Below are 56,728 nucleotides of genomic sequence, written 5' to 3'. Positions count from 1 at the left end.
ACCTTCAAGGCTCAGCAGGAACTGTTTGGCCGCCAGGCCACCAGCGAAGCCGGTAAGGCTGCCGGAGCTGCCGATGACCCGGTGGCACGGGGCGATGATCGAGATGGGGTTGCGGCCATTGGCGGCGCCGACCGCCCGGACCGCCGTGGGTTGCCCCACCTGGATGGCGATGTCGCGGTAGCTGCGGGTTTCGCCAAAGGGGATGGTCAACAGGGCTTGCCAGACCCGGATCTGGAAATCAGTGCCCGCGAAGTCCAGCTCCAGCTCGAAACGACGGCGCTGGCCAGCGAAGTATTCCAGCAACTGACGCTCGGTTTCCTTGAGGACCGGATGCTGGGTGTCCTCCTCCAAAGGCCCCAGGCGCACCCGATTGAGCCGCTCGTTTTCCCAGAGGATGGCCGCCAGCCGTGTCTGCCGGGCGACGAGGATCAGTTGGCCGACAGGGGATTGGATGGTTTTGTACAGAGGCAACATCGAGGGATTCCTTGTCAAAGCCTTTGTGGCGAGGGAGCTTGCTCCCGCTGGGTTGCGAAGCGACCCTACACGTGGCACCGCGGTGTGTCAGATTATCAGTTGGGGCTGCTTCGCAGCCCAGCGGGAGCAAGCTCCCTCGCCACGGGGATCTCACCGACCGCAATATCTTACTCAGCCCAACAACCCCAACGCCTTCGCCCGCGCCACTGCTTGGGTGCGACGCTCCACACCGAGCTTGCTGTTGATATGGCTGGCGTGGGTCTTGACCGTGTGCAACGAGATGAACAATTGCTCGCTGATCTCTTGGTTCGAACAGCCTTGGGCAATCAGTTGCAACACCGCCCGCTCGCGACTGCTGAGGGTTTCGACCGGCGCCGCCGGGTCGGCAGGCTGGGCCACCGTCGAGGGCAGGCGTTCGAGCAGATGCTCACGCAAGGTACTGGGCGGTGCCTGCAGCAGCTGTTCGCGCAACCATTCACGGTGCTCGCCGAACAACCATTCGAAGGGCTGCAACACCCCGCCGCTGGCAGCTTCGAAAGCCTGGGCCAGGGTGCGACGGGCTTCGGCTTCACGCCCGATGCTCAGCAGCAAGGCGACTTTCTGGTTGAGCGCCATCACGCTGAGCATCTGCCGGCCACTTTGCTGACCGTGTTCAAGCAAGGCATCGAGCCGTCCTTGCGCGAGTATCGGTTGGCCCCGGATGGACTCCAGCACCGCCTGTTGCAACTCAACATGCAGCGGCAGTTGCGGGTGGAATTCCGGTGGTGCGGCAGCCCGATCGCCCGTGTAGGTCTGGCCCAGCCGGGCCAGCCAGGCTTCGGCCAGGTCGGTGCGACCCTGGGCCAACCAGAGTTCGCACTTGACCAGGGTGATCATCGCCAGATAGTAGATCGGCGGAACGTCCCAGATGTGCATCAGGCGCTCGGCTTCCGCCAGTTCGGCGAAGGCCCGGGCGAACTCGCCGCTGTAGCCTTCGATACGCGCGATCACGCAATGGCCGATCAGCACGCTGATGTCGCGGCAGGCGCGGGCTTCGGTGAGGCCCGCCTGCAGCCGCGCAAGGCCGGCCTGGGGCTGCATGCGCAAGGTCAGCAAAAAACCTTCGTACATGATCAAGCGCGCCCGCACCGCATAAAGCCGCTGGGGCGACAGCTTGTGCAAACGTTGCAGGCCCTGGTGCACTTCATCCAGCGCCCGCAGGATCTCTCCCCGCGCCTGCAGGACCCGGGCACGATCATAATGGGCCAGGGCCTCGAACAGTGGATTTCCGACCCGTTGCGCCAGCTCCAGGGAGTCGCGGTTCAGGTTCCGGGCGCGCCACAGGTCGCCGTCGGCAATCGCCAGGTTCGACAGTGTGGACAGGCACATCAGGCGCTGGCCGTAGCGTTTTTGCGGCAGGCTCTCCAAAGCTTCGCTGCAATACCGCACGGTGGTCTCGCGATCCCCCCGGCCACGGGCGATGATCCCGCTCAGGGCCAGCCATTGGGCGAGCATGGATTTTTGCGCAGTGGCCGAGGGGGCCGGCAGGAAACGACTCAAGTGCGCCGCCAGCTCTTCGGCAGCGTCCAACTGGCAGGCCAGCCCCAACGCCCAGCTGTAGAGCACGATCAGCCGCGGGGTGCTGATGAGCAGGCTGTCGGGCAAGTCCATTTTCCAGCGCAGCAACATGCCGACGTTCTGCTCGGCCAGCAGTTGCTCCTCCGAGAGGTTCTGCACCAGGTTCGCCGCCACGTCCAGATGCCCGGCCCGCAGCGCCTGCTCCACGGCTTCGTCGATCAGGCCCTGGGCGTTGAACCAACGGCAGGCCCGCAGGTGCAGGGTCGCGGCCGGGACCATGGCCGGTGCGCTGGGGCGACTGCGCAGCAGGTCGGAAAACAGGTGGTGATATCGATACCAATGGCCGTGCTCGTCCAGCGGTACCAGGAACACCTGGTGGGCCGCCAGGTAACGCAGGATTTCGGCGCTGTCATGGGCCTCGCGCACGGCGTCGCACAGTTCGCTGCAAAAGCGTTCCTGAGGGGCCGTGTCGTAGAGAAATGCCTGCACCTCGGCGGGCAGGCAGTCGATGACCTCTTCAAGCAGATAATCGCGAATCAGCCCTTCGCCGCCGTGCAAGGCCTGGGGCAGCAGGCCTTCGGTACCGGCTTCGGAGGCGGCCAGCAACCAGAAACGCAGCCCGGCCACCCAACCTTCACTGCGCTGGATAAGATTTTCCAGCGCCTCACCGCGCAACGAACTGCTGTGATGCTGGAGCAGGGTCAAGGCTTCTTCATGGGTCAGGCGCAGGTCCTGCTCATTGAGTTCGAGCAGTTGCCGCGACAGGCGCAGGCGCGCCAAATGCCAGTCCGGGCGCTGGCGGCTGGTGACGAGGACCAGCAACCCGTCGGGCAGGTGATTGAGGAAAAACTGCAGGCAGCGATCCAGCACCGGGCTTTGGGCCAGGTGGTAATCGTCGAGCACCAGCAGCAGGGGCTCGTGGGGCGATAAGTGCGTGGACAGTTCGTCCAGCAAGCCGTCGAGCCATTCTTCGAAGGCAAAGGGTTGATGACGTTGGCGCATTTTCAGCAACCCCAGCGCCCGACCGCCCAGTTGCGGGAAAAAGGCCTGGAGCCCTTCGAGCAACCGTTCAAGGAAGCGGCCTGGATCGTTGTCCCGGGCGCTGAGCCCCAGCCAGAGGCTTTGCCAATGGGCCGGCAGGCTCTGGCAGAACTCCACCGCCAGGGAGCTTTTACCGAACCCCGCCGGGGCACTGACCAACAGCAACCTGCCTCCGAGCCCCGCGCTCAAACGCTCGCACAACCGCGGCCGCATAACATGGCCGTCGGGCAAGGGCGGGCGGTAGAAACGCCCGTCCTGTACCGCGATGGCTGCGCGGGCAGAATCCGGAAGTGAAGACAAATCAGTCATGGCCGGCTCTTGTAGGAATGCGGGTGGCGGCGTTGCAGATGTCCGCAGACTAGCGGTAAACGAGGAGGTATTGAAGGGAGTGCTACAAATGGCTACAAAAAGACTACAAGCCGACCGACTTGAAAAAATTCAGGCAGCCACCGCTCTTGTGGCGAGGGCGCTTGCTCCCGCTGGGTTGCGAAGCAACCCGCAAGGCAGCGACTGCGTTGTACCTGACAGAATGAGAAGGCTGGTTTGGGGCTGCTGCGCAGCCCAGCGGGAGCAAGCTCCCTCGCCACAGGGTTTTGTGTTGACTGATCGAACAAAAAAAAACGCCCCGAACCAGTCGGGGCGTTGTTTCGAGGATGCGGCCTCGGATGCAGCGGTTTAGCGGATGCCGTCCTGACGCAGGGCGTTCGGGGTGAAATCGGCGGTGGTGGCGGTGAAGCCGAAGTCGTAGGCCGATTTCTCTTCGTTCTTCATGCCCAGCGCCAGGTAGCGGCCGGACTGCAGGTCGTAGAGGGTTTCCAAGGCGTACCACGGCACTTGCTTGTCGTAGTAGTTCTCGGCATGGGCCTCGGCCACGCGCCACAGTTGGCCACGGCCGTCGTAATGGTCGATTACCGCCGCTTGCCAGGTGTCTTCATCGATGAAGAAGTCACGCTTGGCATAGATGTGGCGCTGGCCTTCCTTCAGCGTCGCGGTCACGTGCCAGACACGACGCAGCTCGTAGCGGGCCAGGTCCTGATTGATGTGGCCGGCCTTGAGGATGTCGGCGTACTTGAGTTGCGGCGAATCGATCTTGTAGCTGTTGGAGGCGATGTACAGCTCTTTCTTGCCTTCCAGCTTCCAGTCGTAGCGATCCGGCGCGCCGTTGTACATGTCCAGGTTGTCGGAGGTACGCAGGCCGTCGGCGGCGGTGCCCGGGCCGTCGTAGGACACCTGCGGGGCACGGCGCACACGGCGCTGACCAGCGTTGTAGACCCACGCCGAACGCGGTTCCTTAACCTGGTCGAGGGTTTCGTGCACCAGCAGCACACCACCGGCCAGGCGCGCCGGCGCGGTCACTTGCTGCTTGAAGTAGAACAGGATGTTGCCAGGGTTGGCCGGATCGAAGTCCTTCATCTTGTCGCGGAACACGAACTGGTCGCGGAAGTACACCAGGCTGTACGAACCGTTGGGCTGCGGGGTGGCCTGGGTGACCAGGCGCGTTACGCTGCCACCACGATAGCGGGTGATGTGGTTCCAGATGACTTCCACACCGCTCTGGGGAATCGGGAACGGCACAGCCGTCTCGAAGTTTTCCAGGCCGTTACCGCCGGAAACCAGCTTGGTGTTGACCGCGTTCTTCTTGATGGAGGCGAACACCGCGTCCGGCACGGTGGCACCGCGATGGGTCGGGTAGACCGGCATCTTGAAGGTTTCCGGGTAACGCTTGAACATCGCGTACTGACCCGGCGCGAGCTTGTCCTTGTATTGGTCGACGTTCTGCGCGGTGATGGTGAACAGCGGTTTTTCACTGGCGTATGGGTCGGCGAGGAAGCCCTTGCTGTCCACGGAACCGGCATTCTTGGCCATGGGTTTCCAGGCCGAGATCGAGCCGTCGGCATTGCCGGCCATCTCGGCACCCATCGGCGTCAGGCTCTTGCCCAGTTTATCGGCCTCGGCCGCGGGCACTGCCGCCATGACGCTGGCGGCCAGCAGGGAGAGCCCCAGAACACCGGCCTGCAACAGATTCTTTGTTATTTTCATAGTGTGTCGTCCTGAAATACGGTGCTTAGAAGGTCACGCCGACGCTGAGCGCCAGGAAGTCGCGATCGTCTACGGTGCTGAAGTCGCCACCAAAGAAGTTGGTGTAGGCCAGGCTGGCGTTGTAGGTGTTCTGGTACTCGGCATCGAGCCCGAGGCTGACGGCTTTGCGGCCTTCCTCGAAGTTGCCGCCAGGGCCTGGCGAGTAGCCTTTGACGTCATGGGACCAGGCCACGTTGGGCTTGAGGTTCACGCCAGCGAACACGTCCGGGTATTCCCAGATGGCGCGAGCGCGGTAGCCCCAGGAGGTGGAGGTGGTGAAGCCGTCGTTGTTGCAGTTGCTGTTCACGTCGTTGATGGTCTGGCCGCCGCCTGTGGCGGTAGAGCTGTTGAGCGCGTTACAGGCTCCGCTGGGCAGTTGACCCGGACCAAAGACAGGGTCACGACCGTAGCGAACATCCGACTTGCTTTCCAAGCCTCCAACATGAGTCACGCCGACTTCACCTACCAATGTGAGGCGACTGGCGCCCATGACCTGATCCAAGAAGTGAGTGAAGGTGGTCTGGAACTGAGTGACTTCCTTGCGGCGATAACCATGCAGATCCTGGCCTGGCACTCCCTGGAGCAGCGACGCATTGCCCAACACAGGACCACCGATCGGGCGAACGCCGGCGAACAAGATATCGGTGGTGCTCAACTGCACCGGCGCGTTCGGCCGATAGCTGATCTCACCGCTCCACGCCGTACCGGTTGGCAGGGTGGTGGAGAAACTCAAGCCGTAGAGACGGATATCTTCCGGATATTCGACGAAATATTGGGAATTACCCGCGACGATCAGTGGCGCCAGCGGCGAGCCAGTGACCGCGTCGTAGACTGACTGAGGCGCGCCGGTGGCACTGAAGATCGGCGCACGGCTGTGGTAGTTCATGAAGTACGCACCGAACTCGGTGTCCAGCGGCTCGAACATGTACTTCAACGACGCGCCCCACTGGCCGCTGTCGCGAGCATCACGGTCCGGGCCACGCCGTACCAGCACGCCTTCTTCGTTGATATCGACACCCTGGCCTTCCAATATCGGAAGAAGGACCCCCGGGAACGGAATGCTTGAACGCTTGTTCAACACCCGCAGGTTATCGGTACACCCATCGGCAATCACATCCGGCTGGGAGAAGAACGTACCGCAGTTATCCACCACGGTCTGGTCCCATTCAATCTGGTAGAACGCCTCGGCCGACAGGTTGTCGGTCAGGCTCTGGGACACGTAGAACATGTTGACCGGGATCAGGCCTTCCTTGATCTCGGCGCCAGGACGACGGAACGCGGACACGTCGACCGGGTTGATGGAGTTGATGCCGCCCTGGATGAACGTGCTTTCACCCCAACTGACCACCTGCTTGCCCAGGCGCACGGAGCCTGGCTGATCGGCAATGGCATAGTTGTGGTAGACGAACGCATCGAGGATCTGCCCGCCGGAGGACTTGGCGCCTTCCTTGCGGTTGCTGTCGCTGATGTCCTTGTACAGGCGGTGTTCGTCCTTGAGTTCGAAGTCGTACCAGTACTTGCCGCGCACGAACACACCGGTATCGCCGTACTTCAGTTCCAGGTCATGGATACCCTTGAAGATCTTCGAGAAGGTTTCCCCTCGCTTGAAATTCAAGTGGCCGTCATCGGAGGTCTGCGACAAACCCTTGCCGCCATTGTTGACACCGATCAGGTCCTTGTTGGCGTTGGCCGTGGACCAGCTCGCGCCGACCGACAGGGACGAGTCGAACTGGCCTTCGATTTCACCGATGTTGAAACTGACGCCGAATGCTGGCCCGGCGAGCGAAGAGGCGAGACTGACCGCCAGAGGCAGTTTTGCCCGGCGCCAGAACGTGGTTGCTGAGGTCATCGACGCTACTCCATGTGCATTATTGTTATGGCAGTGGACATTTCAAGAACACCTCGATGGCTGGGAGCGGCAGCGTCCCGACATCCATCAAGGTCGCATCGCCCTTTCGTGCGTGCGCCCCGTTCCTGAGAATCCGTGAGCGGACTATAGCCAGCAGGTAGTACGGCTTGATCCCTCTAAAGTGTGATTTGCAGCCCTCAACCACTCTGGGACAGTCCTTTCGCCAGGCCGACAGGTGTCGGCACGGCAAGGATGGCTGAAATTTACGGTTTGACAAGTCAAGCGCTTGCTTGGTGGGGCTGCCGTGCCCTTTCGGGCACGGCAAAAAGGCCTAAAGCGTGGACAGGAAGGTGCTGTTGTTGCTCTGCCATTCGGTGATATCGACGCGGATGCGCTTTTTGTCGAGCTTGCCGACGCTGGTCTTGGGAATTTCCGTAACAAGGGCGATCTGGCTCGGGATCGCCCACTTGCTCAAGTGCCCCAGCTCGACGAACGGCTTGAGGTGTTCCTTGAGTTCGCGAGCCCCGATCTCATGCCCTTCGCGAATCACCAGCAGGGCAAACGGTCGCTCGCCCCACTGCGGATCGGGGATGCCGACCACTGCTACTTCGCGTACCGCCACGTGACGGCTGATGAGGTCTTCCAGGTCCAGGGAGGAGATCCATTCGCCACCAGTCTTGATCACGTCCTTGATGCGATCACGGATGTCGATGAAGCCCATGTTGTCCAGCGTGGCGACGTCGCCGGTGTGCAGCCAGCCGCCGGCCCAGAGCTCGGCGCCCTTCTGCGGCTCGTTGAAATAGCCCTCGGTGAGCCACGGCGCGCGCAGCACCAGTTCGCCCTGGGTCTCGCCGTCGGCCGGCAGGAAGCGCCCCTCGGTGTCGACGATCGCCGCCTCCACCAGCGGGCCTGGCACGCCGGCCTTGATCCGGTAGGTGGTGCGCTCGTCTTCGCTGCCGGCCATCAGTTCCTCATTGAGGTGGGCGCAAGACACCAGCGGGCCGGTTTCCGACATGCCATAGGCGGCAGTGAGCTGAATGCCCCGCGCCTTGGCCGCTTCGTACAGGCTGCGATTCAGGGCGCTGCCGCCGATGACGATCTTCCAGCCGCCGAAATCGGTGTCCTGGGCGCCCTTGGCGTTGAGGACCATTTGCAGGATGGTTGGCACGCAATGGGAAAAGGTAACCTTTTCCTTGCGCCACAGCTGGACCAGGAATTCGGGGTCGTAGCGCCCCGGGTAGACCTGCTTGAGCCCGAGCATGGTCGCGACATAGGGCAGGCCCCAGGCATGGACGTGGAACATCGGCGTGATCGGCATGTACACGTCGTTGGTGCCCAGCAGCCGCACGCTGTCGATGGCCCCCATGATGGTCGCCACGCCCATGGTGTGCAGCACCAGTTGCCGATGGGTGAAGTAAACGCCCTTGGGGTTGCCCGTGGTGCCGGTGGTGTAGAACGTGGTGGCGACGGAGTTTTCGTCGAAATCCTGGAAGTCGTAGGTGGGCGCCGCGGCGGCCAGCAATTGCTCGTATTCACCCACCAGGTTCGGCAGCTCGGCAGTTTTTTCCGGCAGGTCGGTCAGCAGCAGGGTCTTGTCCACCGTGGTCAGGTGCCCGGCTATCGCCTGGTACAAGCCGACGAACTCGCTGTTGACCAGCACGAAGCGGTCCTCGGCGTGGTTCATGGTGTAGACGATCTGCTCCGGTGACAGGCGCACGTTGATGGTGTGGATCACCGCGCCGATCATCGGGATCGCGAACATGCATTCCAGGTAGCGATGGCTGTCCCAGTCCATCACCGCCACGGTATCGCCAGCCTTGACCCCCGCCTCGGTCAATACGTTGGCCAGGCGCGCGACCCGTTCGATCAGCGTCGGATAGCTGTAGCGCAACTGGTCGCGGTAGATGATCTCGCGGGTTTTCTCGTAACGCGTACCGGACATCAGCAGCCGCTTGATCAGCAGCGGGTATTGATAGGCGCCTTCGGCTGGGGGAATAACGCGAGTCTGCAACATAAGAGTCCCTTTTCTGACTGCACGGTCTTGGCTGGAAGCAAGCACTCTAGAGCGCTTGTACACAGATCAAATCAGCCAAAGGAATGATTTGATCCGCGCGCAAATACTAGCCTTGAGCCATCTCGCCCCCAGGTTTTCGCAAGCATGGCGCAACCAAACCTTGTCTCATCGGGATCCAACAGCGAGCACAGGTATCACGCTTGTTACAAAAACCTGCGGGGAAATGCCCTGGCAGGTCTCCAGCATGCCACCACTTTTTGACAGAAAATGTCGATCGTGGCCCCTTCCATCCGCGTGGAAGCGATCAAAGGACAGCGCGCAACGGTCAGTGCGCTTCGGTAAACGCCAGCTTCACCCCAATGGCGACGAGCACCGCGCCCATGGTCCGGTCGAACCAGTGGCCCATACGCGCAAAACCGGCGCGCACCCGTTGCTGGCTGAACAGCAGCGCCACCAGGCAGAACCAGGCGGCCGTCGCCACCGCCAGGTACACACCGTAACCGGCCTGGACGGCCAACGGCGTGTGTGGGTTGATCACCACGGTGAACAGCGACAGGAAAAACAGCGTCGCCTTGGGGTTCAGGCCATTGGTGACGAAGCCCGAGGTGAACGCGCCGCGAGGGGTACGTTCACCGGCCTCCTTGTGCAGGTTGTCCTCGGTGGGCTTGGCCGGTTGCGCCCGCAGTGCCTTGAAGCCGATGTACAGCAGGTACGCAGCGGCGGCCCATTTCAGCGCGTTGAACAGCACGATCGATTGCGACACGATCAGGCCGATACCCAACAGCGAATACCCGACATGCAGGAAAATCGCCGTGCCGACGCCCAGCGCCGTCCAGGTTCCGGCACGGCGGCCATGGGTCACGCTTTCGCGCACCACCACGGCAAAATCCGGCCCGGGGCTGGCAACGGCCAGCAGGTGGATCAGGGCGACGGTGAGGAATTCGGTGAGGTACATGGTGGAGCTCCTTGCGACAATCTTTTGTTGGATGAAATCCCGTGGCGAGGGAGCTTGCTCCCGCTCGACTGCATAGCAGTCGCATGCCGTGTACTGGGGCCTGCTTCGCAGGCCAGCGGGAGCAAGCTCCCTCGCCACGGATACACACCGCCACAGCCGCATTTCATCTGATAGGCTCGCCACATTACGCCTTCGATTCTTGAGATAAAAGGTACAGCTGATGACGAACACCGCCCGCGCAGTCTTCCTCGACCACCCTTCCCTGGACCTCGGCGACCTGGACCTGGCCCCGCTGCGCAACTGCTTCAGCGACCTGCAACTGTTCGCCCGGACCACGCCGGAGCAGGTCATCGAGCGGCTCAAGGGCGCCACCGTGGCGATTACCAACAAAATCGTGATCGATGCACAGGCCATGGCGGCCAGCCCCGAACTGAAGCTGATCCTGATCAGCGCCACCGGCACCAACAATATCGACCTGGCCGCCGCCCGCAGCCATGGGATCACGGTGTGCAATTGCCAGGGTTACGGCACACCGTCGGTGGCCCAGCACACCATCATGCTGTTGCTGAACCTGGCGACGCGCTTGGCCGATTATCAAAAAGCGGTGGGTGAAGGTCGCTGGCAACTGGCTTCGCAGTTCTGCCTGCTGGACTATCCGATTGTCGAGCTGGCAGGCAAGACCCTGGGTTTGCTGGGCCATGGTGAATTGGGCAGCGCCGTCGGGCGGCTGGCCGAAGCCTTTGGCATGCGTGTGCTGCTGGGGCAGATCCCCGGGCGCCCGGCCCGCCCCGACCGCTTGCCGCTGGAGCAGTTGTTGCCGCAAGTCGATGCCTTGACCCTGCACTGCCCGCTCAACGAGCACACGCGGAACTTCATCGGCGCTCGCGAACTGGCGCAGCTCAAGCCCGGCGCATTCGTGGTCAACACCGCCCGTGGCGGCCTGATCGACGAACAGGCCCTGGCCGAAGCCCTGCGCAACGGTCACTTGGGGGGCGCCGCCACCGACGTGCTCAGCGTGGAGCCGCCGGCCCAAGGCAACCCGCTGCTGGCCGGCGATATTCCACGCTTGATTGTCACACCGCACAACGCCTGGGGCAGCCGCGAGGCGCGGCAACGGATCGTCGGGCAAATGAGTGAAAACGCCCAGGGCTTTTTCAGCGGTACAGCGCGGCGTGTCGTCAGTTGATAAACTGCCGCACTTTTTTTACCCGCTTTATCAAGGAGCAGACCATGGATCCGCGCAGTGAAGTACTGCTTCGTCAGGCCGAGTTATTCCGGGGTTCGGTGTTGTTGGCCGGCCTGCCCGCCGACGATCTGCTCGGCCGTTTGCCAGAGGCCCATGGCTGGTGCTGGCATGCCGGCGATCAGGCGGCGCTGGACGCTCGCTTTCCCGAGCGCAGCCACTTTGGCGTGACCGTGCCCGAGCGTGGGTTCGACACGGCCGTGGTGTTCCTGCCCAAGGCCAAGGACCTGACCGACTACATCCTCAATGCCGTGGCCGCGCGCCTGGCCGGTCGCGAGGTGTACCTGGTGGGGGAAAAACGCAGCGGCATCGAAGGCGCGTCCAAGCAACTCAACCCGTTCGGCAAGCCGCGCAAACTCGACAGTGCGCGGCATTGCCAACTGTGGCAAGTCACCGTCGCCAACGCGCCCGAGGCCAAGCCCCTGGAAAGCCTGGCCCAGACCTACGAATTGCCCCTGGCCGAAGGCCCGCTGAAGGTCATCAGCCTGCCGGGGGTGTTCAGCCACGGTCGCCTGGATCGCGGCAGTGCGCTGCTGTTGGAACACCTGGATAAACTGCCCAGCGGGCACTTGCTCGACTTCGGCTGCGGTGCCGGGGTGCTGGGGGCGGCGGTCAAGCGGCGCTACCCGCACAACACCGTCACCCTATTGGACGTGGACGCATTCGCCGCCGCCAGCAGTCGCCTGACCCTGGCTGCCAACGGTCTGGAAGCCGAGGTGCTGACTGGTGATGGGATCGACGCCGCGCCGATGGGTTTGAGCGCGATTTTGAGCAACCCGCCATTCCATGTCGGCGTGCATACCGACTACCACGCAACGGAAAACCTGCTGCGAAAAGCGGCCAAACATCTGAAAAATGGTGGCGAACTGCGTTTGGTGGCGAACAGTTTCCTCAAGTATCAACCGCTGATCGAAGAGCATCTAGGCGTGTGTGCGATCAAGGCCGAGGGCCAGGGTTTTCGCATCTACCGGGCCAAGCGCGGCTGAAACCTTTTTTAAAAAACAGCACTTGCCCAATCGGATTTGCCTAGGCAGAATCCGCTCCGTCCTAGGGGAGTAGTCTCCCGCGAGCGCCATGCTCGCCCGGCATACGTCAACATACTTGGTCAGCAGACCATGGCGTATGCGGCCCAAGCGTCCACGCAGATGGTCGCTGGGTTTGACAAGACCTATGACACGCACACCTTACCCGGGGCGGGAAGGCTGTACGTGTCATAGCCGTGTCGACCCGCCCCTTTAGGAATTCCTGATGCTGGACTCACTCCTCGTACCTACCGCTATCGTTGCGCTGGCCGAAATTGGCGACAAGACGCAATTGCTCGCACTTATCCTGGCCGCTCGCTTTCGCAAACCCTGGCCGATCATCGCCGGCATCATTGCCGCCACACTCGCCAACCATGCAGCCGCCGGGGCAGTAGGGGCCTGGGTCAGCGGATTTTTCTCCGATGCGGTGCTGCACTGGATACTGGCGGCAAGCTTCACGGCCACGGCGCTGTGGACCCTGGTCCCGGACAAACTGGACGATGAGGAAGCGAACACAGCCCGCAAGTTCGGGCCATTCCTGACCACGCTGATTGCGTTCTTCCTCGCGGAAATCGGCGACAAGACGCAGATCGCCACGGTGATGCTCGCCGCGCAATACCCGGAGTTGTGGTTGGTCATCATCGGCACCACCGTGGGCATGTTGATTGCCAACGTGCCGGTGGTCCTGGCGGGCAATTTCGCCGCCGAGAAGCTGCCCCTGGCCCTGATCCGCCGCCTGGCCGCCTCGGCGTTCTTCGTCCTGGCGATCGTGGCGGTGTACAAGGCGATGCAGAGCAGCGGGTGGGTTTGATCAGGTTGATGCAGGTTCTGTGGCGAGGGAGCTTGCTCCCGCTGGGTTGCGAAGCAGCCCTAAGCTTTTGCGGCCGCTACGCGACCGAGCGGGAGCAAGCTCCCTCGCCACAAAAAAACAGCTTTTACTGCATGATGAAGCTTACTTCTTGGCCTGCTGATAAAGCGGCATCACCTTCGGAATCGCCGCCTGCAACGAAGCGATACGGCTGCTCGACGACGGGTGGGTGCTCATGAACTCCGGTGGCGCGCCTTCCGAGGCCTTGGCCATCTTGTTCCACAAGGTGATCGCCGCGTTCGGGTCGTAGCCGGCGCGGGCGGCCAGTTCGAGGCCGATCAGGTCGGCTTCGTTCTCGTTGCCACGGCTGTTGGGCAAGGTCATGCCATAGTTGGCGACGGTGTCGGCCAACGCCAGGCTGTCCTGGCCCAGGCCGAACAAGGCACCAGCGCCCTGCTTGGCCATCTCGATGCCATAGGCCTTGGACATCGCTTCGCGCCCGTGCTCGCGCAGGGCGTGGGCGATTTCGTGGCCCATGATCGCGGCGATTTCAGCGTCGGTCAGCTTCAACTGGTCGATCAGGCCGGTGTAGAACATGATCTTGCCGCCAGGGCCGCAATTGGCGTTGAGCTCGTCGCTCTTGATCAGGTTCACTTCCCAGTTCCACTGGGCCGAATCCGGGCGGAACATCGGCGCCTGGGCAATCAAGCGATCGGCAATGACCTGGATGCGCTTGGCATCGTTGCTGGTCTTGTCCAGCGCACCCTGGGCCTTGGCCTCGCCCATCGTCTTTTGATAGGACTGGGCGTACATCTGGTTGACCTGATCGGTCGACAGCATGCTGAACATGTACTGCTTGCGTTCCACGCCCACGGCTCCGCCGCTGGTGGTGTTGACCGACTGGCAACCGGTGAGCAGCAGCGCCGCGCTCAGAGCACTCACCATCAATGTCTTGTTCATGTAAAAAAGCTCCCTGGAAACGTGGGCGTATCCTAGGCCTTGATCTGTATCGGCGCCAGATACATAACGAAGGATTACAGGTTTTTCGGACAGACCCCACCCAGTCCATTTGCGACACCTACGCAGCTAAAACAGTCACCCGACGAACAGCGCCTCATGCCGCGCCACAGAAACGCCGATAACGGCTCCAGACGTCATTTCCGCGTCCGGAGCCTTTATGAAATTCAGATCGATCCAGTTTTCCGTGGCCGCCCTGGCCGGTGCCATCGTGCTCAGCGTGGTGGGCGCCCTCGTGCTGTACGCGTTGTTTGTCGGCGCGCGCACCCAGGACATGGTGCAACAGCGGACCAAGGCCCAGTTCGAACAACTCATCGAACAACGTCTCACTGCCCTGGCCCGCACCCAGGCGAGCCTGATCCAGCGGGAACTGGAAGCCCCGCTACTGCTCGCCCGCGGCCTGGCCACCAGCAACGCCTTGATGGGCATGAACGGCACGGACGGCAACCCGCAATTGAAGGTGCCCCGCGAGCAAATGATCAGCCTGTTGCGCGAAACCGTGGTGCGCAACCCGAAGATCCTCGGTGCCTACATCGCCTGGGAACCGAACGCCATCGACCACGACGACGCCAACTATGTGAACAGCCAGGTGGTGGGCATGGAAACCAACGGGCGTTTCCTGCCGTGGTGGTTCCGTAACCAGGACGGCTCCCTGGGCCTGGAAAAACTCGCCGACGTGACCGACCAGAAACTACTGTCCACCGGCATCCGCGCCAGTGAGTACTACCTGTGCTCCCAGGACAGCAAGAAAGCCTGCGTGATCGACCCGGCGCCCTATCGCGTTGGCAGCACGATGACCATGCTCGCCTCGTTCATCGAACCGATCATGATCGATGGCCAGTTCCAGGGCATCGTCGGCGCCGACCTGTCGGTGAACTTCATCCAGGACATGCTCGTGGCCGCCGATGGCAAGTTGTACGACGGCGCCGGGGAAATGGCCTTGCTCTCCAGCAACAATCGACTGGTGGCCTTCACCAAGGACCCGAGCAAACTCGGAGAAAAGGCCAGCGACCTGCTGGACGCCAGCGCACTGGATAACCTCGCCAAGCTGGGCGTCGGCGAAGTGCGCTATGACATCGACGAAGCACACGGGCATATCGAGGTGTACCTGCCGTTCGGCATCGGCGAGACCAACGCCCGCTGGACGCTGATGTTGCAGCTGCCACTGAACGCGGTCATGGCCGACCTGCAAGCGCTGCAGAAAGACCTCGACCACCAGCGCCAGGCCGATATCTTCGGCATGGCGATAGTGGGCCTGGTGATTGCCGGCATCGGTCTGCTGGTGATCTGGCTGGTGGGCCACGGCATCGCCCGACCACTCAAGCAAATGGTGGCGATGCTCGATGACATCGCCCAGGGCGAAGGCGACCTGACCCGCCGCCTGGTGAGCGACCGCGCCGATGAGCTGGGGGCGATCGCCAGGGGCTTCAATACCTTCCTGAGCAAGTTGCAGGGCATGATCACCCAGGTGGTGACCTCGGTGCAGAGCGTCAGCGATTCGTCGGAGCACACCGCCGATATCGCGATCCGCACCAACCAGGGCGTGCACAAGCAGATGTCAGAGATCGATCAAGTCGCCACCGCCGTGCACGAAATGACCGCCACCGCCCAGGACGTGGCCCGCAACGCGACCCAAGCCGCCCAGGCCGCCAGCCATGCAGACCAGGCTGCCAGCCAGGGCATGCAGATCGTGCGGGACACTTCCACCTCCATCGGTGCCCTGGCCGTGGAAATCGGCAAGGCGGTGGGCGTGGTACAGACCCTGGCCAAGGACAGCGAGAACATCAACGCGATCCTCACCGCCATCCGCGGAATCGCCGAGCAGACCAACCTGCTCGCCCTCAACGCCGCCATCGAAGCCGCCCGGGCCGGTGAACAGGGCCGTGGTTTCGCGGTAGTCGCCGATGAAGTGCGCAACCTGGCGCAGAAGACGCAACAGGCGACCGAAGAAATCCAGACGATGATCCAACAGTTGCAACAAGGCACCCGGGATGTGGTGCGGGTGATGGAAGACAGCCAGACCCGCACCGACGAAAGCGTGCAGCATGCGGCGAAAGCGGCCCAGGCCCTGGAAACGATCACCCAGGCCGTGTCGGTGATCAACGACATGAACACCCAGATCGCCAGCGCCGCCGAGGAACAAAGCGCCGTAGCCGACGACATCAACCGTAACGTGATCAACATCGGGCAAGTGGCGAACGAAGTCGCCAGCGGCGCCGACGAATCCAGCGCGGCCAGCGCCGGGTTGACCAAACTGGCGGAGCAGCAGCGGCGGCTGATCAATCAGTTCAGGGTCTGATCCGAAGGCCCCATCGCGAGCACGCTCGCTCCCACAGAGGGATTGGCGGTGGAACGCCGACAGTGCGAACACCCCAAAACAACTGTGGGAGCGAGCTTGCTCGCGATGGCGTCGGTTCAGCCAACATCGAAGCGACTGACACTACGCCTTCGCGGGCAAGCCTGCTCCCACAGGGGATTTTCAGGGTTTCAGAGTTCGCCGAGGGCTTCGATCAGGGCCTGGTTCTGCTCCGGTGTACCGATGCTGATCCGCAGGAATTGGGCAATCCGCTCCTGCTTGAAGTGCCGCACGATCACCCCCTGTTCCCGCAGTTTCGCCGCCAACCCTGCCGCATCGTGCCGAGGGTGGCGGGCGAAGATGAAGTTGGCCGCCGAGGGCAGCACTTCAAAGCCCTTGGCTTGCAGTTGGGCCACGACCCATTCACGGTGCTCGATGACTAACCGGCAAGTCCGATCGAAATACTCGCGATCATCGAACGCCGCCGCGCCGCCGACATTCGCCAGGCGATCCAGCGGGTAGGAGTTGAAGCTGTTCTTGATCCGCTCCAGCGCTTCGATCAGCTCCGGATGGCCCACCGCCAGGCCCACGCGCAGCCCCGCCAGGGAGCGGGACTTGGACAAGGTCTGGGTCACCAGCAGGTTCGGATAGCGATCCACCAGGCTGATGGCCGTCTCGCCGCCGAAGTCGATATAGGCCTCGTCGACCACCACCACCGAATCCGGGTTGGCCTTGAGGATCTGCTCAACCGCTTCCAGCGCCAGCAAGCAGCCGGTCGGCGCGTTCGGGTTGGGGAAAATGATCCCGCCATTGGGTTTGGCGTAGTCTGCCGGGTCGATCTGGAATTGCGAATCCAGCGGCACCGCATCGAACTGAATGCCGTACAGCCCGCAATACACTGGATAGAAGCTGTAGCTGATGTCGGGGAACAACAGCGGCTGGTCATGTTGCAACAGGCCGTGAAAAATGTGCGCCAGCACTTCATCCGAGCCATTACCCAGGAACACCTGGTTGCTCTGCACGCCGTAATAGCGGGCCACGGCGCCTTTGAGCAGGTCGCTGTTGGGATCCGGATACAGGCGCAGGTTGTCGTTCAGCTCGGTCTGCATCGCCGCCAGGGCCTTGGGCGATGGGCCGTAGGGATTCTCGTTGGTGTTGAGCTTGACCAACCGGGTCAGCTTCGGCTGTTCACCCGGCACGTAGGGCACCAGGTTCTTGACGAACGGGCTCCAGAATTTACTCATTTCAGTTCCCCTGCCCTTCAATGGAAGGCTCGTCAAGAATGCGGTACTCGGCACTGCGCGCGTGGGCGCTCAGCGATTCGCCACGGGCCAGCACCGAAGCGGTCTTGCCCAGTTCGGATGCGCCCTGCTCGGAGCAGAAGATGATCGACGAACGCTTCTGGAAGTCATACACCCCCAGCGGCGACGAGAAGCGCGCGGTGCCGGAGGTCGGCAACACGTGGTTGGGACCTGCGCAGTAATCGCCCAGGGCCTCACTGGTGTGGCGGCCCATGAAGATCGCACCGGCGTGACGGATCTGCGGCAACCAGGCCTGCGGGTCGGCGACCGACAACTCCAAGTGTTCCGGCGCGATACGGTTGGCGACTTCGATGGCCTGTTCCATGTCGCGGACATGGATCAGCGCCCCACGGCCGTTGATCGAGGTGTTGATGATTTCGGCGCGGTCCATGGTCGGCAGCAGCTTGTCGATGCTGGCGGCGACCTTGTCGAGGAACTCGGCGTCCGGGCTGACCAGGATCGCCTGGGCGTCTTCGTCGTGCTCGGCCTGGGAAAACAGGTCCATGGCGATCCAGTCCGGATCGGTCTGGCCATCGCACACCACGAGGATTTCCGAAGGGCCGGCGATCATGTCGATGCCGACCTGGCCAAACACGTGGCGCTTGGCGGTGGCGACATAGATGTTGCCCGGCCCGACCACCTTGTCGACCCGCGGCACGCTTTCGGTGCCATAGGCCAGCGCAGCCACGGCCTGGGCACCGCCAATGGTGAACACCCGGTCCACGCCGGCAATGCAAGCGGCGGCCAGCACCAGCTCGTTGATTTCACCCCGCGGGGTCGGGACGACCATGACCACTTCGGTCACGCCGGCGACCTTGGCCGGGATCGCGTTCATCAGCACCGAGGACGGATAGGACGCCTTGCCACCCGGCACGTACAGGCCGGCGCGGTCCAGCGGCGTGACCTTCTGGCCCAGCACCGTGCCGTCGGCTTCGGTGTAGCTCCAGGAGTCCTGTTTCTGCCTTTCGTGATAGTCGCGCACCCGCGACGCGGCTTTTTCCAGGGCTTCGCGCTGGGGCACGGTGATCCGGGTCAGGGCCAGTTCCAGGCGCTCGCGCGGCAGGATCAGGTCGGCCATGGACGCCACTTGCAGGCCGTCGAACTTCTGGGTGAATTCCACCAGGGCGGCATCGCCACGCTCGCGCACAGCCTTGATGATGTCCAGCACCCGCTGATTGACCGAGTCGTCAGACACGCTTTCCCAGCTCAGCAGATGATCCAGATGATGTGCGAAATCCGGGTCGACAGCGTTGAGACGGCGAATCGAAGTGGGAGCGGTCATAGCGAAGGCCTCATTAATGGCAAATGCTCAGGCGCCCTAAGCTACCAGTCCATTCGCGTGGGCACCTGAGAAAATTGGCTATGACACGGATAGACGGGCGCGACTCAAGGTCGCGCAGGTGAATCAGCCGCGGTGTCGCGATTCCACTGCCTTGCGCAGGGTATCGATCAGAGCCTGGATACGGGCGTGCTGCATTTTCATCGAAGCCTTGTTGACGATCAGCCGGGAGGTGATGTCGGCGATGAAATCCTGGGGTTCCAGGCCATTGGCCCGCAGGGTGTTGCCCGTGTCGACCACGTCGATGATCTTGTCCGCCAGGCCGATCAGCGGCGCCAGTTCCATCGAACCGTACAACTTGATGATATCGACCTGACGGCCCTGCTCGGCGTAATAACGCTTGGCAATGTTGACGAACTTGGTCGCCACGCGCAAACGCCCTTTGGGCTCCGGCGCGCCGACTTTACCGGCGGTCATCAGCTTGCAGCGGGCAATCTGCAGGTCCAGGGGCTCGTACAGGCCCTGGCCGCCGTATTCCATCAGCACGTCCTTGCCGGCAACGCCCAGGTCGGCGGCGCCATGTTCCACGTAGGTCGGCACATCGGTGGCACGCACGATCAGCAAGCGCACATCGGCCTGGGTCGTGGGGATGATCAGCTTGCGGCTCTTGTCCGGATTCTCGGTCGGCACAATGCCCGCTTCAGCCAGAAGCGGCAGGGTGTCGTCAAGGATGCGGCCCTTGGACAGTGCGATGGTCAACATGGGAAACGTCAGTCCTTATCAAGGTACTCATGCCCGGTCGCAAGCGGCGCCAGACACACATCGAGGGTGCAACCACCCTCGATAAAACGAAATCAACGGACGCGTCCCTGCGCCCATGCAGCCGGAACTAGCCCGGCACGCGGCGGATCTTGGCGCCGAGCATCTGCAGTTTCTCTTCGATGCACTCATAACCACGGTCGATGTGGTAGATGCGATCGATCAGGGTATCGCCTTCGGCAACCAGGGCCGAGATGACCAGGCTGGCCGAGGCCCGCAGGTCGGTGGCCATCACTGGCGCGCCCTTGAGCTTCTCGGTGCCGGTCACGATGGCCGTGTTGCCTTCCACCTGGATCTTGGCGCCCATGCGGTGCAGTTCGTAGACGTGCATGAAACGGTTTTCGAAGATCGTCTCGATCACCGCACCCGTGCCTTCGGCAATGGCGTTGAGGGAGATGAACTGCGCCTGCATGTCGGTCGGGAACGCCGGGTATGGAGCGGTCCGCACGTTGACGGCTTTTGGCCGCTTGCCGTGCATGTTCACTTCGATCCAGTCTTCGCCGCAGGTGACTTCGGCACCGGCTTCCTTGAGTTTCTCCAGGACGGCTTCAAGGATGGTCGGATCGGTGTCCTTGACCTTGACGCGGCCACCGGTGACCGCAGCGGCCACCAGGTAGGTACCGGTTTCGATCCGGTCCGGCATCACTTTGTAGGTGGCCGAATGCAGGCGCTCGACGCCATCGATGGTGATGGTATCGGTGCCGGCGCCGCTGATCTTGGCGCCCATGGCGATCAGGAAGTTCGCCAGGTCGACCACTTCAGGCTCGCGTGCGGCGTTTTGCAGCACGCTGCGGCCCTTGGCCAGTGCGGCGGCCATCATGATGTTCTCGGTCCCGGTCACACTGACGGTATCGAAGAAGAAGTGCGCGCCGCGCAAGCCGCCTTCCGGCGCCTTGGCCTTGATGTAGCCGCCTTCGACGTCGATTACCGCGCCCATGGCTTCCAGGCCGCGAATGTGCAGGTCCACCGGGCGCGAGCCAATGGCGCAACCGCCAGGCAAGGCGACTTCGGCTTCACCGAAACGGGCGACCATCGGGCCCAATACCAGGATCGACGCACGCATGGTCTTCACCAGCTCGTACGGGGCGACCAGGGTCTTGATGGTGCGCGGGTCGATCTCGACGCTGAGCTTCTCGTCGATCACCGGCTCGATGCCCATGCGGCCGAACAGCTCGATCATCGTGGTGATGTCGTGCAGGTGCGGCAGGTTGGCCACGGTCACCGGGCCATCACATAGCAGGGTCGCGGCCAGGATCGGCAGGGCGGAGTTCTTTGCCCCGGAAATACGGATTTCGCCATCAAGACGAACGCCGCCGGTAATAATCAGTTTATCCATAAGAATCTCGAGGCCCTTGGGCTCAGGTGCGCCCGGCCCAGGCCGCGCTGCTGAAAAATTTCATCGTGACCGCGTGGATGCTGCCATCGGCGATCCATGGGTTCAAATGGGCATAGATGCTCTGCTGACGCTTCACTGGGCTCAACGCCGCCAGTTCATCGCTGATCACGTTCAGCTGGAAGTTGCAGCCTTCGCCTTCAACTTCCACCTGCGTACCAGGCAGCTTTCCTTCTAGGAAGCTCTTCACTTCTACAGCCTGCATGCTCAACCTCAATCGGCGCCCTGTGCGCGCGGGTCGCACATCATACAAAAAAGCCCCGCGCCTGCGAACCCCGCGAAGCAGGACTCTGACGAGTAACGCTGGCCACTTGCTTGCGTGAATCATCATGGCGAGGGCGCTTGCTCCCGCCTGGCTGCAAAGCAGCCCCAATAAAAGCAGGGGCCGCTGCGCGGCCAGCGGGAGCAAGCTCCCTCGCCACAATGGGTCAGGGGTGCGCCAACAACTCGGTCAGCTCGCTGACCTGGGCTATTTCGCGCATGTCTTCGGGCATCCCACGGATGCTCCACGTTTTGCCGGCAGCCTTGGCGTCCCGCATGAAGCACAGCAGCAGCGACAGGCCGACGCTGCTGGACTTCTGCACCGCCGAGCAGTCAATGACCACCTCGGCGGCACTGATGGACTTGATCAGCGCCTGGCCCTCCTTGCGCAGGGCCGGGCCCGTGCGGTAATCCAGCACGCCACTGAGCATCAGCACGCCAGCCTCACCCAGACGAACGGCCGATTCACTCACCGACTCGATCATTGCGCCTGCTTCTCTTCGGCTTCTTCGGCCACTTCCTTGGCCTTGGCGACCTCACCGGCCCAACCGTTGATGGTCTTGTCCAGATCGTTGCCATTGCGCTGCATCGCGTCGGCGAACTGATCGCGGAACAGCTTGCCGATGTTGATGCCATTGATGATCACGTTGCGCACCTTCCACTCGTCGTTGATTTTCTCGAGAGTGTAGGAAACAGGGTAGATCGCGCCGTTGTTACCCTTGACCTGCATGTCGACGCTGGTGCGGGTGCCACTTTCGTCCTTGGCCGGCGAAACGGTGATGCCCTGGTTGTTGTACTCAAGCAAGGCGTTGCCATAGAACTGCATCAGGCTGCGCTTGAAGTTCTCCTGGAAACGAGTCATCTGTGCCGGACTCGCCTTGCGCGAGTACTTGACGGTCATGATGCTCCTGGAGATGCCGTCGGCGTCCACAACGGGGCCGACGATGCCGTTCAGCGCGTCATAGAACGCACTCGGGTCCTGCTTGTACTTCTCTTTGTTGGCGGAAAGGTCCGCCAACAGCCGGGTCGTCGTGTCCTGGATGATGTCATGGGCCGAAGGCGCAGCCACGGCGTTAGCCATCAACGGCAGCGCGGCAAGCAGCACCAACAGGCCACGTCGCAAGATAGAGATCATTCAAAAGCTCCTCATTTGGCGTCTTTGCTAACGGTATTGAGCAGGAATTTACCGATCAGGTCCTCGAGCACCAGGGACGACTGCGTGTCGTGGATGACACCACCGTCCTTGAGCACGGTGTCTTCCCCACCCACGCTGATGCCAATGTATTTCTCACCCAGCAGCCCAGCCGTGAGGATAGATGCAGTGGAATCAGTCGGCAGGTTATCCACGCGCTTTTCCAACTGCAGCGTCACCCGACCGGTGAAATCCTCGCGATTCAGATCGATTGCCGTGACCTTGCCGATAGTGACACCGGCCATGGTCACCTTTGCTCTGACCGTCAAACCGGCGATATTGTCAAAGTTGGCATAAAGTTTATAAGTATCGGTGCTTGCCGTCGGCGCCAGTCCACTGACCCGCAGGGCCAGCAACAGCAAAGCCAGGATGCCAGCCAGCAAGAAAAGGCCGACACCGATTTCCAGGGTGCGGTTTTGCATCAGAAATCTCCAAACATCAAGGCGGTCAGAATAAAGTCGAGGCCCAGGACCGCCAACGAGGCGTACACCACGGTCTTGGTTGTGGCACGGCTGATCCCCTCTGACGTGGGCTCACAGTCATAGCCTTGAAACACGGCGATCCAGGTCACGACGAAAGCGAATACGGCACTTTTGATCACGCCATTGAGGACATCGTCGAGGAAGTCGACGCTGTTTTGCATGTTCGACCAGTAGGAACCCTCATAGACCCCAAGCCAGTCGACAGCCACCCACGAGCCGCCCCAGATCCCCACGACGCTGAAAATCATCGCCAGCACCGGCAGGGAAATGAAACCGGCCCACAGGCGCGGGGCAATGATGTACTTGAGCGGGTCGACACCAATCATTTCCAGGCTGGACAACTGCTCGGTGGACTTCATGTTACCGATTTCGGCCGTCAGCGCCGAACCGGCACGCCCGGCGAACAGTAGCGCCGTTACCACGGGGCCGAGCTCACGCAGCAGCGTCAACGCAACCATCTGCCCGACCGCCTGCTCCGAACCGTAGCTGGACAAAATGCTGAAGCCTTGCAGCGCCAGCACCATGCCGATGAAGATCCCGGAGACCACGATGATCACCAGGGACATCACGCCCACCGAGTGCAACTGCTTGACCAGCAGGCCAAAACCGCCGCCCGTCGAGTTGCGACCGAGCAAGGCGTGCATCAGGAACAGCGAGGAGCGGCCCAGTACCGCCACCACGTCGATACCCGAGCGACCAAACAGGCGAATTCTTTCCAACAGTGATTTCTTGCGCATCAGCGCTTCCCCAGCAGATCGGTACGGTAATCCGTGGCCGGAAAATGGAACGCCACCGGCCCGTCCGGATCACCCTTCATGAATTGGCGAATGCGCGGATTGTCAGAATCCGCCAGTTCCTGAGGCGTGCCCTGCCCCAGCACCTGGCTATCGCCAACCACATAGATATAGTCGGCAATGCTCGCGGTTTCGGCCAGGTCGTGGGAGACCACGATGCTGGTGATGCCCAGCGCATCGTTGAGCAGGCGGATCAGGCGCACGAGCACACCCATGGCGATCGGGTCCTGCCCGACGAAGGGTTCGTCGTACATGAGGATCTTCGGATCGAGGGCAATCGCCCGCGCCAGCGCGACCCGCCGCTTCATGCCGCCGGACAGCTCGTCAGGCATCAGGTCGAGGGCGCCCCGCAGCCCGACGGCCTGCAACTTGAGCAGGACGATGTCGCGGATCATCTCTTCCGGCAGCTCGGTATGGACCCGCAACGGGAACGCCACGTTCTCGAACACATCGAGATCGGTAAACAGCGCGCCACTCTGGAACAGCACGCCCATGTGCTTGCGCGCATCGAACAGGTCGCTGCGAGACAACTGGGGAAGATTCTGACCATTGACCCAGACTTCGCCGGCGCTGGGGCGCAGTTGTGCCCCGATCAGCCGCAACAGCGTGGTCTTGCCACACCCGGAAGGCCCCATGATGCCGGTGACCTTGCCGCGCGGAATGCGAATATCGATGTCATTGAAAATGCTGCGCGTCCCTCGCTTGAAGGACAGTCCCTTCAGCTCGACCGCGTAGGCGTTGTCGGCACTCATCTAAACTCCTTGCGATGCAGCCTCACATTCGAATGCCCTGGGCAGCCGACAAGCGCCGGTACCGCCGGGCATGCGAACCGGCGGCGAACTATATCACTGCAACGGCCAAGCGCCCAAGGCCAACGCCCCGCCTGTTAAGCCTGGCTTAAGGTTAAAAGCCACATTTTATGTCGAACCTTGCGGCCTCCCGAACAAAGCATGACGAACTTACGTGAGGGAATTGTTCATTGCCGCTATAATCGCCGCCTTTTCATCGGGCTATACGATTTCTGACATGAGCCAATCCAGCGACCTGATTCAATCGGCACAACGTACCATCCGCCTCGAGCTCGAAGCCGTGCAAGGCTTGCTGCCCCATATCGACGCTAATTTCGTACGCGCCTGCGAGATGATTCTGGCCAGCAAAGGCCGGGTGGTCGTGGTCGGCATGGGCAAGTCCGGGCACATCGGCAACAAGATCGCCGCCACCCTCGCCAGCACCGGCACCACGGCCTTTTTTGTCCATCCGGCCGAAGCCAGCCACGGAGACATGGGCATGATCACCCGGGACGACGTCATCCTGGCCCTGTCCAACTCCGGCTCCACCAATGAGATCATAACGCTGCTGCCGCTGATCAAGCGCCTGGGCATCCAGTTGATCAGCATGACCGGCAACCCGGGCTCGCCGCTGGCCAAGGCCGCCGAAGTCAACCTCAATGTTCATGTCGAACACGAAGCCTGCCCGCTGAACCTGGCACCGACCTCCTCCACCACCGCGGCCCTGGTCATGGGCGACGCCCTGGCCGTGGCGCTGCTGGAAGCCCGGGGCTTCACCGCGGAAGATTTCGCATTTTCCCATCCCGGTGGCGCCCTCGGCCGTCGCCTGCTGCTGAAAGTCGAAAACGTGATGCACGCTGGCCAGGATTTGCCACAAGTGCTGCGCGGCACGCTGCTCAAGGACGCCCTCATGGAAATGACCCGCAAAGGGCTGGGCATGACGGTGGTCCTGGAGACCGACGGCAAGCTCGCCGGGATCTTCACCGACGGCGACCTGCGCCGCACCCTGGACCGCACCATCGACATCCACAGTGCGACCATCGAGCAAGTCATGACGCCCCACGGCAAGACCGCCCGCGCCGAGATGCTCGCCGCCGAGGCCCTGAAGATCATGGAAGACCACAAGATCAGCGCCCTGGTGGTCGTCGACGGCGAAGACCGTCCGGTGGGCGCCCTGAACATGCACGATTTGCTGCGTGCGGGAGTCATGTAAATGAACACAGACCTGTTGCAACGCGGCCAAGCCATCAAGCTGGCGGTTTTCGATGTGGACGGCGTGCTGACCGACGGTCGCCTGTACTTCCTTGAAGACGGCAGCGAGTTCAAGACGTTCAACACCCTCGACGGCCAAGGCATCAAGATGTTGATGGCCGCCGGCGTGCAGACCGCTATCATCAGCGGCCGCAAGACCCCAGTGGTCGAGCGGCGCGCGAAGAACCTCGGCATCCCGCACCTTTACCAGGGGCGCGAAGACAAACTGGTGGTGCTGGACGAGCTTCTGGGTCAACTCAACCTAAGCTATGAACAGGTGGCCTACCTCGGTGACGACCTGCCAGACCTGCCGGTGATTCGCCGGGTCGGCCTGGGCATGGCGGTCGCCAACGCGGCCAGCTTCGTCCGCGAGCACGCCCACGGCGTCACCACGGCGCGAGGCGGCGAAGGTGCGGCCCGCGAATTCTGTGAACTGATCCTGCGCGCCCAGGGCCACCTCGAAGCGGCCAACGCCGCGTACCTGTGAGCCATTTATGCTGAGCAAGAAGATTCGCACCATCGTGGTGTTCGGCTGTATCGCGGCGATTTTTGCTGCGGTGGGCTACTGGAACATCAGCCCCGAACGGTTTCTCGACCGGCCTGCGGCCCAGATCGAGGAAAAGATCGACTGGTACGCGACCAACACGCATACCCTGCAGTACCTGCCCGACGGCAAAGTGCAGTACGAGATGACGTCCGACAAGGTCGACCACGTAAAGGCCACTGACATTACGCTGGTCACCAAGCCCGACCTGAACATGTTCCGCGGCACCGAGTTTCCGTGGCATGTGCAGAGCGAGCATGCCGAAGTCAATTCCGGCGGCACCGAAGTGGAACTGATCGACTCGGTGCGCATCGCCCGAACCGACGAGAAAAACCGTACGACCATCATCACCAGCACGCGCATGACCGTGTTCCCACAGCAAGAATATGCGCAGACCGAGCAACCCGTTAGAATCGACGGCGCCGGGGGTGTATCGACCGGCACGGGAATGAAAGCGTATTTGAAGGAAAGCAGGATACACCTGCTATCGAACGTAAGAGGACAGTATGAAGCTCGCTAAAACCCTCCCTATTTTGCTCAGTCTGGGCGCAGCAGCACTGGGAAGCGCGAGCGCCTGGGCTCTTCCCGACGACCGCAACCAGCCTATCCGCATCCAGGCCGACGACGCCCAGCTCGACGACAAGAATGGCGTGGCCACCTATAAAGGCGACGTGATCATCACCCAGGGCTCGATGAAGGTCACCGGCAATACCGTGACCATCACCCGCACCCAGTCCGGCGACATCGACGTGGTGACCTCGGTGGGCAACCTGGCCTATTTCGAGCAGTTGCAAACCGCAGGCGATACCAAGCCTGTGCAGGGTTACGGGGTAACCATCCAGTACCACGCCTCCCAGGATCGCGTCGTCCTGATCGACCGCGCCAAGGTCGTTGACAAGGACAACAACGTGACCCAAGGCGAGAAAATCGTCTACGACACCAACAAGAAACTCGCCAGCGCCGGTCGCGCCACCGGCAGCAAGGTGACCGAGTCGCGTCCGCGGATCGACATGGTGATCCAACCGAAAAAGAAAACCGACGAGCAGAAGGCCCAGTAATGGCAACTCTGAAAGCTCAGCACCTGGCCAAGAGCTACAAGAGCCGTCAAGTCGTGCGTGATGTCAGCCTGTCCATCGACAGCGGCCAGATCGTCGGCCTGCTCGGCCCCAACGGCGCGGGCAAGACCACCTGCTTCTACATGATCGTCGGCCTGGTCCAGGCCGATCAGGGTCGCGTGTTGATCGACGACGTGGATGTCAGCCACCAGCCGATGCACGGCCGGGCGAAGGCAGGTATCGGCTATTTGCCGCAAGAAGCATCGATCTTCCGCAAACTGTCGGTTGCCGACAACATCATGGCGATCCTCGAGACCCGCAAGGAACTCGACAAGGCCGGCCGTCGCCAGGAGTTGGAAAGCCTGCTGCAGGAATTCCACATCAGCCATATTCGCGACAACCTGGGCATGAGCCTGTCCGGCGGTGAGCGGCGTCGCGCGGAAATTGCCCGCGCCCTGGCCACCGCACCGAAGTTCATCCTGCTCGACGAACCGTTCGCTGGCGTGGACCCGATCTCGGTAGGTGATATCAAGCAGATCATCCATCACCTCAAGGCCAAGGGGATCGGCGTGCTGATCACTGACCACAACGTGCGCGAGACGCTGGATATCTGTGAAACCGCCTACATTGTCAACGATGGCCAACTGATCGCCGAAGGCGACTCCGCAGCCATCCTGGCCAATGAGCTGGTCAAGGAAGTGTATCTGGGCCATGAGTTCCGCCTGTAATCACAAGTGTCTGGCGAATTGTCCGAGCGTCGTTTAATTTTATTGTGGCGACGCTCTAGGCAAACACTTCAGTTTCAGGCATATAATTTGCTTAAGTTTGGCGCTTCGGCGCCCTGTAGTGGATGGCGCATGTGCGCCGGCTAATAAGGTGTTAAGCCCCTGCCATGAAACCATCGCTAGTCTTGAGAATGGGCCAGCAGCTGACGATGACACCGCAGCTGCAACAGGCCATCCGCCTGCTCCAATTGTCGACCCTGGACCTGCAGCAGGAAATCCAGGAGGCCCTGGAGTCCAATCCGATGCTCGAACGCCAGGAAGAAGGCGACGACTTCGACAACACCGATCCGCTGGCCGACAACGTCGAGCAGAAGACCAACACCGAAATCCCGGAACCGACCTACCAGGAAACCGCCCCGACGGTGGACAACCTCGAGGACGGCGAATGGAACGAACGCATCCCCAACGAACTGCCCGTGGACACGGCCTGGGAAGACGTCTACCAGACCAGCGCCAGCAGCCTGCCAAGCAGCGATGACGACGAGTGGGACTTCACCACCCGCACCTCTGCGGGCGAAAGCCTGCAAAGCCACCTGCTGTGGCAGTTGAACCTGGCGCCGATGTCCGACACCGATCGCCTGATCGCCGTGACCCTGATCGACTGCATCAACAACCAAGGCTACCTGGACGAGACCCTCGAAGAAATCCTGGAAGCCTTCGACCCCGAGCTCGACATCGAGCTGGACGAGATCGAAGCCGTCCTTCATCGCATCCAGCAGTTCGAACCGGCCGGCATTGGCGCCCGCAGCCTGGGCGAGTGCCTGTTGCTGCAACTGCGCCAGTTGTCCGCCAAGACACCGTGGCTGGCCGAAGCCAAGCGGCTGGTCACCGATTACATCGACCTGTTGGGCGGCCGCGACTACAGCCAACTGATGCGTCGCATGAAGCTCAAGGAAGATGAACTGCGCCAGGTCATCGAACTGGTGCAGAGCCTCAACCCGCGCCCCGGCTCGCAGATCGAATCCACCGAACCCGAATATGTAGTCCCCGACGTGATCGTGCGCAAGCACAATGATCGCTGGCTGGTGGAGCTCAACCAGGAGTCGGTGCCCAAGCTGCGGGTCAACGCCCAGTACGCCGGCTTTGTGAAGCGTGCCGACACCAGTGCCGACAACACCTTCATGCGCAACCAGTTGCAGGAAGCGCGCTGGTTCATCAAGAGCCTGCAAAGCCGCAACGAAACCCTGATGAAAGTTGCCACCCAGATCGTCGAGCATCAGCGCGGCTTCCTGGAGTACGGCGATGAAGCGATGAAACCGTTGGTCCTGCATGACATTGCCGAGGCAGTGGGCATGCACGAGTCGACGATTTCCCGGGTAACCACCCAGAAATTCATGCATACCCCTCGGGGTATCTATGAATTGAAATACTTTTTCTCCAGCCACGTCAGCACCTCCGAAGGCGGCGAATGCTCGTCCACGGCCATCCGCGCGATCATCAAAAAACTGGTGGCCGCGGAAAATCAGAAAAAGCCGTTGAGTGACAGCAAGATCGCTGGTTTACTGGAGGCACAAGGCATTCAGGTGGCCCGCCGCACCGTCGCCAAATACCGCGAATCCCTCGGGATCGCGCCTTCGAGCGAACGCAAGCGGTTGATGTAACAGGCCACGCCACAGCGTTCCAGTGGCAGGTATTTCTGCCTGCCGCTTTATGCACTGGCAACGAAGGAGAAGCTGTATGCAAGTCAACATCAGTGGACACCAACTGGAAGTGACCGAACCCCTGCGCACCTACATCGGCGAAAAACTCGACCGATTGGAGAGGCATTTCGACAAGATCACCAACGTGCAAGTCACAATGAACGTCGAGAAGCTGCTGCAGAAAATCGAAGCCACGCTGCATATCCCCGGCGGAGAAGTGGTTGCCAACGCAGAGCACACAGACATGTATGCCGCGATTGACCTGCTGACCGACAAGCTGGATCGCCAACTCAAAAAGCATAAGGAAAAGACCCAGAGCCTCCTCCAGGGCGCAACCGGTCGTTAACCCCCCCAATCCATGATCCGACTAGAAACCATCCTGACCCCCGGCCGTTCCCAGGTGAACGCGCCGGGCGGCAGTAAAAAGAAAGCCCTCGAACACATTGCCAACCTGATCCACCGCGAGGTTCCGGATCTGGAAATGCAGGACGTCTTCGAGGCCTTGGTTGCCCGTGAAAAACTCGGCTCCACCGGTTTTGGCAACGGCATCGCCATTCCCCACTGCCGTCTCAAGGGTTGTGCCGCGCCGATCAGCGCGCTGTTGCACCTTGAAACTGCTATAGATTTCGACGCCATCGACGGCGCCCCGGTCGACCTGCTGTTTGTATTGCTGGTACCGGAAGCGGCGACCGATGCGCACCTCGAGCTGCTGCGCCAGATTGCCAGCATGCTGGACCGCAAGGAAGTGCGCGAAAAACTGCGCAGCGCACCGAGCAACGAAGCGTTGTACCAGGTTGTCCTGGACGAGCAGAACGGTCATTAAAAATGCGCATGATCATTGTCAGTGGTCGCTCCGGCTCCGGTAAAAGCACGGCCCTCAACGTGCTTGAGGACAGCGGCTACTATTGCATCGACAACCTGCCCGCCGGCCTGCTGCCGGAACTGGCCGAGCGCGCCCTGATCCACACCGAGTTGGCACAGCCGCTGGTAGCGGTGTCGATCGATGCGCGTAACCTGCCAAGCCACCTGTCGCGCTTTCCTGAACTGCTCGAGGAAGTGCGCAGCCGGCATATCCAATGCGACGTGCTGTACCTGGATGCCGATGAAGAGACACTGCTCAAGCGTTTTTCCGAAACCCGCCGACGCCACCCACTGAGCAATGCCAACCGTTCGCTGGCCGAAGCCATCGAGGATGAAAGCCAGCTACTGGGGCCGATCGCCGACCTGGCAGACCTGAAGGTCAACACCACGCACCTGAACCTGTATCAGTTGCGCGACACCATCAAGCTGCGCCTGCTCAACCAACCCGAGCCGGGCACGGCGTTCCTGGTGGAGTCGTTTGGTTTCAAGCGTGGCATGCCCGTAGACGCCGACCTGGTGTTCGATGTGCGCTGCCTGCCCAATCCTTATTGGAAACCGGAATTGCGCGCTCAGTCCGGGCTCGACCAACCGGTGATCGACTACCTGGCCGCCCAGCCGGATGTCGAAGAAATGTACCAGGACATCTCCAGCTACCTGCTCAAATGGCTACCCCGCTTTGCCGCGAGCAATCGCGCCTATGTCACGATCGCCATCGGTTGTACTGGCGGTCATCACCGCTCCGTCTACCTGACCGAACGCCTGGGTCAACTCCTGCAACAATCCCTGAAGAACGTCCAGGTTCGCCACCGCGACCTCAGCTAAAGGATTCACATCGCGATGCCTGCTCAGGAAATTGAAATCATCAACAAGCTGGGTTTGCATGCCCGAGCGTCGGCCAAGTTCGTCGGAGTCGCGGGCCAGTTCAAGGACACCACCATCAGGGTGGGTCGCACACCCGAGACCGCGGTCGACGGTAAAAGCATCATGGCGATGATGATGCTCGCCGCTGGCAAGGGCACCAAGATCCACCTGCACACTGAAGGCGATCGAGCGCAGGAAGCGATGGATGCCCTGGTGGACCTGATCAACAGGTACTTCGACGAAGGCGAATAACCCCCCTGTGGTGAGGGGATTTATCCCCGCTGGGGTGCGAAGCGCCCCCCCAAAAAAAGCTCTATGCAATCAACCAGGGCCACCGCGAGAGTAGGTTTTGGGGCTGCTTCGCAGCCCAGCGGGGATAAATCCCCTCGCCACAGATTGATCCTGCCCCACAGATTGTCCCCCCTGCCACACAGATTGATCCCTGCCCCACAGATTGTCCCCCTGCCACACAGATTGATCTCTGTCCCACAGACTTTCCCTGTCACGCCAACGCCGTATCCATCACCATCATCAGGCAAAACCCCACCAGCAACCCGAGGCTCGCCAGCTTGTCATGGCCATTGCGGCGCGATTCGGGAATGACCTCGTGAGTCACCACCAGCAGCATCGCCCCGGCCGCCAGCGCCAGCCCCAGGGGCAGCAGCATCTCGGCCAGGCTCACCAACCAGGCGCACAACAGCGCAAACACTGGCTCGACCAGCCCTGACGCAGCGCCAATCACGAACGCCTTGAGCCGCGACATCCCGGCCGCCGCCAGCACCAGCGCGATCACCAGCCCTTCAGGGACATCCTGCAAGGCGATCCCCATCGCCAGGCTGTCGGCATCGGGCATGCCGCCACCCGCCGATACGCCAACGGCCATCCCCTCAGGAATGTTGTGGGCCACGATGGCAAACACGAACAGCCAGATCCGCGGGGCAATGATCGGACGTCCGGGCGCCTCTACCAGCCTTGCAGGGCTGGCTGACACTTTACGGTCGACCAGGTACAGCCCGAATGCCCCCAGCAGGATACCGAAGCTGATCAGGCCACTGGCCGCCCAAGGCGTGAGCCCCAGCTGTTCGGCTGCGGCAATGCCCGGCACGATCAGCGAAAACGCCGTCGCGGCCAGCATCACGCCAGCCCCGAAACCGAGTAACGAATCACTCACGGCCTGGGGCATGCGGCGGATCACCAGCACCGGCACAGCGCCCAACGCCGTGCCCAAGGCGCAAAGCCCACCGCCCTGCAGGGCACGCAACAGTTTCGGCTCCAGGTCCAGCCACGCCAGGCCCTGGGCTACCAGCAATGTCATCCCGGCCAACAATAACAGCGATCCCAAGGCGTAGCGGAACATCCGTCCGCTCCCTATCGCCAGCGTTTCAGTATCCATAGTCAGCCTTGGATTGTTTATGAGGCACTCAGGCCAGCGCAGCCTGGTAACGGCGTGCGACTTCCGGCCAGTTGATCACGTTGTAGAACGCGTTGATGTATTCCGGCCGACGGTTCTGGTACAGCAGGTAATACGCGTGCTCCCAGACGTCCAGGCCCAGGATCGGCGTATGGCCGTTCATCAACGGGCTGTCCTGGTTGCCGCTGCTTTCCACCACCAATGTCTTTTGCGGGGTCACGCTCAACCAGGCCCAACCGCTGCCGAAACGGGTCAGCGCCGCCTTGGTGAATGCTTCCTTGAACCGTTCGAGCCCACCCAGTTGCGCTTCGATCGCGGCGGCCAGGGCCCCCTCTGGGTGTCCACCGCCCTGGGGCGCCATGACCTCCCAGAACAACGAATGGTTGGCATGGCCGCCGCCCTGGTTGATCACCGCGGCCCTGAGGCTTTGCGGCAATTGCTCGATGCTGGACAGCAGTTTTTCGACCGGCCATTGGGCGTATTCGGTACCGTCCACCGCCGCGTTGAGGTTGTTGATGTAGGTCTGGTGATGCTTGGTGTAGTGGATTTCCATGGTTTGCGCATCGATGTGCGGTTCCAGGGCATCGTAGGCGTAGGGCAATGCAGGCAAGGTAAAAGCCATTTTCAATGAACTCCGTAATGAACAGGGGCATCGCGCTGCTGGGGCGAAGCGGCATTGCAACCCAGCAGGCGCTGGGTACGAGGGTATTCACCGTGTTCGCTGATGAACGTCAGCAGTTCGACATAGGTCTTGTGGCTCTGACGCAACGCAGCAGCACGCAGGGCCGGCGCCATGCGCTCGTCCTGCAGGGTCTGCAACAACCGCTGGTGGATGGCGCAGAGGTACTCGGCGCTCTCCTCTGGCTGGTTCAGGCGCAAGTGCAGGTCCGCCAGGTTGTGATGGGAGACGACGCACGCGGCCACCGCTTCGTCGGCATCCGACCAACGCTCGAACAGCACCTGGGCCAGCGCCAGGGCTTGCAGGTAGGCTTCGCGGGCATCTACCAGCTCGCCCAGCATGAAACAGCGGTTGGCCCGTTCAATCGTACGTTTCCAGTGTTCCATGATGAGTCCTCCACACAGGTGTCGGGGGTTACACGCCGCCGGCGGTGAGCTTCTCCGGGTCCAGCAGGACTTCGAGTTCGCTGCGTGTCAGGTCGGTGTGCTCCAGGGCGACATCAATGACCGGCCGACCTTGCTGGTAAGCCTTCTTGGCGATTTCAGCGGCCTTCTGGTAACCAATGATCGGATTCAGCGCGGTCACCAGGATCGGATTGCGCGACAACGCTTCCTTGAGCCGGGCCTCGTTGACCTTGAAGGTGGCGATGGCCTTGTCCGCCAGCAAGCGGCTGGCAGTGGACATCAGCGCGATGCTGCTCAGCAGGTTCTGGGCGATGATCGGCAGCATCACGTTCAATTCGAAGTTGCCCGATTGACCGGCGATAGTGATCACCGTGTCGTTGCCGATCACTTGGGCCGCCACCATCGCGGTGGCTTCAGGAATGACCGGGTTGACCTTGCCGGGCATGATCGAGGAGCCCGGCTGCAAGCCTTCGAGTTCGATCTCGCCCAGGCCCGCCAGTGGCCCGGAGTTCATCCAGCGCAGGTCGTTGGCGATTTTCATCAGCGACACCGCCGTGGTCTTGAGCTGTCCGGACACCGCCACGGCGGTGTCCTGGGAGCCGATCAGCGCGAACAGATTCTGGCCTGGGGTGAACTGCACCTGGGTCAGTTGCGTCAGTTGTTGACTGAACAGCTCGGCGAAGCGTGGATGGGCGTTGACCCCGGTGCCGACCGCCGTACCGCCCTGGGCGAGGGATTGCAGGCTCGGCAGCAGGTCCTGCAAGTGGCCGATATTGGCCTTGAGTTGCTGCGCCCAGCCGTCGAGCACCTGGCTCAGGCGCACCGGCATGGCATCCATCAGGTGGGTGCGACCGGTCTTGATGAACGGGTGCACCTCCTCGGCCTTGCGCTCAATCACCTGCACTAGGTGCAACAGCGCCGGCAGCAGTTGCTCATGCAAGGCCAGCGCAGCGCTGACATGAATGCTGGTAGGGATGATGTCATTGCTGCTCTGGCCGCAATTGACGTGGTCGTTCGGATTAACCGTTTCCCCCAACAGACGACTGGCGAGGGTGGCGATCACTTCGTTGGCATTCATGTTGGAACTGGTGCCGGAGCCGGTCTGGAAGATATCCACCGGGAAGTGGTCCATGAATTGGCCTTCGAGTAGCCCTTGGGCGGCGTCGACAATGGCCTTGCCCTGTGCAGGGCTGATTTGTTCCAGCTCGACGTTGGCCCGGGCGGCGGCGGCCTTGGCCAGGATCAGGGCGCGGATGAACTGCGCCGGCATACGCTGGCCGCTGACCGGAAAGTTATCCACTGCGCGCTGGGTCTGGGCGCCATAGAGGGCATCCACCGGGACTTGCAGCTCGCCCATGCTGTCGCGTTCGATACGGGTATTACTCATCGGGAGATCCTTGCACCAGTTCAATAAGAGGAATCGACGGCTCGAGGGCGCAGGTCGCCAGCGCCCAGGCATGACTCTGCCAACGCTTGAGGCGGCAGCGGCACAGTGATTGTTGTTCGAGCTCACGCAGAGGACGCCAGGCCTGGTCGAGGCAGAGATTGCGCCAATGCCACGGCAGCGCGACGTCGGCGGCGGTGTCGAGCAGCAAGCGGAACGCGGTTTCGGAAATCATCCACGGTGAAGTGGCGGTGCAGCAGGCCAGATAACGGCCTTCGGCCAGGTAATGCTCGATCAGCCGCGGCTCGTCCGGACTCATCGCACAACGGATCTGGCGACTCATCCAGCGCCAGCTTTCAAGGTAGGGTTGCTCGTGCAGGGCAGAACTCATGACCGGGGCTCACTCGGCTAATGAGATTCATTATTAGATGATAATAAGAAGCAACACAACTGTAAGCCCGTACAAAATTCACCGTGGCGAGGGAGCTTGCTCCCGCTGGACTGCGAAGCAGGCCCTGTTTATCAGGGTTGTCATGTCTTTGCGGTGCTGCTGAGATTTTTGCGGCTGCTGCGCAGCCGAGCGGGAGCAAGCTCCCTCGCCACAGGGGTTTCTGCGAACATGAAAAAGGCGCGTCACCCGCTAGGATGACGCGCCTTTTTTACTGCGATTGAAGGTCAGCTACCCGCTACTGTCATCCGCTCGATCAGTACCGAGCCGGTACGGATGTTGCTGCGCATTTCCAGATCGTTGCCCACCGCTACGATCTGCTTGAACATGTCGCGCATGTTCCCGGCGATGGTCACTTCCTGGACCGGGAACTGGATCTCGCCGTTCTCGACCCAAAAACCCGCCGCGCCACGGGAATAGTCGCCGGTGACCATGTTCAGGCCATGGCCCATCAGTTCAGTCACCAGCAGGCCACGCCCCATGCGCCGCAGCAAGGCGGCCTGGTCTTCTTCGCCATGGGTCACGAACAGGTTATGCACGCCACCGGCATTGGCGGTGCTCGGCATGCCGAGTTTGCGGCCCGAATAGGTACCGAGGATGTAAGACACCAACTCGCCCTTTTCCACGAACGGCTTGGCGTAGGTGGCCAGGCCGTCGCCGTCGAACGCGGAGCTGCCCATGGCCTGCATCAGGTGCGGACGCTCGTCGATGGTCATCCATTCCGGGAACAGTTTCTGCCCCAGCGCGCCCTCGAGGAACGACGATTTGCGGTACAGGTTGCCGCCAGACACCGCCGACAGGAAGCTGCCGAACAAGCCGCCGGCCAGCTCGGCCGAAAACAACACCGGCACTTCACAGGTCGGCACCGGCCGCGCGCCCAGGCGGCTGGCCGCCCGTTGTGCGGCTTTCCGGCCAATGCTCACCGGGTCCGCCAGCAAGGTGCCCTGGCGGTTCACGTCGTACCAGTAATCGCGCTGCATCTGGCCATCGGCTTCGGCGATCATCACGCAACTGAGACTGTGGCGGGTCGATGCATAACCGCCGATGAAGCCGTGGCTGTTGCCATAGACCCGGCAGCCCTGGTGGGTATTGAGCGTCGTGCCGTCGGCATTCTTGATACGGCTGTCGGCCTCGAATGCCGCCGCTTCGCAACGCAGTGCCTGTTCGATGGCCTGCTCGGGGGTGATGTCCCAGGCGTGAAACAGGTCGAAGTCGCGCAGCTCCTTGCACATCAGCGCAGCATCGGCCAGGCCCGAGGCTTCGTCTTCGGAGGTGTGCTTGGCAATAGCCAGTGCCGCGGCGACGGTTTCGCGAATGGCCTCCGGACCACTCGCCGACGTGCTGGCCGAGCCCTTGCGCTGGCCCACGTACAAGGTGATGCCAAAGCCCTGGTCGCGATTGAATTCGACGGTTTCCACCTCGCGCTGGCGCACCGACGTCGACAGGCCCTGCTCCAGCGATACAGCCACTTCACAGGCACTGGCGCCCTGGCGCTTGGCCTCGGCAAGGATCTGCTCGACTTGCTCCTGCAGTGCCGGCAATGCTTGCGGGCCGACGCTTTGAACTGCACTCATGGTGTTCTCCACTCAAATTCTTCTTTCGGTGATGGCCTTCGAGCGACCGGGCCGGACAAGCGGCCCCCGACTGGTTATCATGGCGGCGTTTCTTTGCGGACTGCCACCATGGTTGATTCTTACGACGACTCCCTCTACGAGGGTGAAAAAAGCAAATCCCAGGTCAAACGCGAGCTGCATGCTCTGGTTGACCTCGGCGAGCGACTGACAACACTCAAGCCTGACTTGCTGGCCAAACTGCCTTTGACCGACGCCTTGCGCCGGGCCCTGGCCGATGCGCCCAAGCACACCGCGAATATCGCGCGTAAACGGCACCTGCAATTCATCGGCAAACTGATGCGCGATCAGGACACTGACGCCATTTTGGTCCTGCTCGATCAACTCGATGCCTCCACCCGGCAATACAACGAACGTTTCCACAACCTGGAGCGCTGGCGCGATCGCTTGATCGCAGGCGACGACGGCACCCTGGAAAAATTCGTCATCGACTACCCGGAGGCTGATCGTCAGCAATTACGCTCCCTGATCCGTCAGGCCCAGCACGAACTGGCGCAGAACAAGCCACCGGCCTCGAGCCGTAAAATCTTCAAGTACATCCGTGAGCTGGACGAAACCCAACGCGGCTTGCGCTGATCGTTCACTGGCTCACCAATCCCTTGCCAGGGTAGCCATTACCGTGGCGAGGGAGCTTGCTCCCGCTCGGTTGCGCAGCGACCGCATGGGGCTACTGCGTAGCCCAGCGGGAGCAAGCTCCCTCGCCACGGCCCTGAATATGTTCATGCGCCCGTGCCACCCACGGTAATCGCGTCGATCTTCAAGGTCGGCTGGCCGACGCCCACCGGCACCGATTGCCCATCCTTGCCACACGTCCCCACACCGCTGTCCAGCGCCAGGTCGTTACCGACCATCGACACCTTGCTCATCGCCTCCGGCCCGTTGCCGATCAGGGTCGCGCCTTTGACCGGCGCGGTGATCTTGCCGTCTTCGATCAGGTAGGCCTCGCTGGTGGAGAACACGAACTTGCCACTGGTGATGTCCACCTGGCCGCCGCCGAGGTTGGCGCAATAGATACCTTTTTTCACCGAGGCGATAATTTCCGCCGGATCGCTTTGACCACCGAGCATGTAGGTGTTGGTCATGCGCGGCATGGGCAGGTGCGCGTAGGATTCACGGCGACCGTTGCCCGTGCGGGCCACGCCCATCAGCCGGGCATTGAGCTTGTCTTGCATGTAGCCCTTGAGCACACCGTTCTCGATCAGCGTGGTGCATTCGGTCGGCGTGCCTTCGTCGTCGACGCTCAGGGAGCCACGACGCCCGGCCAGGGTGCCGTCATCGACGATGGTGCAGAGTTTCGAGGCAACCATTTCCCCCATGCGCCCGCTGTAGGCTGAGCTGCCCTTGCGGTTGAAATCGCCTTCCAGGCCGTGACCCACCGCTTCGTGCAGCAGCACGCCGGACCAACCGGACCCCAGCACCACCGGCAACGTACCGGCCGGGGCCGGAATGGCCTCGAGGTTGACCAGCGCCTGGCGCAGCGCTTCGCGGGCGTAGCCCATGGCACGGTCTTCGCTGAGGAAATAACGGTAATCGGTGCGTCCGCCGCCGCCATGGCCACCGCGCTCACGGCGACCGTTCTGCTCGACGATCACGCTGACGTTGAACCGCACCAGCGGCCGCACGTCCGCCGCCAGACCGCCGTCGGTGGAAGCCACCAGGATCCGCTCCCAGACCCCGGCCATGCTCACCGTCACTTGCTGGATACGCGGGTCGAGGGCGCGGGTGGCGACGTCGATGCGCTTGAGCAGCTCGACTTTTTCGGCGCGGCTCATGACTTCCAGCGGGTTATCCGGCGCATACAACTGCGCCACGTCCTGGCTGCTGAACGCCTGGACCGTGCCGTTCTGCCCGGCGCGGGAGATCGAGCGGGCCGCACGGGCCGCGGCACCGAGGGCCTCCAGGGTAATGGCGTTGCTGTAGGCAAAACCGGTTTTTTCCCCGGACTGGGCGCGCACACCCACGCCCTGGTCAAGGTTGAAACTGCCTTCCTTGACGATGCCGTCTTCCAGCGACCAGGATTCGGAGATCTGCCCCTGGAAATACAGGTCGGCCGCATCGATGCCCGGGCCGGCCAGGTCGCCCAGCACGCCTTGCAGGCTCTCCAGGGTTACGCCGCCAGGGGCTAAGAGGTGTTCACTGACTGAGGACAACAACCCGCTCATATGTTTTACGCCTTGAATTCGTCGTCTTGGACAGGTCGCTGTCGAGCGCCCTGCGAGAAAAAGCGCCGATGGCTGGCCACCGGCATGCGCGCCCGGATGGACGCCTGTTCGCTGCTGTCGCGTGCGGCCAGCAGCACGGCCTCACCTTGATCCTGTTGTGCCAGCACACGGCCCCACGGGTCGACAATCGCGGCATGGCCAAAGGTTTCCCGCGGCCCCGGATGCACGCCGCCCTGGGCGGCCGCCAGCATGTAGCACTGGGTCTCGATGGCCCGGGCGCGAATCAATACCTCCCAATGGGCCGCGCCGGTCACCGCGGTAAACGCCGACGGCGCCGTGATCAGTTCGGCCCCGGCAGCCCGCAACTCGCTGTAGAGCTCCGGAAATCGCAAGTCGTAACAGACCGTCAGGCCGACCCGGCCCACGGGGGTATCGGCAACCACCACGTTAGCGCCATAAGCATAGTCATCCGACTCGCGATAGCGCCCGCGATTGTCCGCCACATCCACATCAAACAAGTGCAGCTTGTCGTAGCGCGCCACGATCTGGCCCTGATCGTCGACCAGCAACGAACAGGCGTGGGACCTGGCCTCGGGCTGGTCCACCGGTGGCAACGGCAACGTGCCGGCCACAATCCATAACTTGAGGTCTCGGGCGACCTGTTTCAACCAGGGCAGGATCGGTCCCTGACCAAAGGCTTCGGCACGACCGATATCGGCAATGTCCCGCCGTCCCATCGCCGCGAAATTCTCCGGCAGCACGGCCAGCCTGGCGCCGCCTGCGGCAGCCTGCTCCAGCAGCACCCGGGCACGGGCCAGGTTGGCGAGCACATCGCTCTGGCTGACCATTTGAATCACTGCGACGGACATGGCAGTTCCCCGTTGTTTGGTAGTGCCCCTGTGGGAGCGAGCTTGCTCGCGATTGCGGTGGATCAGTCAACAAAAATGTTGGATGTACCGGCCTCATCGCGAGCAAGCTCGCTCCCACAGGGGATTGTCATCGTCTGTCAGAACGGCTTATCAAAGGTAATCTTCGGCTCTTTCCACGGCCCCTTGACGTCGTATCTTACGCTGGCAAAGCGCGCCACGCGGTCGCCGATCAGTTTGTCGATCAAAAACAGCGCGCCACCCACCGCCGGGGCACCGACGATCAGCGCGGCGATTGGCAGGTTGTTGGTCACCGGCAGCGTCACCAGCAACTTGGCGTCGACCCGGTCGGCCACCATGTCCAGCGTGCCGTTGAGTTCCAGGTTGCTCGACGGCCCGGTCAGGGTAATGGGTTCGCGGGTCACGTACACACCATCGCTTGCCACCAGCAGTCCCTTGACCCGGTCGTAGCTCAGCCCCTTGCCGAACAGGTCGGAGAAGTCCAGGCGCAAGCGTCGGCCGATGGAGTTGAAGTTCAGCAGGCCAAATACCCGCAACGCCTGGGCGCTGCCTTCCACTTCGACAAACTGGCCCTTGCTCAGCGACGCGTCGAGGCTGCCGGAAAAACGCTTGGTGGCGACCCACGCTGGCGAGCCGGGCCAGCGGCCATCGACATCCAGGCGGAACGTCTGGCTGGTCACGCTTGGGGCATAACCCCAGCCCTTGAGCACGTCGCCCAGGTTCTTGCCGCCGATACGGCCCTTGTACCAACTGCTGGTGGAACCGGGCGCGCCTTCCCAACCACCACTGCCGTTCAACACCATGCCCTTGAGGCCCATGTCCAGCTCGTTCAGCGCGATGCCCTTGGCGGTCGGTCGCACTTTCAACGACCACGCACCGATGAGATCAGGGCCCTGGAACAATTGGTCGATGGCAATATCCATGGCCGGGATTTTGCCGGGATCGACCGACGCCAACGGGTCCGGTGAGTTTTCATCCGCCTGGACCGTCGGGTCTGTGGCCGGCAGGCGCACATAATCAAGCTTGATACCAATCGGGGCGGCCTTTGCGTCCGGCAGGCTGACATTGCCCTTGGCCTGCTGGCTGTCGAGCCGCAAGGCCCAGGCGTCCGGCCTGCGGTCCAATTGCACCGATGCCTGGTCCAGGGTCGTACCCATGGCCGTGAGCTTGCCGACAGTCAGATCGACGCTGCTGAGCAGTTGCTTGGCACTGCCGCCCGGATCCTGGCCAGCGTACTTGTTGACCAGGTCCTGCCAGGGACTCACGTCCAGTGCAGGCAGTGTGCCGCGCAGTCGCAGTCCCTTGGCCCCGGGTAGAACGGCATCGCCGGCCCCCAGCAACAATTCGCCACGACCATCGGCGACTTTCCCGCTCGGCGCGGCGTAAGTGAAATTGGCCAGATCGCCATAATCGAGCCAATAACGCCGCTCCGGCCCTTGCAGGGTCATGCGAAACACCGTGTCGCGCCCGACATCGGCGGCCATGCCGAAGGGTGCCGGCAGGTCCACCGCCACGCCCTTGAGGTTGGAACTGACCGACAATTGGCTGTCGGCGCCGTCGAGGATCACTTGCAACTGGTACGGCACGACACCGGATACCGGCAACGGCTGGGTGACATTCAGCCAACTGGTGAGTTTCTTGATCTCCACCTGCCCGGACGCCGTGACTCGTGTGTTGAGCGCTCCGGCGTGGCCTTCGGCGAAAATCTGTGCGGTCACGGGCCGGTCGAATGCCCGGGCACTGATGCCCTTGCCGCTCAAGCCCTTGTTGCTGTCGAAGCGGAAATCGCCCTTGAGTTGGGTCAGTTCCAGTACCGGCTCGCTGAGCTTGAGACGGGCCTTGTCGGTGGCGAAATCCACCAGGATCTTCGGTTGCTCGCCTTTGACCAGGGGGATGTCGAGCTTCACGCTGCCTTGCAGGTCGCCCTCGCCTTCCCAGCCGGCAAATGTCTCGGCGGTCCCGATCGGCGCGGTCTGGAGGATTTTCAGACCGTCCCCCAGTCCTCCAGCGAACCCGCCGTCCAGAAACAGATGAACGCTCTGCCCGCTGGGTACATGGGGAATGTTCACCGAAACATCCTTGACCTGGGTATCGAGCAATTGTCCTTGGCTGGCGAAGATGCGTACGCCGCTGTCTTCGACGAAGACATCACCGCTGACCTTGCTGACCGAAGGCCAGCCCGGCTGGAACGCCAGTTCGGCGTCATGCACCTTGAAAAACAGGCTGATACTGCGTGCCGCGTCTTCGGCACCGTGATTGAGCGAGCCTTGATACTGGAAGAAGCCCTCGTCCACCGCGCCCTTGACGATGGCCGTGCGCAGCCACTCATCCAGCGCCGGGCTGAGGACCGCCGGCAGGTACTTGGCGGTGTAGCGTCCGTCACCGTCCACCAGGCCAACCCGCAGGTCCATGTAGTCTTCCTGGCTGTGGTCGAAATGCAGGCGGATCAGGAAATCGCCAGCAATCCGCCCCTCCTCGCCCAGCACCTTCAAATACGGCGCGATCAGGGTGAAGCCTTGCTTGTCGAGCTTCCAGGTCAACCGGGCGTTGGCCTGCAGGTACTGCCAGGGCTTGGCGAAAATCGGGTCCAGGTGCAGGGAAAAATCCTTGCTGTCCATGCGCAGCTCGCCGCCACCGAGGTCGCCGCTCAGACTCCCCGATACATTGCGCGCAGCCGGGGCGCCGCGATAGGCGTCAAAGCCCACGGTGTCCAGGTTGGTGGCGAAGCTGATTTTCTGGTCACCGGCGTTCTGCGGCCGGTAGTCCAGCAGCACGTTGCGCAGGCTACCGGTCACCTTGAGACGGTCGATGGTCGTCGCCAGGCCTTCAGGCAACGGTGCCAGGGCGTTGAGCAAAGGCGTAAGCGGGGTCAGGTCGAGGCGATCGGCCTGCAGGTGCCAGCGCTCCTCGGCCTTTTCGGTGGCAGCACTCTGTTGCAGTTGCAGGCGCGATTCCCAGCGGGTTTCGCCCAGGTTCATCGCCAGGGAATCGAAGGTCGCGGTAAATCCCTGGTCACCACGCTGGAAATATCCATTGAGCGCCAGGTTATGGATCTGCACCGGCTTGCGCTCGGCGTAGGCACCCAGGATGTCAGGAGCGTTCAAGCGCATGGCCGCGCTTTGCACCGTACCGCCACCCCAACTCAGCCAGAACTCGCCACCGGCCTTGATCCGGGAAAAATTCCATTGCTGGGTCAGGCGTTTGGGCAGCCATTTGGACCAGTCGCTTTGCGGCAGGCTCAGGTACGCATCGGCCTGGCCGTTCTTCCAGTCACTGGCGCGGATATGGGTGCGCAGGTTGATCGCCACCGGCTGACCGTCAGGCAGGGTCAAGCGCACGTCCAGCCGTTGACGGATGGCGCCGGTGCGCAAGCTCAAACCGACGTAGGTGAGGGTCAGCGGTGGTTGCTCGACAGGTTGCAACGTCACCTGGCTATCGAGCAGCGAGAACCTGGAGACCACCTGCATGCGTTCGAGCAATTGCTGCGGATCGAGGGGCTGGTCGTCCTTCACCGGCAGGCCTTCCAGGGCCCACTTGCCGTCGGTGCCCTCCTTGAGGCTGATCTTCAGGCCGCTGACTTCCAGGTGGGCAATACGCACCTGACGTGCCAGCAGGCTGTCCCACAGGTCAGGCACGACTCGCACCTGATCCAGGTGCAAGGCGTTGGGGCCTTCGCCGACCACCACGTCGCGCGCAGCCAGGATTGGCGCCAGGGCGCTCCAGCTACCGTCGAGGCGTCCGATGTGCACAGGCATGCCCAAGGCAGCGCCGGCACGGGTCTCGACCTCGGCGCGATATTCGGCCACCAGCGGGACCAGCTCGCGACCGAGGCTGACGTACAACGCCAGCAACACCAGCAGCAGGGCGCACAGCCCCAGCCCCCAGCGAGTCAGCGCCGCCAAAATGCGTGTCAGACGCTCCATGTCAGTGGGCTCCCCTGGCAAAGACGATCAAATCCGCGGGCCCGCCGCTTCCCAAGCTCTTCAGAGCAACACCACGTCGTATTGTTCCTGGGAATACATGGTTTCCACCTGGAAGCGAATCGTGCGTCCAATAAACGCTTCCAGCTCTGCGACATTGCCTGACTCCTCGTCGAGCAGGCGGTCCACGACTTTCTGGTTCGCCAACACTCTATAGCCGGTCGCCTGGTAGGCGCGCGCCTCCCGGAGAATTTCCCGGAAGATTTCGTAACACACGGTTTCCGGGGTCTTGAGCTTGCCGCGGCCCTGGCAACTGCTGCACGGCTCGCACAGCACCTGTTCGAGGCTTTCGCGGGTGCGCTTGCGGGTCATCTGCACCAGGCCCAGCTCGGTGATACCGATGATGTTGGTCTTGGCGTGGTCGCGTTCGAGTTGTTTTTCCAGGGTCCGCAGCACCTGGCGCTGGTGCTCTTCATCTTCCATGTCGATGAAGTCGATGATGATGATCCCACCCAGGTTGCGCAGGCGCAGTTGCCGGGCAATGGCGGTGGCGGCTTCCAGGTTGGTCTTGAAGATGGTTTCTTCCAGGTTGCGATGGCCGACGAACGCCCCGGTGTTGACGTCGATGGTGCTCATGGCCTCGGCCGGATCCACCACCAGGTAGCCGCCGGACTTGAGCGGGACCTTGCGTTCAAGGGCTTTCTGGATTTCGTCTTCGACGCCGTACAGGTCGAAAATCGGCCGTTCGCCAGGGTAATGCTCGAGGCGGTCGGCGATTTCCGGCATCAGTTCGGCGACGAACTGCGTGGTTTTCTGAAAGGTCTCCCGGGAGTCGATGCGGATTTTCTCGATCTTGGGGCTGACCAGATCGCGCAAGGTCCGCAGCGCCAGGCCCAGGTCTTCGTAGATCACGCTGGGGGTGGCGATGGTCTTGATCTGCGCGGCGATCTGGTCCCAAAGCCTGCGCAGGTAGCGGATGTCCATGAGGATCTCATCGGCCCCGGCCCCTTCGGCGGCGGTGCGCAGGATGAACCCACCGGCTTCCTTGATGCCTTCTTTTTCCACGCAGTCGCTGACCACCTGCTTGAGACGCTCGCGCTCGGCCTCGTCTTCGATCTTCAGGGAAATGCCGACATGGGCGGTGCGCGGCATGTACACCAGGTAGCGCGACGGAATCGACAGTTGCGTGGTCAGGCGCGCGCCCTTGGAGCCGATGGGGTCCTTGGTGACCTGCACCACCAGGCTCTGGCCTTCATGCACCAGCGCGCTGATGCTCTCCACGGCCGGCCCTTCGCGCACGGAAATTTCCGACGCATGGATGAATGCCGCGCGGTCCAGGCCGATGTCGACGAAGGCCGCCTGCATGCCCGGCAGCACCCGCACCACCTTGCCTTTATAGATATTGCCGACGATGCCACGCTTTTGCGTGCGCTCGACGTGGACCTCTTGCAGAACACCGTTTTCAACCACCGCCACGCGCGATTCCATCGGCGTGATGTTGATCAGGATCTCTTCACTCATGGCAGGGTCTCGTTCAGGCACGTTCACGATTATGGCCGCATCAAGTCAGACGGCGCTCAGCGCGCGCTCAAGGTTTGCCAACAGGGTATGCCGAAATGGCCCAGTAGTTCTGCGGTTTCGCACAGCGGCAGGCCGACCACGGCTGAATAACTGCCTTCAAGCCCGGCGACGAATACCGCACCCAGCCCTTGAATGCCATAGCCGCCGGCCTTGTCCCGGGGTTCACCGCTGGCCCAGTAGGCCGCCGCTTCCTGTTCCGTGATCGACCGAAAGCGCACCAGGCTGCGCACAACGCGGGATTCACAACGCTGCCCTCCCAGTATGGCAATGGCGGTCAATACTTCATGTTCGCGACCGGACAGGCTCAAGAGCATCGCCATGGAATCGGCCTGGTCCACGGGTTTGCCGAGAATTCGCCCGTCCAGTACCACAGCCGTATCGGCGCCCAACACGCAGCCATCCATGCCGGCGTCCAGGGCTCGCCGACCCGCCTCGGCCTTGCAGCGCGCCAGGCGCTCGACATAGGCCGAAGGGGTTTCGTGGTCCAGGGGAGTTTCGTCGATGTCCGCGCCGACGGCGGTAAAGGGTACACCGATCTGCGTGAGCAGTTCACGCCGACGCGGCGAACCTGAGGCGAGGTAAAGCGGTTTCATCAAGACATCTCCCTCTCAAAGCACAGCCATCCAGACAAAAACAGCTTTTGTGGCGAGGGAGCTTGCTCCCGCTGGGCTGCGCAGCGGCCCCAACCTTTACGGTCGCTACGCAACCGAGCGGGAGCAAGCTCCCTCGCCACAGGGATGTAAGTCATCAGAAAAAGTGTAGGTATCCTGACCGAATCAGTTGATTTTGAAACGCAGGCGCAGGCCACGCAAACCGAAGCTGACCCAGGGCCAGAGCAAGGCGCTGACCAGGGCTGGCAAGACCAGCGCCAGGGTCGGCTGGCGGTTGCCAGTCAGCGCGCTGAGCCACAACTGCACCAGTTGCGCCAGGCCGAAGATCACCAGGATCACCAGGCACTGCTGCCACATAGGGAACATCCGCAGGCGTTGTTGCAGCGACAGCACCAAGAAGGTGATCAACGTCAGGATCAGCGCGTTCTGCCCCAGCAACGTGCCATAAAGCACGTCCTCGGCCAGGCCCAGGCACCAGGCGGTGACCATGCCGACCTTGTGCGGCAAGGCCAGAGCCCAGAAGGCCAGCAACAGGGCCAGCCACAGTGGGCGCAGGATTTCCATGAACTGCGGCAGCGGCGAAACGCTGAGCAACAGGCCGATGGCGAAGGTCAGCCAGACCATCCAGCCGTTACCGGATTGGGTACTGCTCATTCTTCTCGTGCTCCCCTGGGGGCTGGCGCGGTGGCCGGCGTGGAGGCTGGCGGTTTGGCGGCGGGCCGGGCTGGTTGAGCAGGCTGCGCGGCGGGCGCGTGGGTGGCCGAGCGGGTCGGTTTCACAGCAGGCGCGGCGGGCGCGGTGACCGGGGTTGCCGCCGGCGCGGTGGCCGGAGCCGCCGTCGCGGGTGCTGGCACTGGTGGTTTTGGCACCGCGGCCGGGACAGGCGCCGGCGCTGCGGTCACTGGGGCGGCCGACTCGCCGCCCTGGCGGTCCTGGGCTTCCTGGGCCACGGCGGCATCGTTGGCACGTTCTTCGGGCGTGCGGTTGTCGCTGAATACCAGCAGCAGGTAGCGGCTGCGATTCAATGCCGCCGTCGGCACCGCGCGAACGATGGCAAACGGCTGGCCGGAGTCATGGATGACTTCCTTGACCGTCGCCACCGGATACCCGGCCGGGAAGCGCTGGCCGAGGCCGGAACTGACCAGCAGGTCGCCTTCCTTGATATCGGCGGTATCGGCCACATGCCGCAGCTCCAGGCGTTCCGGGTTACCGGTGCCGCTGGCGATCGCCCGCAGGCCGTTGCGGTTGACCTGCACCGGAATGCTGTGGGTGGTATCGGTCAGCAACAACACGCGGGACGTGTAGGGCATCAACTCCACCACCTGGCCCATCAGGCCACGGGCGTCGAGCACCGGCTGGCCGAGGACCACGCCGTCGCGCTCGCCCTTGTTGATGATGATACGGTGGGTGAAGGGGTTGGGGTCCATGCCGATCAACTCGGCCACTTCGACCTTCTCGTTGACCAGCGCCGAAGAATTGAGCAACTCGCGCAGCCGAACGTTCTGCTCGGTGAGGGCCGCCAGCTTCTGCATGCGCCCCTGCAACAGCAGGTTTTCGGTCTTGAGTTTTTCGTTTTCGGCGACCAGTTCGGTCCGGCTGCCAAACTGGCTGGCGACACCTTGCCACAGGCGCTGCGGCAGGTCGGTGATCCAGTAGGATTCCATCAACACCAGCGACATCTGGCTGCGTACAGGCTTGAGCAGCGTGAAGCGGGCATCGACCACCATCAGCGCGACCGATAGCACGGTCAGCACCAGCAGGCGCACACCCAATGAGGGGCCTTTGGCGAAAAGCGGTTTAATAGGCCGCTCCTCCCAGGCAAATGTTTTCTTTATTCATACGGCATCAAACCGGCCTGGATACGAATGACAGAAGATAAACGCCAACGGGCAGCACTGCAAAGTGCTGCCCGGGAGCGAACAACATAGACCACTTCAGCAAAACTTATTCGCTGGAGAGCAGGTCCATGGTGTGCTTGTCCATCATTTCCAATGCTCGGCCACCGCCGCGGGCAACGCAGGTCAACGGGTCTTCGGCAACGATCACCGGCAGGCCGGTTTCCTGGGCCAACAACTTGTCAAGGTCACGCAACAGTGCGCCACCACCGGTCAGCACCAGGCCGCGCTCGGCGATGTCCGACGCCAGCTCCGGCGGCGACTGCTCCAGGGCGCTCTTGACCGCCTGGACGATGGTCGCCAGCGACTCTTGCAGCGCTTCGAGCACTTCGTTGGAGTTGAGGGTGAAGGCCCGTGGAACGCCTTCAGCCAGGTTGCGACCACGCACGTCGACTTCACGCACTTCACCGCCCGGGTAGGCCGTGCCGATTTCCTGCTTGATGCGCTCGGCGGTAGATTCGCCGATCAGGCTGCCGTAGTTGCGACGCACATAAGTGATGATCGCTTCGTCGAAACGGTCGCCGCCCACACGTACGGATTCGGCGTAGACCACACCATTGAGGGAGATCAGCGCGATTTCAGTGGTACCACCACCGATGTCGACGACCATCGAGCCGCGGGCTTCTTCCACCGGCAGGCCGGCACCGATGGCAGCGGCCATTGGCTCTTCGATCAGGAACACTTCACGGGCACCGGCGCCGAGGGCCGATTCACGGATAGCGCGTCGCTCTACCTGGGTGGACTTGCATGGAACGCAGATCAGCACACGAGGGCTGGGCTGCAGGAAGCTGTTTTCGTGAACCTTGTTGATGAAGTACTGCAGCATCTTTTCGCAGACGCTGAAGTCGGCGATCACGCCATCCTTCATTGGGCGAATGGCCGCGATGTTGCCCGGTGTACGGCCCAGCATGCGCTTGGCTTCCGTACCGACAGCCACGACACTTTTCTGGTTACCGTGGGTGCGGATGGCCACGACCGAGGGTTCATTCAGGACGATACCGCGCTCGCGCACGTAAATAAGGGTGTTGGCAGTGCCCAGGTCAATGGAAAGATCGCTGGAAAACATGCCACGCAGTTTCTTGAACATGGGAAAGGGACCCTAGGCAACGCGTGGGTAAAAAAGTGCGGCAAACTCTAACAACGACAGGGATTTTGGGCAAGGCGCCAATATGTTAAATTGGCCGCTTTTCTGTGCACCAAACCCCACAATCGCGGCCAGTGCCCTGTGTCATAAGTGCGCTCCTTCTTTGACGAGTGGCTATTGTCGTCAGGCAAGGCGCCGCGACGAGTCATAGCCTGCTATGGCGAGAAGCGGCAACGCAGCATGACGGCAATAGACGCCGTCAAAAAGGAACAGCACTTGTGATACAGGGCACTAGGGCCGTAGAAATGCGGTAGTGTTCCGACAATCTAACACACGGACAGACTGCGTCCGTTTTGTTTTCCACTGGAGAATCCCATGGCGCTTGAACGCTCCGACGTGGAAAAAATCGCTCATCTGGCCTGTCTGGGCCTCAATGAAGCCGATCTTCCACACATCACTTCTGCCCTGAACAGCATTCTGGGGCTGGTCGACGAGATGCAGGCGGTCAATACCGACGGCATCGAACCACTGGCACACCCACTGGAAGCCAGCCAGCGCCTGCGCGCCGACGTCGTGACCGAGTCCAATCACCGCGAGGCCTACCAGTCCATCGCACCAGCGGTCGAAAACGGCCTGTACCTGGTTCCGAAAGTCATCGACTAAAGGGAAAGAGCCTCTCATGCATCACATGACCCTGGCCGAGATCGCCCGCGGACTCGCCGATAAAAAGTTTTCTTCCGAAGAGCTGACCCAGGTCCTGCTGGCGCGCATCGCCCAGCTTGACCCGCAGCTCAACAGCTTCATCAGCCTCACCCAGGAGCTGGCCCTGAGCCAGGCCAGGGCCGCCGATGCCCGGCGCGCCAATGGTGAAACCGGTGCCCTGCTCGGTGCGCCGATTGCCCACAAGGACTTGTTCTGCACCCAGGGCATCCGCACCAGCTGCGGTTCGAAGATGCTCGACAACTTCAAAGCCCCGTACGATGCCACCGTGGTCGCCAAGCTGGCCGCCGCCGGCACCGTGACCCTGGGCAAGACCAACATGGACGAATTCGCCATGGGCTCGGCCAACGAGTCGAGCTACTACGGCGCGGTGAAAAACCCGTGGAACCTGGAACACGTACCGGGCGGCTCGTCTGGTGGTTCCGCCGCCGCCGTGGCCGCACGCCTGTTGCCGGCCGCCACCGCCACCGACACCGGCGGTTCGATTCGCCAACCAGCGGCGTTTACCAACCTCACCGGCCTGAAGCCGACCTACGGTCGCGTCTCGCGCTGGGGCATGATCGCCTACGCCTCCAGCCTCGACCAGGGCGGCCCGCTGGCGCGCACCGCCGAAGACTGCGCGATCCTGCTGCAAGGCATGGCCGGCTTCGACCCGAACGACTCCACCAGCATCGATGAGCCCGTGCCGGACTACAGCGCCAGCCTCAACGGTTCGCTGCAGGGCCTGCGTATCGGTGTGCCGAAGGAGTACTTCAGCGCCGGCCTCGACCCGCGCATCGCCGAGCTGGTCCATAACAGCGTCAAGGAGCTGGAGAAGCTCGGCGCGGTCATCAAGGAAATCAGCCTGCCGAACATGCAGCACGCGATTCCCGCGTACTACGTGATCGCCCCGGCGGAAGCGTCCTCGAACCTGTCACGCTTCGACGGCGTGCGCTTCGGCTATCGCTGCGAGAACCCGGAAAACCTGATCGACCTGTACAAGCGCTCCCGTGGCGAAGGCTTCGGTGCCGAAGTGCAGCGCCGGATCATGGTCGGCGCCTATGCGCTGTCCGCCGGCTACTACGACGCCTACTACCTCAAGGCGCAGAAAATCCGCCGCCTGGTGAAGAACGACTTCATGGCGGCCTTCAACGAGGTCGACATCATCCTCGGCCCGACCACGCCAAACCCGGCCTGGAAGCTCGGCGCCAAGAACAGCGACCCGGTCGCCGAGTACCTGGAAGACGTCTACACCATCACCGCCAACCTCGCCGGCTTGCCGGGCCTGTCCATGCCGGCCGGTTTCGTCGATGGCCTGCCGGTGGGCGTGCAGTTGCTCGCGCCGTATTTCCAGGAAGGCCGCCTGTTGAACGTTGCCCACCAGTATCAGTTGAACACTGACTGGCACACCCGCACCCCAACCGGCTTCTGAGGAGAAACACATGCAATGGGAAGTCGTGATCGGGCTGGAGATTCATACCCAGCTCACCACCCGGTCGAAAATCTTTTCCGGTAGCTCCACCACGTTCGGCTCCGAGCCCAACACCCAGGCCAGCCTGGTCGACCTGGGCATGCCCGGCGTGCTGCCGGTGCTCAACGCCGAAGCGGTGCGCATGGCGGTGATGTTCGGCCTGGCGATTGACGCCGAGATCGGCCAGCACAACGTGTTCGCCCGCAAGAACTACTTCTACCCGGACCTGCCCAAGGGCTACCAGATCAGCCAGATGGAACTGCCGATCGTTGGCAAGGGCCACCTGGACATCGCCCTGGAAGACGGCACGGTCAAGCGCGTCGGCATCACCCGGGCGCACCTGGAAGAAGACGCCGGCAAGAGCCTGCACGAAGAGTTCAACGGTGCCACCGGCATCGACCTGAACCGTGCCGGCACGCCACTGCTGGAAATCGTTTCCGAGCCGGACATACGCAGCGCCAAGGAAGCCGTGGCCTACGTCAAGGCGATCCATGCGCTGGTGCGCTACCTGGGCATCTGCGATGGCAACATGGCCGAAGGCTCGCTGCGCTGCGACTGCAACGTGTCGATCCGGCCTAAAGGCCAGGTTGAGTTCGGCACGCGCTGCGAGATCAAGAACGTCAACTCGTTCCGCTTCATCGAGAAGGCGATCAACAGCGAGATCCAGCGCCAGATCGAACTGATCGAGGACGGTGGCAAGGTCATCCAGCAGACCCGCCTGTACGACCCGAACAAGGACGAGACCCGTCCGATGCGCAGTAAGGAAGAAGCCAACGACTACCGTTACTTCCCCGACCCGGACCTGCTGCCGGTGGTCATCGAGAACGCGTTCCTCGACGAGGTGCGCGCCACCCTGCCGGAACTGCCGCCGCAGAAACGCGAGCGCTTCCAGGCGCAGTTCGGGCTGTCGAGCTATGACGCCAACGTCCTGGCCACCAGCCGCGAACAGGCCGATTACTTCGAAAAAGTCGTGAGCATCGGTGGCGACGCCAAGCTGGCGGCCAACTGGGTGATGGTGGAACTGGGCAGCCTGCTGAACAAGCAGGGCCTGGAGATCGACCAGTCGCCGGTCTCGGCCGAGCAACTGGGCGGCATGCTGCTGCGGATCAAGGACAACACCATTTCCGGCAAGATCGCCAAGATGGTGTTCGAAGCCATGGCCAATGGCGAGGGCAGCGCCGACGAGATCATCGAGAAGCGCGGCCTGAAGCAGGTCACCGATACCGGCGCCATTTCCGCCGTGCTCGATGAAATGCTCGCGGCCAACGCCGAGCAGGTCGAACAGTACCGCGCGGCAGACGAAGCCAAGCGCGGCAAGATGTTCGGCTTCTTCGTCGGCCAGGCCATGAAAGCCTCCAAGGGCAAGGCCAACCCGCAACAGGTCAACGAACTGCTCAAAAGCAAGCTTGAGCGCTGATGGACATGGAGCCAGTACCTGTATCTGGCTCATTCCCCTGTGGCGAGGGAGCTTGCTCCCTCGCCACAATGATCCTCACAACCACACTGATGTGGGAAACCCTTTGATGAAGCGTCTCCTCGGCGCCTGCGCCCTGCTGTCCCTGCTGGCCGGTTGCGCCAGCCAGAGCGGGACGGTCGATCCTCACGGCTACGACCAGACCGGCGTCGCCTCCTATTACGGTGCAAAACACCACGGCAAACGCACCGCCAGCGGCGAGCGTTTCAACCAGAACGGCCTGACCGCCGCCCATCGCCAGTTGCCGTTCGGCACCCGGGTGAAAATCACCAATCTGAAAAATAACGACAGCGTCGTGGTCCGTATCAACGACCGCGGTCCGTATACTCGAGGCCGTCTGATCGACGTATCCCGCGCAGCAGCCGAGCAACTGGGCATGCTACGCAGCGGCACCGCACGGGTACGCGTGCAAGCCCTCGACGATTGATAGACGGAGCCCGGCCATTTCCCTGATTACCGCCCTACCGCTGCTCAGCCTGATCGAATTGCTCGGTGGCCTGTTGTTGCTGATCAGCGGCGCCGAGCTGCTGGTGCGGGCTGCAATAGGCCTGGCGGTTCGCTTGCAAGTGCGGCCGCTGATCATCGGCCTGACCGTCGTCGCCTTCGGCAGCAGCGCGCCGCAAATGGCCGTCAGCCTGCAGGCGACTATGGCGCAGAACGCCGACATCGCTGTGGGCAGCGTGATCGGCAGCAGCATCTTCAACATCCTCGTCACCCTCGGGTTGTCGGCGCTGATCATTCCGTTGCGCGTCTCGCGCCAATTGGTGCGCCTGGACATCCCATTGATGATCGGTGCCAGCCTGCTGGTGTTCGTGTTGGCCTGGAATGAGGAACTGACGCAACTGGACGGTGTGCTGCTGCTGATGGCCCTGGCGGTGTACCTGGGCCTGTTGCTGCGCCAATCGCGACACTCAGGACGACCGCACCCCGTGGGTGTCGATGTGGCGCAAGGGGCGTGGCCCAAGAGCCTGGCGATGATCGTGCTGGGCCTGGCAATGCTGATTTTCGCCGGCCACCTGCTGCTGGGCGCAGCGGTGGAAGTGGCGATGGACCTGGGGCTTTCGGAGCGCATCATCGGCCTGACCATCGTCGCCGTCAGCACCTCGCTGCCGGAACTCGCCACCTCGTTGATCGCCGCCCTGCGCGGCCAACGGGACATTGCGGTGGGTAACGTCATCGGCAGCAACCTGTTCAACCTGCTCGGGGTATTGGGGATAACCGCCCTCGCCGCTCCCACGCCACTGTCGGTCTCACCGAACGCCCTGGATTTCGACCTGCCGGTGATGCTCGGCGTGGCGGTGTTGTGCCTGCCGGTGTTCTATTCCGGCTACCGCGTCACTCGCGCCGAAGGCCTGCTGTTTTTGGGCTTGTACCTGGCCTACGGGCTGCACGTGGTGTCGTTCACCACCGGCATGCCCTTGGCCGGGCAACTGGAACGGCTGATGCTGTTCTATGTGCTGCCGGCCCTGCTCGCATTTTTGCTGTTCACCTCCCTGCGCGCCTGGCGCCGCCAACACCACAAGAGGGATTTGCCATGACCGACACTCCAAAGACCGGCCTGGACATGCGTCGCCAGGTCATGGGCGACGCATTCGTCGACCGCGCCCTGGGCAACGCCACCGAGTTCACGCAGCCATTGCAGGACTTCGTCAACGAACATGCCTGGGGCAGCGTCTGGCGCCGCGAAGGCCTGCCGCTGAAGACCCGCAGCCTGATCACCCTGGCCGCCCTCACCGCCCTCAAGTGCCCTCAGGAACTCAAAGGCCATGTGCGTGGCGCGCTGAACAACGGTTGTACGGTGGAAGAGATTCGCGAGGCGTTGCTGCATTGTGCGGTGTATGCGGGCGTGCCGGCGGCGATCGATGCGTTTCGGGCGGCGCAGGAAGTGATCGAGGCGTATCAGAAACCTGAGTAAAGTACCGGGGCCTGTAGCGACAGGTCAGGCCTCTTCGCGAGAGCAGCACAGATCCAAGCCTAGATCCACCCACCCCACTGCAACACAAAAATCCCCACGTTGGTGGTAATCGCCGCCATCAACGTGGTGATGACGATGATCGCCGCCGCCAGTTCATGATTGCCATCGGCCGCCCGGGCCATGACGTAACTGGCGGCGGCGGTGGGGCTGCCGAAGTACAGGAACAGGATGCCCAATTCCGCCCCGCGAAAACCCCAGAGCCAGGCCCCGAGGGTGGTCAGCAGCGGCAGGCCGACCATTTTCACCAGGCTCGAACTCAGGGCCATCTTGCCGCTCTTGCGCAACGCCGCCAGCGACAGCGTGCCGCCGATGCAGATCAGCGCCAGGGGCAAGGTCATTTGCGACAGGTATTTGGCCGAGGTCTCGAACCAGTTCGGCAGGCCGATGTGCCAATAAGCGAACGGTGCAGCGACGATCACGCTGATGATCAGCGGGTTGCTGATCACGCTTTTGCAGATGCTCCACGGATCGGACTTGATCACCGGGCTATAGACCGCCAGCACGATGGTCGACAAGGTGTTGTAGAACAGGATCACCAACGCCGCGAGGATCGCACCCAGGGAAATCCCGTAGTCGCCGTACATGCTCGCCGCCAACGCCAAGCCAATCACGCCGTTGTTGCCGCGAAACGCACCCTGGGTATAGATGCCGCGATCCTCCCGCGGGCAACGCCAGATCGCCCAGCCCCAGGCCATGGCGAAACTTGCCAGGGTAGCGACGGAGAAATAGATCAGCAGGTCGGGCTGCAACGCCGCATGCAGGTCGGCATGGAGGATGCCGAGGAACAACAGCGCCGGCATGGTGACGTTGAACACCAGGGACGAGGCGATGTGGATGAAGTTATCGTTGATCCAGTTGATGCGCTTGAGCAACACCCCCAAAAACAGCATGGCAAACACCGGCGCGGTGATGTTCAGGGTTTCGAGGAAAATTGCCAGCATGCCGGGACCTTGAGAGGGGTGTCGTTAGGTGGCTAATGATAAGCCACTCACGGCACTGGCGTCTGGTGAACTGATCGTTCCCACGCTCTGCGTCACTAGTGTCCGGTAAAAACTGAAGGGGGAGCTTGCTCCCCCTTGCTGTGCCTGCGTCTTAAGCAATAATCAGGTTTTTCAGACTCGATTTTCGCCCATGTTCAGCAGCACGCGATTTGCACAAATGCTCCAGGCCCTTCCTCATCAGCTCTTCAAGGCAGCCGTCAAACGCTGTGGTGCTGATCGTTACGCTAAGCAGTTCACTTCCTGGGATCTACTTATCACGCTGATTTACGGTCAGCTTGTCCAAGCTAAAAGCTTGCGCACGTTGGCGACAGCTTCACAGTCGCTGGAACCCCATCGTTATCACCTAAACG

At 62.1% G+C, this 56,728-nt stretch carries 54 protein-coding genes, 1 pseudogene and 1 riboswitch (1 of these 56 cut by a window edge); of the genes and pseudogenes, 23 read left to right on the top strand and 32 right to left on the bottom strand.

Annotation, left to right across the window (positions count from 1 at the left end):
• The 6 genes from BLU76_RS28180 to BLU76_RS28155 form a co-directional block, all read right to left on the bottom strand.
• Window positions 1-474, bottom strand: partial view of a methylated-DNA--[protein]-cysteine S-methyltransferase gene (locus tag BLU76_RS28180; protein WP_063322893.1) — the 5' portion only. The gene continues 27 nt to the left of window position 1, outside the view; the window shows 474 of its 501 coding nt (coding positions 1-474); its start codon is at window positions 472-474; the stop codon falls past the left edge of the window.
• A gap of 171 nt (window positions 475-645) precedes the next feature.
• Window positions 646-3,381, bottom strand: coding sequence for a winged helix-turn-helix domain-containing protein (locus tag BLU76_RS28175; RefSeq protein ID WP_092225368.1), 2,736 nt, complete (start codon window positions 3,379-3,381; stop codon window positions 646-648).
• A gap of 366 nt (window positions 3,382-3,747) precedes the next feature.
• Window positions 3,748-5,112: a DUF1329 domain-containing protein gene (locus BLU76_RS28170; RefSeq protein WP_063322895.1), complete on the bottom strand. Its 1,365-nt coding sequence runs from the start codon at window positions 5,110-5,112 to the stop codon at window positions 3,748-3,750.
• Between the two features lie 25 nt (window positions 5,113-5,137).
• Entirely contained in the window at window positions 5,138-7,000 is a 1,863-nt protein-coding gene (locus BLU76_RS28165) for a DUF1302 domain-containing protein (protein WP_072346956.1), read from the bottom strand.
• Between the two features lie 331 nt (window positions 7,001-7,331).
• Entirely contained in the window at window positions 7,332-9,014 is a 1,683-nt protein-coding gene (locus BLU76_RS28160; RefSeq protein ID WP_092225366.1) for a fatty acid--CoA ligase, read from the bottom strand.
• A 325-nt stretch (window positions 9,015-9,339) separates the two neighbouring features.
• On the bottom strand, window positions 9,340-9,969 hold the full coding sequence (locus tag BLU76_RS28155) for a LysE family translocator (protein WP_072346960.1): 630 nt from the start codon (window positions 9,967-9,969) through the stop codon (window positions 9,340-9,342).
• Between the two features lie 220 nt (window positions 9,970-10,189).
• On the opposite strand from BLU76_RS28155, the gene BLU76_RS28150 reads away from it, so the two are divergent.
• The 3 genes from BLU76_RS28150 (at window position 10,190) to BLU76_RS28140 (ending at window position 13,045) form a co-directional block, all read left to right on the top strand.
• Complete coding sequence (locus BLU76_RS28150; protein ID WP_092225364.1) at window positions 10,190-11,155, top strand: 2-hydroxyacid dehydrogenase; 966 nt, start codon at window positions 10,190-10,192, stop codon at window positions 11,153-11,155.
• Between the two features lie 44 nt (window positions 11,156-11,199).
• Window positions 11,200-12,198 carry a class I SAM-dependent methyltransferase gene (locus BLU76_RS28145; protein WP_092225362.1) on the top strand — a complete coding sequence of 333 codons (999 nt, stop codon included), beginning with the start codon at window positions 11,200-11,202 and terminating at the stop codon, window positions 12,196-12,198.
• Between the two features lie 52 nt (window positions 12,199-12,250).
• A riboswitch (yybP-ykoY riboswitch) is annotated at window positions 12,251-12,371 on the top strand.
• Between the two features lie 89 nt (window positions 12,372-12,460).
• Window positions 12,461-13,045 (top strand): TMEM165/GDT1 family protein, encoded by a 585-nt coding sequence (locus tag BLU76_RS28140; protein ID WP_063322901.1) that lies wholly within the window; start codon window positions 12,461-12,463, stop codon window positions 13,043-13,045.
• A 141-nt stretch (window positions 13,046-13,186) separates the two neighbouring features.
• On the opposite strand, the gene BLU76_RS28135 is transcribed toward BLU76_RS28140, so the two are convergent.
• Window positions 13,187-14,002, bottom strand: coding sequence for a M48 family metallopeptidase (locus tag BLU76_RS28135; RefSeq protein WP_092149017.1), 816 nt, complete (start codon window positions 14,000-14,002; stop codon window positions 13,187-13,189).
• Window positions 14,003-14,219: 217 nt separating this feature from the next.
• On the opposite strand from BLU76_RS28135, the pseudogene BLU76_RS32445 reads away from it, so the two are divergent.
• Together BLU76_RS32445 and BLU76_RS32440 are read left to right on the top strand one after the other, a co-directional pair.
• A pseudogene (locus BLU76_RS32445) lies at window positions 14,220-15,500 on the top strand (HAMP domain-containing protein); the annotation flags it as partial.
• Window positions 15,501-15,515: 15 nt separating this feature from the next.
• Entirely contained in the window at window positions 15,516-16,358 is an 843-nt protein-coding gene (locus tag BLU76_RS32440) for a methyl-accepting chemotaxis protein (protein ID WP_371914905.1), read from the top strand.
• A gap of 188 nt (window positions 16,359-16,546) precedes the next feature.
• Here BLU76_RS32440 and hisC read toward each other — a convergent pair whose 3' ends face one another.
• The 10 genes from hisC to BLU76_RS28080 form a co-directional block, all read right to left on the bottom strand.
• Window positions 16,547-17,599, bottom strand: coding sequence for a histidinol-phosphate transaminase (gene hisC / locus BLU76_RS28125; protein WP_092225358.1), 1,053 nt, complete (start codon window positions 17,597-17,599; stop codon window positions 16,547-16,549).
• Window position 17,600: 1 nt separating this feature from the next.
• Window positions 17,601-18,938, bottom strand: a complete 1,338-nt coding sequence (gene hisD, locus BLU76_RS28120) for a histidinol dehydrogenase (protein WP_063322905.1) — start codon at window positions 18,936-18,938, stop codon at window positions 17,601-17,603.
• Window positions 18,939-19,061: 123 nt separating this feature from the next.
• Entirely contained in the window at window positions 19,062-19,697 is a 636-nt protein-coding gene (gene hisG / locus BLU76_RS28115) for an ATP phosphoribosyltransferase (RefSeq protein ID WP_003197870.1), read from the bottom strand.
• A 127-nt stretch (window positions 19,698-19,824) separates the two neighbouring features.
• The gene (gene murA, locus BLU76_RS28110) at window positions 19,825-21,090 is read right to left on the bottom strand and encodes a UDP-N-acetylglucosamine 1-carboxyvinyltransferase (RefSeq protein WP_003197868.1); all 1,266 of its coding nucleotides are present in this window, start codon (window positions 21,088-21,090) and stop codon (window positions 19,825-19,827) included.
• 22 nt (window positions 21,091-21,112) lie between these two features.
• Window positions 21,113-21,352: a BolA family protein gene (locus tag BLU76_RS28105; protein ID WP_092225356.1), complete on the bottom strand. Its 240-nt coding sequence runs from the start codon at window positions 21,350-21,352 to the stop codon at window positions 21,113-21,115.
• A gap of 223 nt (window positions 21,353-21,575) precedes the next feature.
• Window positions 21,576-21,881, bottom strand: a complete 306-nt coding sequence (locus BLU76_RS28100) for an STAS domain-containing protein (RefSeq protein WP_063325164.1) — start codon at window positions 21,879-21,881, stop codon at window positions 21,576-21,578.
• A gap of 8 nt (window positions 21,882-21,889) precedes the next feature.
• On the bottom strand, window positions 21,890-22,543 hold the full coding sequence (locus tag BLU76_RS28095) for an MlaC/ttg2D family ABC transporter substrate-binding protein (RefSeq protein ID WP_063322906.1): 654 nt from the start codon (window positions 22,541-22,543) through the stop codon (window positions 21,890-21,892).
• 11 nt (window positions 22,544-22,554) lie between these two features.
• Window positions 22,555-23,022, bottom strand: a complete 468-nt coding sequence (gene mlaD / locus BLU76_RS28090) for an outer membrane lipid asymmetry maintenance protein MlaD (RefSeq protein ID WP_003178020.1) — start codon at window positions 23,020-23,022, stop codon at window positions 22,555-22,557.
• The gene (gene mlaE / locus BLU76_RS28085; protein WP_046063856.1) at window positions 23,022-23,819 is read right to left on the bottom strand and encodes a lipid asymmetry maintenance ABC transporter permease subunit MlaE; all 798 of its coding nucleotides are present in this window, start codon (window positions 23,817-23,819) and stop codon (window positions 23,022-23,024) included. Before mlaE ends, mlaD begins: the two co-directional genes overlap by 1 nt.
• The gene (locus BLU76_RS28080) at window positions 23,819-24,628 is read right to left on the bottom strand and encodes an ATP-binding cassette domain-containing protein (protein ID WP_072346979.1); all 810 of its coding nucleotides are present in this window, start codon (window positions 24,626-24,628) and stop codon (window positions 23,819-23,821) included. Before BLU76_RS28080 ends, mlaE begins: the two co-directional genes overlap by 1 nt.
• Window positions 24,629-24,902: 274 nt before the next feature.
• Between BLU76_RS28080 and BLU76_RS28075 the strand changes: the two genes are divergently transcribed.
• The 10 genes from BLU76_RS28075 (at window position 24,903) to BLU76_RS28030 (ending at window position 31,913) form a co-directional block, all read left to right on the top strand.
• A complete protein-coding gene (locus BLU76_RS28075; RefSeq protein WP_092225354.1) occupies window positions 24,903-25,877 on the top strand; it encodes a KpsF/GutQ family sugar-phosphate isomerase in 975 nt (324 codons plus the stop codon).
• On the top strand, window positions 25,878-26,402 hold the full coding sequence (locus BLU76_RS28070; protein ID WP_063322910.1) for a KdsC family phosphatase: 525 nt from the start codon (window positions 25,878-25,880) through the stop codon (window positions 26,400-26,402).
• 7 nt (window positions 26,403-26,409) lie between these two features.
• On the top strand, window positions 26,410-26,979 hold the full coding sequence (gene lptC / locus BLU76_RS28065; protein WP_063322911.1) for an LPS export ABC transporter periplasmic protein LptC: 570 nt from the start codon (window positions 26,410-26,412) through the stop codon (window positions 26,977-26,979).
• Complete coding sequence (lptA, locus tag BLU76_RS28060) at window positions 26,966-27,517, top strand: lipopolysaccharide transport periplasmic protein LptA (RefSeq protein ID WP_063322912.1); 552 nt, start codon at window positions 26,966-26,968, stop codon at window positions 27,515-27,517. The genes lptC and lptA overlap by 14 nt, the downstream gene beginning before the upstream one ends.
• Window positions 27,517-28,242, top strand: coding sequence for an LPS export ABC transporter ATP-binding protein (gene lptB, locus BLU76_RS28055; protein WP_063322913.1), 726 nt, complete (start codon window positions 27,517-27,519; stop codon window positions 28,240-28,242). Before lptA ends, lptB begins: the two co-directional genes overlap by 1 nt.
• A gap of 164 nt (window positions 28,243-28,406) precedes the next feature.
• Window positions 28,407-29,900 (top strand): RNA polymerase factor sigma-54, encoded by a 1,494-nt coding sequence (locus BLU76_RS28050; protein ID WP_092225352.1) that lies wholly within the window; start codon window positions 28,407-28,409, stop codon window positions 29,898-29,900.
• Between the two features lie 76 nt (window positions 29,901-29,976).
• On the top strand, window positions 29,977-30,285 hold the full coding sequence (gene hpf, locus BLU76_RS28045) for a ribosome hibernation-promoting factor, HPF/YfiA family (protein ID WP_003178005.1): 309 nt from the start codon (window positions 29,977-29,979) through the stop codon (window positions 30,283-30,285).
• A 12-nt stretch (window positions 30,286-30,297) separates the two neighbouring features.
• The gene (gene ptsN / locus BLU76_RS28040; RefSeq protein WP_003197847.1) at window positions 30,298-30,762 is read left to right on the top strand and encodes a PTS IIA-like nitrogen regulatory protein PtsN; all 465 of its coding nucleotides are present in this window, start codon (window positions 30,298-30,300) and stop codon (window positions 30,760-30,762) included.
• A gap of 2 nt (window positions 30,763-30,764) precedes the next feature.
• Window positions 30,765-31,622 carry an RNase adapter RapZ gene (gene rapZ, locus BLU76_RS28035; protein ID WP_003197845.1) on the top strand — a complete coding sequence of 286 codons (858 nt, stop codon included), beginning with the start codon at window positions 30,765-30,767 and terminating at the stop codon, window positions 31,620-31,622.
• A gap of 15 nt (window positions 31,623-31,637) precedes the next feature.
• Window positions 31,638-31,913 carry an HPr family phosphocarrier protein gene (locus BLU76_RS28030; RefSeq protein WP_063322915.1) on the top strand — a complete coding sequence of 92 codons (276 nt, stop codon included), beginning with the start codon at window positions 31,638-31,640 and terminating at the stop codon, window positions 31,911-31,913.
• A gap of 250 nt (window positions 31,914-32,163) precedes the next feature.
• Here the strand turns inward: BLU76_RS28030 and BLU76_RS28025 are convergent, their stop codons facing one another.
• The 6 genes from BLU76_RS28025 to pmbA all read right to left on the bottom strand — a co-directional run bounded on the left by BLU76_RS28025 (window position 32,164) and on the right by pmbA (window position 37,561).
• Window positions 32,164-33,054: a ZIP family metal transporter gene (locus tag BLU76_RS28025; protein WP_092225350.1), complete on the bottom strand. Its 891-nt coding sequence runs from the start codon at window positions 33,052-33,054 to the stop codon at window positions 32,164-32,166.
• Between the two features lie 28 nt (window positions 33,055-33,082).
• On the bottom strand, window positions 33,083-33,694 hold the full coding sequence (locus BLU76_RS28020) for a superoxide dismutase (protein ID WP_092225348.1): 612 nt from the start codon (window positions 33,692-33,694) through the stop codon (window positions 33,083-33,085).
• A 2-nt stretch (window positions 33,695-33,696) separates the two neighbouring features.
• On the bottom strand, window positions 33,697-34,137 hold the full coding sequence (locus tag BLU76_RS28015) for a hypothetical protein (RefSeq protein ID WP_063322917.1): 441 nt from the start codon (window positions 34,135-34,137) through the stop codon (window positions 33,697-33,699).
• Between the two features lie 28 nt (window positions 34,138-34,165).
• Window positions 34,166-35,542, bottom strand: coding sequence for a class II fumarate hydratase (locus tag BLU76_RS28010; RefSeq protein WP_063322918.1), 1,377 nt, complete (start codon window positions 35,540-35,542; stop codon window positions 34,166-34,168).
• On the bottom strand, window positions 35,535-35,930 hold the full coding sequence (locus tag BLU76_RS28005; RefSeq protein WP_063322919.1) for a hypothetical protein: 396 nt from the start codon (window positions 35,928-35,930) through the stop codon (window positions 35,535-35,537). Before BLU76_RS28005 ends, BLU76_RS28010 begins: the two co-directional genes overlap by 8 nt.
• A 284-nt stretch (window positions 35,931-36,214) precedes the next feature.
• Window positions 36,215-37,561: a metalloprotease PmbA gene (gene pmbA, locus BLU76_RS28000; RefSeq protein ID WP_092225346.1), complete on the bottom strand. Its 1,347-nt coding sequence runs from the start codon at window positions 37,559-37,561 to the stop codon at window positions 36,215-36,217.
• Between the two features lie 108 nt (window positions 37,562-37,669).
• Between pmbA and yjgA the strand changes: the two genes are divergently transcribed.
• Window positions 37,670-38,194, top strand: coding sequence for a ribosome biogenesis factor YjgA (gene yjgA / locus BLU76_RS27995; RefSeq protein ID WP_014336624.1), 525 nt, complete (start codon window positions 37,670-37,672; stop codon window positions 38,192-38,194).
• 143 nt (window positions 38,195-38,337) lie between these two features.
• Here yjgA and tldD read toward each other — a convergent pair whose 3' ends face one another.
• The 8 genes from tldD to mreB all read right to left on the bottom strand — a co-directional run bounded on the left by tldD (window position 38,338) and on the right by mreB (window position 49,761).
• Entirely contained in the window at window positions 38,338-39,780 is a 1,443-nt protein-coding gene (gene tldD / locus BLU76_RS27990; protein WP_072341241.1) for a metalloprotease TldD, read from the bottom strand.
• A gap of 5 nt (window positions 39,781-39,785) precedes the next feature.
• A complete protein-coding gene (locus tag BLU76_RS27985) occupies window positions 39,786-40,649 on the bottom strand; it encodes a carbon-nitrogen hydrolase family protein (RefSeq protein ID WP_092225345.1) in 864 nt (287 codons plus the stop codon).
• A 137-nt stretch (window positions 40,650-40,786) separates the two neighbouring features.
• Window positions 40,787-44,590 carry a YhdP family protein gene (locus BLU76_RS27980; RefSeq protein ID WP_092225343.1) on the bottom strand — a complete coding sequence of 1,268 codons (3,804 nt, stop codon included), beginning with the start codon at window positions 44,588-44,590 and terminating at the stop codon, window positions 40,787-40,789.
• Window positions 44,591-44,650: 60 nt separating this feature from the next.
• Window positions 44,651-46,108 carry a ribonuclease G gene (gene rng / locus BLU76_RS27975; protein WP_092225341.1) on the bottom strand — a complete coding sequence of 486 codons (1,458 nt, stop codon included), beginning with the start codon at window positions 46,106-46,108 and terminating at the stop codon, window positions 44,651-44,653.
• A 56-nt stretch (window positions 46,109-46,164) separates the two neighbouring features.
• The gene (locus BLU76_RS27970; protein ID WP_092225339.1) at window positions 46,165-46,761 is read right to left on the bottom strand and encodes a Maf family protein; all 597 of its coding nucleotides are present in this window, start codon (window positions 46,759-46,761) and stop codon (window positions 46,165-46,167) included.
• Between the two features lie 183 nt (window positions 46,762-46,944).
• On the bottom strand, window positions 46,945-47,433 hold the full coding sequence (gene mreD, locus BLU76_RS27965; protein ID WP_003197820.1) for a rod shape-determining protein MreD: 489 nt from the start codon (window positions 47,431-47,433) through the stop codon (window positions 46,945-46,947).
• A complete protein-coding gene (gene mreC / locus BLU76_RS27960) occupies window positions 47,430-48,581 on the bottom strand; it encodes a rod shape-determining protein MreC (protein WP_092149031.1) in 1,152 nt (383 codons plus the stop codon). The genes mreD and mreC overlap by 4 nt, the downstream gene beginning before the upstream one ends.
• Before the next feature lie 142 nt (window positions 48,582-48,723).
• Window positions 48,724-49,761: a rod shape-determining protein MreB gene (gene mreB, locus BLU76_RS27955; RefSeq protein WP_002555108.1), complete on the bottom strand. Its 1,038-nt coding sequence runs from the start codon at window positions 49,759-49,761 to the stop codon at window positions 48,724-48,726.
• Window positions 49,762-50,133: 372 nt separating this feature from the next.
• Here mreB and gatC point away from each other — a divergent pair, with 372 nt between their 5' ends.
• The 6 genes from gatC to BLU76_RS27925 all read left to right on the top strand — a co-directional run bounded on the left by gatC (window position 50,134) and on the right by BLU76_RS27925 (window position 55,317).
• Complete coding sequence (gene gatC, locus BLU76_RS27950; protein WP_003197816.1) at window positions 50,134-50,421, top strand: Asp-tRNA(Asn)/Glu-tRNA(Gln) amidotransferase subunit GatC; 288 nt, start codon at window positions 50,134-50,136, stop codon at window positions 50,419-50,421.
• Window positions 50,422-50,437: 16 nt separating this feature from the next.
• Window positions 50,438-51,889, top strand: a complete 1,452-nt coding sequence (gatA, locus tag BLU76_RS27945) for an Asp-tRNA(Asn)/Glu-tRNA(Gln) amidotransferase subunit GatA (RefSeq protein WP_063322926.1) — start codon at window positions 50,438-50,440, stop codon at window positions 51,887-51,889.
• 10 nt (window positions 51,890-51,899) lie between these two features.
• Window positions 51,900-53,345, top strand: coding sequence for an Asp-tRNA(Asn)/Glu-tRNA(Gln) amidotransferase subunit GatB (gene gatB, locus BLU76_RS27940; RefSeq protein WP_092225337.1), 1,446 nt, complete (start codon window positions 51,900-51,902; stop codon window positions 53,343-53,345).
• A 106-nt stretch (window positions 53,346-53,451) separates the two neighbouring features.
• On the top strand, window positions 53,452-53,829 hold the full coding sequence (locus BLU76_RS27935; RefSeq protein ID WP_092225335.1) for a septal ring lytic transglycosylase RlpA family protein: 378 nt from the start codon (window positions 53,452-53,454) through the stop codon (window positions 53,827-53,829).
• 49 nt (window positions 53,830-53,878) lie between these two features.
• Window positions 53,879-54,940: a calcium/sodium antiporter gene (locus BLU76_RS27930; protein WP_063322929.1), complete on the top strand. Its 1,062-nt coding sequence runs from the start codon at window positions 53,879-53,881 to the stop codon at window positions 54,938-54,940.
• Entirely contained in the window at window positions 54,937-55,317 is a 381-nt protein-coding gene (locus BLU76_RS27925; protein ID WP_092225333.1) for a carboxymuconolactone decarboxylase family protein, read from the top strand. Before BLU76_RS27930 ends, BLU76_RS27925 begins: the two co-directional genes overlap by 4 nt.
• Before the next feature lie 59 nt (window positions 55,318-55,376).
• Here BLU76_RS27925 and BLU76_RS27920 read toward each other — a convergent pair whose 3' ends face one another.
• Entirely contained in the window at window positions 55,377-56,318 is a 942-nt protein-coding gene (locus tag BLU76_RS27920) for an AEC family transporter (RefSeq protein ID WP_092149038.1), read from the bottom strand.
• A 190-nt stretch (window positions 56,319-56,508) separates the two neighbouring features.
• Between BLU76_RS27920 and BLU76_RS27915 the strand changes: the two genes are divergently transcribed.
• A partial coding sequence (locus BLU76_RS27915; protein ID WP_139211686.1) for a DUF4372 domain-containing protein occupies window positions 56,509-56,728 on the top strand: 220 nt, incomplete at its 3' end.

The organism is Pseudomonas sp. NFACC08-1, assembly GCF_900106735.1.
GTDB lineage: Bacteria > Pseudomonadota > Gammaproteobacteria > Pseudomonadales > Pseudomonadaceae > Aquipseudomonas > Aquipseudomonas fluorescens_Q.
This window is presented reverse-complemented; position numbering and strand designations above follow the sequence as displayed.

Bases quoted from the DNA above. Each gene is read 5' to 3' on its own strand.
- BLU76_RS28175 (WP_092225368.1), bottom strand. From the start codon at position 3,381: ATGACTGATTTGTCTTCACTTCCGGATTCTGCCCGCGCAGCCATCGCG.
- BLU76_RS28170 (WP_063322895.1), bottom strand. From the start codon at position 5,112: ATGAAAATAACAAAGAATCTGTTGCAGGCCGGTGTTCTGGGGCTCTCC.
- BLU76_RS28165 (WP_072346956.1), bottom strand. From the start codon at position 7,000: ATGACCTCAGCAACCACGTTCTGGCGCCGGGCAAAACTGCCTCTGGCG.
- BLU76_RS28160 (WP_092225366.1), bottom strand. From the start codon at position 9,014: ATGTTGCAGACTCGCGTTATTCCCCCAGCCGAAGGCGCCTATCAATAC.
- BLU76_RS28155 (WP_072346960.1), bottom strand. From the start codon at position 9,969: ATGTACCTCACCGAATTCCTCACCGTCGCCCTGATCCACCTGCTGGCC.
- BLU76_RS28150 (WP_092225364.1), top strand. From the start codon at position 10,190: ATGACGAACACCGCCCGCGCAGTCTTCCTCGACCACCCTTCCCTGGAC.
- BLU76_RS28145 (WP_092225362.1), top strand. From the start codon at position 11,200: ATGGATCCGCGCAGTGAAGTACTGCTTCGTCAGGCCGAGTTATTCCGG.
- BLU76_RS28140 (WP_063322901.1), top strand. From the start codon at position 12,461: ATGCTGGACTCACTCCTCGTACCTACCGCTATCGTTGCGCTGGCCGAA.
- BLU76_RS28135 (WP_092149017.1), bottom strand. From the start codon at position 14,002: ATGAACAAGACATTGATGGTGAGTGCTCTGAGCGCGGCGCTGCTGCTC.
- BLU76_RS32440 (WP_371914905.1), top strand. From the start codon at position 15,516: ATGATCACCCAGGTGGTGACCTCGGTGCAGAGCGTCAGCGATTCGTCG.
- hisC (WP_092225358.1), bottom strand. From the start codon at position 17,599: ATGAGTAAATTCTGGAGCCCGTTCGTCAAGAACCTGGTGCCCTACGTG.
- hisD (WP_063322905.1), bottom strand. From the start codon at position 18,938: ATGACCGCTCCCACTTCGATTCGCCGTCTCAACGCTGTCGACCCGGAT.
- hisG (WP_003197870.1), bottom strand. From the start codon at position 19,697: ATGTTGACCATCGCACTGTCCAAGGGCCGCATCCTTGACGACACCCTG.
- murA (WP_003197868.1), bottom strand. From the start codon at position 21,090: ATGGATAAACTGATTATTACCGGCGGCGTTCGTCTTGATGGCGAAATC.
- BLU76_RS28105 (WP_092225356.1), bottom strand. From the start codon at position 21,352: ATGCAGGCTGTAGAAGTGAAGAGCTTCCTAGAAGGAAAGCTGCCTGGT.
- BLU76_RS28095 (WP_063322906.1), bottom strand. From the start codon at position 22,543: ATGATCTCTATCTTGCGACGTGGCCTGTTGGTGCTGCTTGCCGCGCTG.
- mlaD (WP_003178020.1), bottom strand. From the start codon at position 23,022: ATGCAAAACCGCACCCTGGAAATCGGTGTCGGCCTTTTCTTGCTGGCT.
- mlaE (WP_046063856.1), bottom strand. From the start codon at position 23,819: ATGCGCAAGAAATCACTGTTGGAAAGAATTCGCCTGTTTGGTCGCTCG.
- BLU76_RS28080 (WP_072346979.1), bottom strand. From the start codon at position 24,628: ATGAGTGCCGACAACGCCTACGCGGTCGAGCTGAAGGGACTGTCCTTC.
- BLU76_RS28075 (WP_092225354.1), top strand. From the start codon at position 24,903: ATGAGCCAATCCAGCGACCTGATTCAATCGGCACAACGTACCATCCGC.
- BLU76_RS28070 (WP_063322910.1), top strand. From the start codon at position 25,878: ATGAACACAGACCTGTTGCAACGCGGCCAAGCCATCAAGCTGGCGGTT.
- lptC (WP_063322911.1), top strand. From the start codon at position 26,410: ATGCTGAGCAAGAAGATTCGCACCATCGTGGTGTTCGGCTGTATCGCG.
- lptA (WP_063322912.1), top strand. From the start codon at position 26,966: ATGAAGCTCGCTAAAACCCTCCCTATTTTGCTCAGTCTGGGCGCAGCA.
- lptB (WP_063322913.1), top strand. From the start codon at position 27,517: ATGGCAACTCTGAAAGCTCAGCACCTGGCCAAGAGCTACAAGAGCCGT.
- BLU76_RS28050 (WP_092225352.1), top strand. From the start codon at position 28,407: ATGAAACCATCGCTAGTCTTGAGAATGGGCCAGCAGCTGACGATGACA.
- hpf (WP_003178005.1), top strand. From the start codon at position 29,977: ATGCAAGTCAACATCAGTGGACACCAACTGGAAGTGACCGAACCCCTG.
- ptsN (WP_003197847.1), top strand. From the start codon at position 30,298: ATGATCCGACTAGAAACCATCCTGACCCCCGGCCGTTCCCAGGTGAAC.
- rapZ (WP_003197845.1), top strand. From the start codon at position 30,765: ATGCGCATGATCATTGTCAGTGGTCGCTCCGGCTCCGGTAAAAGCACG.
- BLU76_RS28030 (WP_063322915.1), top strand. From the start codon at position 31,638: ATGCCTGCTCAGGAAATTGAAATCATCAACAAGCTGGGTTTGCATGCC.
- BLU76_RS28025 (WP_092225350.1), bottom strand. From the start codon at position 33,054: ATGGATACTGAAACGCTGGCGATAGGGAGCGGACGGATGTTCCGCTAC.
- BLU76_RS28020 (WP_092225348.1), bottom strand. From the start codon at position 33,694: ATGGCTTTTACCTTGCCTGCATTGCCCTACGCCTACGATGCCCTGGAA.
- BLU76_RS28015 (WP_063322917.1), bottom strand. From the start codon at position 34,137: ATGGAACACTGGAAACGTACGATTGAACGGGCCAACCGCTGTTTCATG.
- BLU76_RS28010 (WP_063322918.1), bottom strand. From the start codon at position 35,542: ATGAGTAATACCCGTATCGAACGCGACAGCATGGGCGAGCTGCAAGTC.
- BLU76_RS28005 (WP_063322919.1), bottom strand. From the start codon at position 35,930: ATGAGTTCTGCCCTGCACGAGCAACCCTACCTTGAAAGCTGGCGCTGG.
- pmbA (WP_092225346.1), bottom strand. From the start codon at position 37,561: ATGAGTGCAGTTCAAAGCGTCGGCCCGCAAGCATTGCCGGCACTGCAG.
- yjgA (WP_014336624.1), top strand. From the start codon at position 37,670: ATGGTTGATTCTTACGACGACTCCCTCTACGAGGGTGAAAAAAGCAAA.
- tldD (WP_072341241.1), bottom strand. From the start codon at position 39,780: ATGAGCGGGTTGTTGTCCTCAGTCAGTGAACACCTCTTAGCCCCTGGC.
- BLU76_RS27985 (WP_092225345.1), bottom strand. From the start codon at position 40,649: ATGTCCGTCGCAGTGATTCAAATGGTCAGCCAGAGCGATGTGCTCGCC.
- BLU76_RS27980 (WP_092225343.1), bottom strand. From the start codon at position 44,590: ATGGAGCGTCTGACACGCATTTTGGCGGCGCTGACTCGCTGGGGGCTG.
- rng (WP_092225341.1), bottom strand. From the start codon at position 46,108: ATGAGTGAAGAGATCCTGATCAACATCACGCCGATGGAATCGCGCGTG.
- BLU76_RS27970 (WP_092225339.1), bottom strand. From the start codon at position 46,761: ATGAAACCGCTTTACCTCGCCTCAGGTTCGCCGCGTCGGCGTGAACTG.
- mreD (WP_003197820.1), bottom strand. From the start codon at position 47,433: ATGAGCAGTACCCAATCCGGTAACGGCTGGATGGTCTGGCTGACCTTC.
- mreB (WP_002555108.1), bottom strand. From the start codon at position 49,761: ATGTTCAAGAAACTGCGTGGCATGTTTTCCAGCGATCTTTCCATTGAC.
- gatC (WP_003197816.1), top strand. From the start codon at position 50,134: ATGGCGCTTGAACGCTCCGACGTGGAAAAAATCGCTCATCTGGCCTGT.
- gatA (WP_063322926.1), top strand. From the start codon at position 50,438: ATGCATCACATGACCCTGGCCGAGATCGCCCGCGGACTCGCCGATAAA.
- gatB (WP_092225337.1), top strand. From the start codon at position 51,900: ATGCAATGGGAAGTCGTGATCGGGCTGGAGATTCATACCCAGCTCACC.
- BLU76_RS27935 (WP_092225335.1), top strand. From the start codon at position 53,452: ATGAAGCGTCTCCTCGGCGCCTGCGCCCTGCTGTCCCTGCTGGCCGGT.
- BLU76_RS27925 (WP_092225333.1), top strand. From the start codon at position 54,937: ATGACCGACACTCCAAAGACCGGCCTGGACATGCGTCGCCAGGTCATG.
- BLU76_RS27920 (WP_092149038.1), bottom strand. From the start codon at position 56,318: ATGCTGGCAATTTTCCTCGAAACCCTGAACATCACCGCGCCGGTGTTT.